Raw genomic sequence first — 48,395 nt, 5'->3', positions numbered from 1 at the left:
CCTCACTGATCAAGTAAACATCTATGAAAATTTTGGAATAGTGCCACCCAGCTCGTTATGAGTCACGGGAATCCAGGAACAAAACATTGAAAAATTGTGGTATAAATAACTTGTCAAGGTTTTTCCGTCAATTATCCATCATCCATTAATCTTGACTGGCAGCGTCTAACCTCAGTTCGACGCTGTTTCATTTTGACCATAATCTGAACGGGGCTTTAAAAAAGTAGCGCACGCTGGCCCAGTACCGAAGAAACAAGAAATGGATCGTAACTGCCTAGTCAGGCTCGTTACGATCCATTTTGATCTTACTATCACCAAATCCAGTTAAGCGCCGGTCAAGTTGAAAATAGGCTTACTTCTCAGTATGTTGCTGCGGTCGATAAAAGCGGCGATTATCCAGACCAAAGATCCGCTCGCTAAATTCGCCAGGTGTCGTCTTATTCAGCGCCTTAGTGATCATATTGATCGACGCGTCTAATTCATCGATCTGATGCAAGACTTCAGCCTCGAGCAGTTTAGGGCGTTCAGGTGAGCCGTATTCAAGTAACCCGTGATGGGCTAGGACCACATGCCGCAATAACATCACGTCTTCATCTGCTGGATCCAATTTGAGCGCCGCACAGGCCAAGACGATTTCTTCATCGATCAAGACGATATGCCCGATCAAATTGCCTGATAAGGTGTATTCTGTGCCCACTGGTCCACTTAATTCGATCGTCTTACCCAAGTCATGTAACAATACCCCAGAAAGCAATAGCGCGTAATCGATCTGCTGATACTGCTGACTGATCTGTTTAGCCAACCGCATCATACTCAAAGTGTGAAAGGCCAATCCGCCCGCAAAGTCATGATGGTTGCTTTTTGCCGCGGGATGTTGATAAAACGCCTGCTGATGTTTCTGTAAAAGGAAACGAACGATCCGATTCCACTTGGCATTATCAATATTAAAGACTTCTTGATTGATCTCAGCCGCCATTTGCTCCGCGGTCAAAGGCGCTTGTGTGGTAAACTGACCGACCTGAAAACCTTCAGTCGGTTTAGCCAGATGTAGCCCGCTGATCTTAACTTGGGGCTGGCCGTTATAAACATCACGCTGCCCACTGAGATGGACGATCTGACCACTGCCAAATTGCGCGATATCTTCATCTTTAGCGTCCCAAAGCATACCAGAAATATCGCCTGTACGATCTTGAAACGTTAAGGAAATAAAACGTTTGCCGTTTTTTGCGATCCGAACATCCGCTTGCTTAATGAGCACAACGATATTAAAAGTATCGCCTGCTTTCAAATCACTTAAATGTGTTGCCAAAAGCCATCCTCCTTCAAGCCGATCCGATCGATGCCATTAGGGCCGACTCCCGATCGTTGGCGCTGATCAATCGCGATAAAGATCTGTGATCGGTTTCGACACGATTTGATTTAGTTCATCCATCAAACCGTTCATTTCACGTTCTTGGTTCATCAATTCAGTGACCACATCGATCTTCATCAATTTAGCGCTAAAATCTTGCATCTTCTTGATGTCCTCATCGCCGATCTCCTGATTGGCCATTTGCTGTTGTTGCAGTTCACTTTGTAGCTTTTGCATTTGTTGGAAAAGACCATAAGCGATCGGATCCGCCTTCATTTTACCGAAAGCAGCTTGGAGTGCCGCGTATTGAGGTGTCTGTCGTAAAACGGTCGCCATTTCATTTGCGTTGTCATAAATGTTTGTCATCTTAGTGCTCCTTTTGCTGTTTTATTGGCCAAAAAGACCTTTAACGTTATTATACCATTGATCGAGATTATTCTTAGCATTTCCTAAACCATCTTTCGCTTTTTCCCAAGTGTCGTTCAGACCACCTTGGAGGTCAGAGAACCAATCAGCGGCGCCGGTGGTATTGTCCTGCTTCTCTTTAGCGATACTGGAGGCATCCTCCGTCCCAAAACTTGTTTTAGGACTGTAAGCCAGCATCTTACTCATTTCGAGTTTGAAGATCGGCGCTACCCCCTGACTACTTGTCCCCTGTAAGAAATGATTTTGATCTGTTTTATCGAACCCGACCCAAGTAGCCACGACAAGGTCCGGCGTGTACCCGACGATCCATTGATCCTTGGTACCATAGCCATAACTCTTGGGTACTTCAGTGCTCCCCGTCTTGCCAGCGACCGCGTAGCCGTCTGGTTTAGCGTTTTGGCCGGTACCTGTGTTGAAGACCCCCAATAACATACTGGTCATCACTTTCGCGTTACTAGCACTCATTACGGTCCGACTTTTAGTCTTCGTATTATCCACGATCACCGCGCCTGTCGCATCAACGATCTTGGTAATAAAATGTGCCGTCGTCATTTTTCCTTGGTTGGCAAAGGCCGTATAGGCTTGCGCCATCTGTAACGGCGAAACGCCAGAGGAAAGTCCGCCCAACGCCAAGGCTAGATTTTGGTCATTTTTAGCAACTTTGATCCCGAAATTCTCAACCGAACTAACACCTTTATTGACTCCGATCTGATCCAACAACCATACCGCCGGAACATTTCGGCTTTGGGCCAATGCTTCATACATCGGCACCTGGCCTAAATAGCGATTATCCGCGTTCGTAGGATGATACTTGTTGCTCCCAAAGGTCATATCCTTATCCACCAAGGATGAATCGTAATGATAACCGTTCGCTAAGGCTGGTGCGTAAACCGCCAATGGTTTGATCGTTGAGCCTGGTTGCCGCTTGGCCATCGTCGCATAATTATAACTCCGAAAAACATGCTCGCCGCGACGACCGACCACGGCAACGACGCCACCAGTTTGAGGATCTAACGCGATCGAACCTGATTGAGCCAAGGTACCATCTGCCGCATTGGCCGGGAAAACCCAAGCCTGATCATAAGACGCTTGCATTTGTTTTTGATAATCCTGATCAAGACTTGTATAGATCTTGTAGCCCTTATTCAAGACGTCGGTTTCGGAAATACCATAATCATTGATAGCCTCACTGATGACCGCATCGAAATAATAAGGATATTGATAACCATTACTGCGTTGATACGTATTCGTGATTGTTAAGGCCTCCTGCTTAGCCTGATCGGCTTGCGCCGTCGTTATAAAAGCTGTTTCCGTTTCAAGACGCAGGATCAGATCACGGCGACCGATCATATTTTCTTTTTGCTTGACTGGATCATAAAAAGTAGGATTACGCAAGATCCCAGCCAAAGTCGCGCCTTGCGCCACTGTCAATTCACTGGCGTTACGACCAAAATATCGCTGTGAAGCATCTTGAACGCCCCAAACACCGTTACCAAAATAGGCGTTATTCAAATACATGGTCAAAATATCCGTTTTACTGTAGACCCGATTGATCTCTACGGCCAAGTAGATCTCCTCTAGCTTACGACCTAATGTCTGCTTTTGACTAAGAAGCATATTCTTGGCCAGTTGTTGCGTGATCGTACTGCCACCACCCATGATCTGTCCGTGATGGATCACATAATTAAAAGCGGAACGCGCGATCCCTTTAACACTAAAACCCGGATTGCGATAAAAACTTCGGTCCTCTGTTGCGATCACGGCATTTTGAACATTTTTGGAGATCGCGCTCAATTCGACAAAAGTCCCCTTTTGGGAATATAAGGTACCAGCCACTTTGCCGTCCCGATCATAAACAGTTGGACGTGTTTGTTTGAGTGAGGCCTTCAAACTTTCCACATCGGCGACCTTTGCTTTGATCGTGTAAAAAGCGGATAATGACAAAAAGGCGGTCATCAAAATCAAGATCAGCCACCGTGATAGTTCCCAGCGCCGCCACCAAACTCGAAACCCATGCCAAAAACGCGTGAGCCGGGGATGTCGTTGCGCCGCCGCTATCTTTTTCTCATTTTTTCGTTTCATCACTTATCAACCACCAATAATCCATATTTTACCATGAAACGGGTAGATTCCATCAGGCTACCGCCGCATTTAACGCTTTTTTAGATTTCCTGATCCTGACAACCACTGCTACTGACAAGTAAAGCTGAGCGTGAGTGATATTATCATTAACCCACCGCTATCTTTGCCGAAAGAAGGATTTTGACCCGTGTTGAAAAAATTTCAAATCACGTTGCCACCAACACAACCAGTCTGCTCTCTGCGCGAACTACTGCAACACTGGTTGATCCCTAAGAAATGGCAACATTTGCTGCGCGTCCAAGAAAAGGTCCAAGTCAATGGTCGTTACCGTTATTTCAATGAAAAAGTTTATCCTGGCGATCACCTGACGCTTGATTTCGATTTTGTTCCCCTTCCAGAGCAATCCTATCAACCCAGTGCCGGTCAACTGGCGATTCTTTATCAAGACACCACCACAGTGATCGTCAACAAGCCAGCCGGTTTGAAAACACACCCGAATCGACCCGATGAAGTTGATACCGTCTTTAACATTCTCAGCCAACAATTAGCAACACCGCCTTTGATGGTCCATCGACTCGATCAACAGACTAGCGGCGCCCTGCTGATCGCGATGACACCTGTTGTGGTTCCCTTGTATAATCGTCAATTGATCCAAAAAACAATGGGGCGTGATTACTTGGCTTGGGTCCATGATGAGGGTGATTTAGCCACACAGGGACAGATCGATCTACCGATCGGAGCTGACCCAGCAGATAAACGAAAACGTCGGATCGATCAAGTGGCAGGACAATCTGCTCAAACTACCTATCAGGTCCTACAACGGGAACCCCATCGAAGTCTAGTCGCGCTTCAATTGACCACTGGGCGGACCCATCAACTACGGGTCCATCTGCAAGCATTGCAACACCCGATCATTAACGATCCTCTATATGATCCTCAAGCCGATCCCCAAGCCAAGATGTTGCTCCATGGTGCGTGCCTACATTTCACGCAACCATTCAGCGAAGAGCTCATCACTGTTGCTGCGCCGCTTCCCGATTATTTTCCACGGATCACCCGAGCTTGAACAGCTGATTTTTTCCAAACGAAAAAGAGCAATCACATTTTTCATGCGATGCTCTTTTTTGCGTGTTCGCCGACCTAGTTTCTTCCGCTTGGCTACGAAACTATTCTGGAGGCACAAACCAGCCTCCAAAATAGTTGCTAGGCTAATGCTCAAAAGCTGCCCAGGTCGGCTCTCACTCTATTTGAAACGTGCTACACACAACTGACTTCTGCGCTTAACTACGCCAAGCTTCCGGAGGCAAAGCCCAGCCTCCAAAATCCTGGCTAGGTTAATGCCCAAAGTCAACCCGTTGTGTTCCGCACTCTTTTTTCTGAAACGTGTTGCTCGCAACCGCCTTTTCCGCTTAACTACACCAAGCTTCTGGAAATGAAACCCTCTTCCAAAATCTTGGTTATGTTAATGCTCAAAGCCAAACCGTTGCGCTCCACACTCTCTTTTTCTTGAAGGAGGAAATCGAACTTATTTGGATTTGATATAGTTGGTCCCATCGGCTTTCGGCGCAGTTGCTTTGCCAAGGAAGAAGACCAAAACTAAAATCGTCAAAATGTAAGGGGCAATCAAAAGATAAACAGATGGGATCTTGTTGATACCAGGTAGTTGACCCCCAATGATACTCAGACTTTGCGCGAACCCGAAGAACAAAGCCGCGCCCATTGCGCCGATCGGATTCCATTTACCAAAGATCATCGCCGCCATGGAAATGAACCCTTGACCAACGATCGTCCCGATCGAAAAGTTACCAGCAATAGACTGAGCGAAGACCGCGCCGCCGATCCCGCCAAGAAAGCCAGAAATCAAAACCCCAGCATAGCGGTAACCATAAACGTTGATTCCCAAAGTATCAGCGGCCTGCGGATTCTCACCCACAGAACGTAAGCGTAAGCCAAACTTGGTTTTAAACATTAACCACCAAGCAAAGATCGCCACTAAGATCGCGACATAAGCCATCAATGAAGTGTCCTTGAAGAAAATCGGACCTAACACTGGGATCTTGGACAGGCCTGGGAAAGAGAAATAGCCAAAGTTTTGCAGAATATTATCAGTTTGACCTTTACCATACATCGCCTTGACCAGGAACACGCCTAAAGCTGGCGCCATCAGGTTCATGACCGTACCACTGATAATGTGGTCGGCGCGGAAATTGATCGTCGCTACGGCATGAAGCAACGAGAAGATCACCCCAACGACACCACCAACTAAGGCTGCGATCCAAGGTGTCGCTCGACCCAAACTTTCTGCAAAGGCCAAGTTGAAAACAACTGAACTGAAGGCACCCATGACCATGATACCCTCAAGTCCAACGTTAACGATCCCGCCACGCTCCGAAAAAGTACCGCCCAGTGCGGTGAAGATCAATGGTGTGGAATAAACTAAGGTTGACGAAATGATGATTGCAACAATACTGACCCAGCTCATTATAAACGACCCCCTTCTTGCGCATCTTTTTCTTCGGTCACGACCTCTTTAGCGATCGGTGTTTTTGGTAATTTTTTATTGGCATTATCTTTGTTCTTGAAGAGTTTGCTAATGACATAATCGATCCCTACGAAGAAGATGATGCTGGCGGTGACGATGCTGACGATCTCGAAGGGAACGCCGGCACCTGTCTGCATACCCAAACCACCGATTTGTAAGATACTGAAGAGCAAAGCCGATAACAGGATTCCTAAGGAACTACCGCTACCCAACAAGGAGACAGCCATCCCATCGAACCCGATGGACATCGACGCTGTTTGGATGAAGAAGTTTTGATAAGTACCCAAACCTTCCATTACCCCGCCTAAACCAGCCAAAGTGCCGGAAATAACCATCGACATAATGATCGTCTTTTTCGAACTCATCCCTGCATATTCAGAAGCAAACGGATTTAGCCCAACGGAACGGATCTCAAAGCCTAAAGTCGTCTTTTTCATTAATAGCCAAACAGCCACTAACGCGATCAAGGCTAAGAAAAGGCCAAAGTGGATCCGGGAATCACCAAACATGTGACTGAGCCAATCAACGTGTAACGTGGCATGATGCGAGATCATCTTGGTTGCATCCTGACTAGATCTGAAATGTGCTGGCATGACTTCTTGCATCAAATAAGTGCTGAGGTACAAAGCAACATAGTTCAACATAATCGTGACGATAACTTCACTGGTTCCGAAGAAAGCCCGCAGGAACCCTGGAATCGCCCCCATAATCGCGCCAGCTAAAGCGCCGGCAATAATAGCTAATGGTAATAAGACAAATGTTGGTAAATCAGGAAACGCCAAAGCGACCCAAATGCTTGCGACCCAACCAGCTAAAGCTTGGCCAGAAAGACCAATGTTGAAAAAGCCAGCGGAGTTGGCCACGGAGAAGCCCAAGGCGGTGAAAATCAATGGTGTCGCTTGTCGCAAGGTCTCACCAATACTAACGGTACTACCTAGGGAACCTTGGATCATGGACCCATATGCTTGGAGCGGATCGTAGCTATAAAACAACATGATGATCGCGCCAACCAGAAAACCAGCTAGGATCGAGAATAACGGAATCAAGATTTTTCGAGTCGTACTATTGACTTTGATCAATTAAATCTCCTCCTTTGCTGTTTCTGCTTGGGTCTGACCAGCCATCAACAGGCCTAATTCTTGCTCGGTAGTCGTTTCCGGACGTACTTCACCGGCGATCTTGCCATCATGAAGTACAATGATGCGATCGGAAAGATTCATGATCTCATCCAATTCAAAACTGACCAATAAAACTGCTTTGCCAGCATCACGTTGGGCAATCAATTGACGGTGAATGTACTCGATCGCCCCAACATCCAACCCCCGGGTCGGTTGGGCCACGATAATCAAGTCGGCGTCACGATCCAATTCGCGCGCAATGATCGCCTTTTGTTGGTTACCACCTGATAATTCGCCGGCCCGCAGTTGTTCGTTGGTCGTCCGAATATCATATTCCTTGATCAAACGTTTCGCGTGTTCGCGCATTTTACCATAGTCCAAGAAACCATGTTCACTGATCGGCGCCCGATAATACGTTTGTAACGCCAAATTCTCTGCTAGGCTCAATTGCAGAACGAGTCCATATTTCTGACGGTCCTCTGGTACATGGGCCACCCCAGTTTCTGTGATCTTCCGCGGTGCCGCGTTGGCACGTTCGTGGTTCTTGATCAAAATCTCGCCTGAAACGATCTTCCGCAGACCGGTCAATGCTTCGATCAGTTCGGTTTGACCATTACCATCGATCCCGGCGATCCCTAAGATCTCGCCAGACTTCACGGTGAAATCAACGCCTTTGACCGCCGGGATCCCCCGGTTCTCATTGACATGAAGGTCCTTGACTTGTAAGGTCGTCGGTCCTAATTTAGCAGGTTGCTTAGGGATCTTGAAGGTAACGCTATGACCGACCATCATCGTTGCCAGATCTTCACTTGAGGCCCCAGCCACTTCAACAGTCCCGATCGTCTTGCCCCGACGAATAACGGTACAACGATCAGCCGCTTGGCGGATCTCCGATAATTTATGGGTGATCAAAATGATCGATTTGCCTTCTTTGACCAAGTTCTTCATGATCTCGATCAATTCTTCGATTTCTTGGGGGGTCAAGACGGCCGTTGGTTCATCAAAAATCAAGACATTAGCGCCACGATACAACGTTTTAAGGATCTCGGCACGTTGTTGCATCCCGACCGAAATGTCCGCAACCTTTGCTGTTGGATCAACATCAAGGTTATAATGATCTGATAATTTCTGAATGTCCTTCTCGGCCTGGTGAATATTGATGACACCACCACGATTGGGCTCGCTACCTAAAATAATGTTCTCGGTAACGGTAAAGGCATCGATCAACATGAAATGTTGATGCACCATGCCGATCCCCAAGCTATTGGCCTTATTTGGGCTATCGATCTTCACTGGTTTTCCATTGAGATAGATCTGTCCGGAAGTTGGTTCCAATAATCCAGAGAGCACATTCATCAAGGTTGATTTCCCCGCACCATTTTCGCCTAGGAGGGCATGGATCTCGCCTGGGCGGACCTGCAGATCAACCTGATCATTGGCTTTAAAATCACCAAAGGCTTTGGTGATTTTTCGCATCTCAATGACATATTCTGAATTTGCCATTGTATCCCCGCTTTCTAATTCCGACCTTTTTTAGAAAAAATGCTCCTCGCCCAGCCTACTGAGCGAAGGAGCATTCCATATCGTCATGATCGCCGTTATTTGGCCGGATGTTCTGAAACTTTAATTTTACCATCAATGATATCTTGTTTAGCTTGGTCAACAGCCTTCTGTGTTTTAGCAGAAAGTTGACCCTTAGCCAAACCAACACCATCATCTTTCAACCCATAAATAACGTGTTGGCCACCCTTGAATTCGCCCTTGAATGCTTTCTCAGACAAATCTTCGGTAACCTTATTAACACCCTTAAGCGTTGAAGTCAAAGTAAAGTTAGCAGATTTGCCAGCTTTAGTCGTGTATTTACCTTCATCGGACTGATCACGGTCAACACCGATGACCCAGACCTTCTTAGAACCCGCTTGGTTGATGGCCTTAGCTTCTTGGAAGACACCATTACCAGTTGCACCGGAAGCATGGAAGATAATGTCTGCGCCTTGTTGGTACATCCCCTGAGCGATCGACTTGCCTTTATCAGGAGCGCTGAAATCACCAGCATATTGATTGATGACTTTAACAGACTTACCTAATTCTTTGGCGCCTGCTTTGACACCTTCAGCATAACCAGCATCAAAACGGTCAATAACGTCACTCTTTGCACCACCGACGAAACCAACAATATTAGTCTTAGTGGTATATGCCGCCGCGATCCCCGCCAAGTATGAAGCTTCATTGTCCTTGAAGGTTGCAGAAACAACATTATCTAAACCTTCGATCGAATCATCAATGATGACGAAGTTCAACTTAGGGTTCTTCTCTGCTGATTGCTTGATGGCCGGTTGCAACTTGTAACCAATCCCAAAAATCGTCTTGAAACCAGCTGCCTTGGCTGAGTTGATATTAGAAACATAGTCGGATTCACTCTTCGATTGGAAATAGTTAAAGCCTTTATTTCCTTTAGAGAAATCATGTTTCTTGCCCCATGCTTCCAAGCCTTCCCAAGCGGATTGGTTGAATGAGCGGTCATCCACACCACCAGTATCAGTGATCAAGGCAACGGTCTTCGTCGTTGTCTTCCCTGAATCCTTACTACCAGTGTCCGTTGTCGCTGATTTCTTGCCTGAACATCCTGCTAGCGACAACACCACTGCCGCTGCTAAAATACCCATGGTGAAAACTTTTGCCTTCTTCATTACCTAAAGCCCTCCTAAAAAAGTTTGTTAGAATAACCAATGGAGATTATTAAAACCGATCTGAACATGAGTTATGTAGGAGAAATAACTCAGGTGCGGGGCAATCATGCTCGCCCGGAGAAAATTTACCGAAAGCAGTAATCTGCGAACAATTCTCTTAAAAGTTATCAGAAATGTTAGTGTCTGTCAAACGAGAAAAGCCTTAAAAACCTGTTTGCGCACGATCCTGCAATCAAAACTGGCGCTTAATGAAAACGGACTCATTGTTACCAATGCTAAGTTTTGATCTCTGATCTATCCGTAATCGTGAATATAGATGATCAGGATAAATTATTTGATAACAAGTATATCATGAAATACGCTGGCAGACGCAGAAATTTTTTGTTTTTTTAGCGCTTTCTTGTTTCACGTCGGATCTTGATTCAAAATCTTAAAATCAGCATTTTGCCCCACCAGCCAATATTGGAAGCGGTACGACCCAATTTTTCTAAAGGGGCAACTAACTCGCTAAGAACATGATAGCGCTTTCTATCGAGAAGGTCAATTGATTTCGCAGAATCCGAACAATATTTTTTATTTTTACGAGCAAATAATGGTCAAAGCCTGTTAGATCAGGCTTTGGCCCACAATCAAAAAAGCTCACCGGCACGCATGATTTTGCGTATCCCGTAAGCTTTATCGAAAAACAAACCAATATTTCAGAAATCCAAGCCGATCCTGCTCTAATCAACGTGCTTGCATCAGACCAATTTGGCGACCACCGACTGTCGGTCCATAATCGACTGCCAGATCAGTCAAGGCTTCGGCCGCATTGGTCACGACCACGATCACAGTGGGCTGATCCCCGGCCGCACTGATCTTAGCCCGATTCATATAGCCGATCCGCTTGCCCCCGCGAATCGTTTGACCATCACTGACGTGGATCCGAAACGGTGTTCCTTGAAGCGGTGCAGTGTTGAGTCCCAAATGTAGCATCACATCCAAACCATTCTCTTGATGGAAGATGATCGCGTGTTTCGTTGTCGCGATCAATGTAACCTTCCCACTGACGGGCGCGTAAAGAAGACCATCTGAGGGCTCAATAGCGAACCCACGCCCTAATGTACCTTGCGCAAAAACAGGATCCGCCACTTTCGCTAGTGGGATCACATTACCGTCAACAGGACTGAACAACCGTTGACTTTGCGCCTTGGTTTCGATCTGCTTTTGAAATAGACCGCCAAGCATTTTAAAGGTGTGCCGACAAATAATCCGCGACCGTCTGTGCCTGAGTCGCGTCCTGACAGAAAGCCACCACTGTATCGTGTCCCGCTAAAGTCCCCAAGATATCCATTGGCTCGGAATGACGTAGATCATCTAATGCTGCGGCCAAAAAATTGCCATAACTAGGACTAGTATGGATGATCACCAAAAACTCCAAAACATCGATCGATTTTGTCACTGTTTTTAAGGCGGAATATAGGCGTTGTTTAGCATCGCCTCGTGTTTCGGTCGTCAATTTGATATAACGTGATTTGCCATACTCATCACGCATCTTAGTGATCTTCAACTCGCGAAGATCCCGAGATAACGTTGCTTGGGTCGTACCCACGCCATATTCGTGTAAATAGTCTTGCAACTCTTCTTGTGTGTGGACCAAATGTTCGCGGACGATTTTTTGTAAAATAGCTTGACGTTCTTTTTTCTTCATGATTTCACTCCTACATCTCTTCTGGGGCTGCAACGCCCAATAATCCTAAGGCAAGTTGTAATACCTGACTCACCGCTGTGACTAAGCCTAAACGTGCCGCTAACTGCTCATCGTCGACCAGGATCTTTGAATTGGCATAATATTTATTGAAAGCCTTTGCCAAACGCAATGCATATTTAGCGATCACTGAAGGTTCGAACCCTTGGGCTGCCCGCTGGATCACATTAGGAAAATCAGCCAAATATTTAACAACATCCCAGGCTTGCGGGTCTGCTAACGCTAGGGAATGGGTGCTCAAATCACCAGAAAAATCAGCCTTGCGTAAGATACTCTGTGCCCGCGCGTTGGTGTACTGCACATATGGACCCGTTTCCCCTTCAAAACGAACGACTTCGGCCAAATTAAAGTCAAAGCTATCAAGACGATCATTCTTGAGATCATGGAAAATAACAGCGCCGACCCCGACCTGATGAGCGACTGTCGCTGCATCATGAAGTTCAGGATTTTTAGCGGCGATCTGCGCCTGTGCCAGACTGACAGCTTCGTCCAAGACCTGATCCAATAACACGACATTGCCTTTACGAGTAGATAATTTCTTACCATCTTTGGTGATCAAGCCGAAAGGTACATGGATGATCTGATCAGCCCAGTCGTACCCCATTTGTTTCAGAACTGCCTTCAATTGCTTAAAGTGCTCAGTTTGTTCGGCGCCGACCACATACAAAGATTTAGCGAAATGGTATTTCTGATAACGATCGATCGCCGCGGCAAGATCTCGGGTAATATATAAAGTCGCGCCATCAGAACGTTTGATCAAGGCCGGAGTCAGCCCCTCAGCCGTTAGGTCAACGATCTGTGCGCCTTGGCTTTCTTGCAACAACCCTTTTTGTTGAAGATCAGCGACTACTGGATCCATCTTATCATTATAATAAGCTTCTCCGTTAAAGGAATCAAAATCGATGCCAAGACGATCATAGATCTTCTTGAATTCAGCCAAAGACAAGCCTCGGAACCATTCCCATAAATGTGTCGCTTCTGGATCCCCATCTTCTAATTTCTTGAACCAAGCTCGGCCTTCATCGTCCAACTCTGGATCCTTCAACGCCTCTTCATGGAAATGAACGTAATATTTCAACAGATTACCGATTGGATCGGCCTTGATCTCAGCCTCGCTACCCCACTTGTGGTAAGCCACGATCAGTTTGCCGAATTGTGTGCCCCAATCACCCAAGTAGTTGATCTTGATGGGCTGATAACCTAATTTATGATAGATCTTCGCTAAAGAATTGCCGATCACTGTCGAACGCAAATGACCCATAGACATTGGCTTGGCGATATTTGGTGAGGACATATCGATGGGGATATTTGCCTGCTGCCCTTGATCACTATCTCCGTAGGCTGTCCCCTCAGCTAAGATCGTCGTCAGCGTTGCCGCCGCAAACGCAGGTTTGTTCAAAAAGAAATTGACATAAGCGCCAGTCGCGACTACTTTTTCAAAAGCAGTCCCATCGATCTTGGTCACCAATTCTTGGGCGATCTGTTGCGGCGCACGATGCCACGTCTTCGCTAAGATAAACGTTGGAAACGCGTAATCTCCTAATGCAGAAGATTTAGGCACTTCTAGTAACTGCTCGATCTGTGCATACGTCAACTCAGCATCCAAGCCTTGCTGTAAACTGATGATCACATTCTCTTTTACGTTCATATTCTCCTCCTCTGCGATACCAAAGAAAAACCGCCCCTATAAATTCTAGAGACGGGATCACCGCGGTACCACTCTGCTTGCCAATTATGGCCACTTTGCTTGTCTATCCAGATGTTGATCAAAGTCGCGCCAGATGACCGTTGCCTCAACTTTCACTATCTTGAGGTCGCTGACTCAACAAAGTCCATCTTTTCTACATTGATCCGGGTCGTTCAAACAATATACATTTAGTATACAATTGTTCGTTGAAAAAATCTATCGCAAATATAAAAAACTGATCAACTCGTTCATTTTTTTAAAAAATCAAAGGTAAACTCAGATTTTCATAGGCTACTGGGAACAGATCCGTTATCGTTACGCCTAAAAGACGGATCCCTCGACTCAAATCGCCAAACTGCTGCCATAAAAGTAACGCTTCTTGACTGATCTCCGTGGCCGTGTACAAGTAACGATCCAAACTTCGCCGTTTGGTCACTGTATTGAAATCGGCATCACGTAGTTTCAACACCAGCACTTTGCCGTGAAGTTGGCGCTTCTGTAACGCCGCAGCGACCTGCTGACTTAATTGAGTCAATTGACGACGCGCGGCCTCATCAGTGGTCAAGGCCGGATTGAAGGTGGTCTCCTTGCCGATCGACTTTCGATCGCGTTGATTCGAAACAGGACTATCATCAACACCACGGGCATGTTGATAAAGCATGAACCCCATCTTCTTATAGCGTTGGATCAACTCGGCCTGTGATAGCTGCTGAAGGTCATGACCTGTGTAAACACCAAGTTCGTGCAAAGAGGACTGCATTTTCTTCCCCACGCCGAAAAAACTTTCGATCGGCAATTCTCCGAGAAAGGCCAAAGCCAACTCCGGTCGGACGATGGTTCGCCCCATTGGCTTATTATGATCTGACGCGACTTTTGCCAAGAATTTATTATAGGAGATGCCCATCGAACAAGTCAAGTGGGTTTGTTGCAAGATCTGCTGCTGTAACCACTGCGCCAGCTTGATCGTATTATGTTCATGACGCTTGTTGTTCGTAACATCGAGAAAGGCCTCATCCAAAGAGATCGGTTCGACCACATCCGTGATTTGATGAAAAAGCTGATGGATCTGAGCCGAGACCTCACGATAAAGCTCAAAATGTGGTGGCACAAAAACAAGCTGCTCCCGAGGGATCAATTTCAGTGCTTGTGCGGCGGGCATCGCCGAGTGGACCCCAAATTTCCGCGCGACATAATTGGCCGTGGTCACAACACCGTGTCCACCTGTCTGCCGTGGATCCGGTCCGACCACCACGGCCTTCGTCTTCAGCTCTGGTTGTTCACGGATCTCCACTGAGGCATAAAAAGCGTCCATGTCCAAATGGATGATCCGCCGTTGCGTATGGTACCGTAAGGGGATCTCTAGCCATTCACCCATTCAACCAACCTCCTTGTTCTGATCGCACCGATTCGAACCAAACGATAAAAATTCAGGTCAACCTAAGCTGACCTGAATCAAAAATCTTGCTGACATAATATCAGCGACTGGCTAAGCTCACGCTCAATCTTTAAAGATCCAAGTTCGCCCGGTCTTCTGAAGTAATTCTTCCGCAGCTAGTGGTCCCATCGTTCCTGAAGCGTAGTTGGGGAATTTAGGGCATTGGCACTGTTCCCAGACCTGACGGATCCCGTCAACGAACTGCCACGCTCCGGCCATGTCTTGCCAACTGACGAAGTTGCTCCGACGTCCGTTGATCGCATCCAAAATCAAACGCTCATAAGCGTCAGGGACTTGAGCTGCTTCACGTTCTGGCAGTGTGAAAACCAGCTCCCGTGGGATCGCCGCTGTGCTTTGACCGATTTCTTTTGTATTCAGGTGCCAGCTTAAGCGCATCTCTGGTTCGACCTCGATCGTTAAAACCGGTTCGGCTAGCTTTTCGGCTCCAAAAAGGTTTTTCGCCGCCGCCTTGAAGACGATGTCGATCCGAGTCTTCTTCAAAGGCAGCCGCTTACCTGTCCGCACATAAAAGGGCACGCCTTGCCACTGAGGCAGATCGAGCCGGATCTCACCGGCCACAAAAGTCTCAACATTTGACTTAGGCGCGATTTTATCTTCTTGCCGATAACCTAAAGCCTGACCATCAGTACTAGGTCCATATTGGCCGCGAATGAATTTCTGCGGCACTTCAGCCGCACTATATTGATGCAGGTGGGTAAAGACCTCACGTCGCGCCGCTGTAATCGCAGCATCGTTAAAGTCGTTAGGTTTAGGCATCGCCAACATCGCGATGATCTGCATAATATGGTTTTGGACCATATCCCGCAAAGCCCCCGCAGTCTCATAATAACCGCCACGTTCCTCGACGCCTAATCGTTCGGCTAAAGTGATCTGGATATTGTCGATATAATCGCGATTCCAGACTGCCGCCAAAACAGGGTTATCAAACCGCAGATAAGGAATATTCTGGATCATTTCTTTTCCCAGATAATGGTCGATCCGATAGACCTGATCGCGCGCGAACGTACTGATCACCGCTTCATTCAGTGCCAAGGCAGACTGATAATCATGCCCAAACGGTTTCTCAATGATCAAGCGATTATAACCTGCGCTACTTAGCAAATGTTCCGATTTCAAGTGCGCCGCGATGGTCCCAAACAATGCGGGTCGCATCGCCATATAAAAGATCCGATTCCCACCCAAGTCATATTCTTGGTCCAAAGAATCGATCAATTTTTTCAAGATGATATAGTGATCCGCGTCTTGAACATCATGCGATTGATAATAAAAATGTTGGACGAAGGCCTGTTGTTGCACCGTCGTGCCCACATTCAAATTGGCAGCCACTGTTTCACGGAAATAATCATGTGTCCACGGACGCCGCGCCGTTCCGATAACAGCAAAATGTTCGGCCAATTGACCTTTCAAATAGAGTTCAAATAATGCTGGATATAATTTCCGATGGGCTAAATCCCCCGACCCACCAAAAATAACCATTAACACGCGTTTTTCATTTTCATTCATGTTAGGCCTAGACCTCTTCCTAGTTATTCTTACAGAATCAACTTACTAATTGTTATTTTACACTATCTGCGGCTAAACTTTAAATGATATTCCCTGTACATCACTGAAATAATAATCAACTTGCTGATAATCACCTTTTTTCCCGATCCAACCACTGATTCTCGTAAGCCCCTCGTTTGATCCCCTGCAAAAATATCCCAGCAAAAAAGTCGCCAGATCTGGCGACTTCATGATCAGACAAACTTTAAAATCGTTTCATACCTAATAGCTGTTCAACCAAACAAACTGATTTAAAGTGTGCCCCTTTTTTAAGGAGCTGGGATCAAAACATATTGCTCTGTCGCCGCGTCATAGGCAAATTGTTGCGATCCTGCCGTCGTTTCCACAGTGATCGTCGAATAAACAGGTCGGTAGCCATGGTGGCGCAAACTGACCTGCGCCTGCTCAGCAGTGACCTCGATCTGATAGCGATTGTATTCACCTTGTCGATAAGCCAGATCTTGACCATTATCTTGATAATGATCATACTGACCACTCTCACCAAAAAGACGGAAAGTCAGATGTGTTTCCGGCGCCTCAGCCACATACTCGCGATCGTCCGCCCAAGGTAACAAGCTATCCTGGCGCACAAACAATGGCAATTGATCCAACTCAGCGGTCACCACGATATCCTGTTGGCCCTGATAACGATTGCCCGTCCAAAAGTCGATCCATTGTCCCGCAGGCAGATAAACCAGACGCTTTGTTTGTCCCTTTTGAACGATCGGCGCAACTAATAAACGGTCGCCCACCATGTATTGATCACTGATCTCTCGTAAACGCGGATCCTGTTCATCGGCCAAAACAAGCGCGCGCATCACGGGTAGCCCTGTTTTCTCGCCAGTCGCAAATAAATCGTATAGATAAGGGATCAAGTGATAACGTAATTGGAGATAACGCCGATAGATCGACAGTGTTGGTTCGCCAAAAGCCTAGGGCTCCTGAAAACGGGTGCCGATCGCGCTATGGTTACGTAATAACGGACTAAAGATCGCCGCTTCTAACCAACGGATCAATAATTCGGCGGTCGTGTCGGAACCAAACCCGCCAATATCCGTTCCGGCGAAAGCGAAACCGCTAAGGCCTAAGTTACTTAATTGCGGGATCATCATTTGCAGATGGGCCCATAAGGCATGATTATCACCCGTCCAGACCGTGGCATATTTTTGCGTACCTGCAAATGCCGCCCGCGTGATCACAAATGGCCGCCGCTGCTGTTGGGCCAATAGCCCTTCATAGGTCGCACGTGACATATTATGACCATAAACATTATGCATCTTGCCGTGAGTCGCCGCCTGATCTTCATCAGAGAAAATGATCTCATCAGGGATCTGTCCATTAAATGAAGCTGGCTCATTCATGTCATTCCAAATCCCGGCCACGCCGGCTGCGGTCAACTTCTGATGATTGTCAGCCCACCAAGCCCGGACTCGTGCTCGCCCAAAGTCCGGATAAACGGATTCGCCTGGCCAGACACGATTGACATAATCAAACCCTTCCGGTGTTTTCACGAAAAAATTATTACGCACGCCTGCATCGAAAACGCTGTAACCGGGATCTTCTTTGACGCCTGGATCAATGATCGTGACGATTTTGATTCCGGCCGCTTTTAGCTCGGCCAGAAACTGTTTCATGTCCGGATACTTATGTGGATCCCAAGTAAAGACGCGATACCCATCCATATAGTCGATATCCAAATGGATCACATCCAGCGGCAAATGATAAGCACGCATTTTTTGCGCGATCCTTTTGATCTCCGCAGCGTCTTGATAGCCCCAGCGTGATTGTTGGTAACCCAAGGTCCATTTCTGTGGCAGTGGGGTCCGCCCTGTCAAATAGGTATAATTCTGGATCACCGCCGCCAAACTAGCGCCGCCGATCACATAATAGTCCAGCACCCCGTCCTCGACTGAATAGAAATAATAAGCATCACTTTCCTTACCTAAATCGAAATGACTTCGATTGGTATTATCAAAAAACAGGCCATAAGGAATCCCATTCTTCAAACCAAGTAGGAAGGGAACACTCTTATATAAACGCGTGAAATTCTCCATTTGTGGCGCTGGGTCGTCCGTGTTCCAATTATCGAACTCATAACCACGCTTATTGATGAAACCCGTTTTGTCACCCAAGCCAAAGAACTGTTCATCCGGCGCTAATTGCTTCAAAACTTGGTGATAGCCGTGACTTGTCGCGCCCTCTGCGGTCAACTCATGACCTTCAGCGCTAGCTAACGCCGCTTGCTGTGCGTCCATTCCCCGTGGCAAGGGTTGCCGTTTACCTAAGTAATCTTGGACCAATGGTTCTCTTGCCGCGTTAAAAACATCTAAGCGCTGATCCGCGCCAATAATGATCGATAAGGCACTCGTTTTGACTGTGACTTGTTCTGGGGCCGTCGTCACCGAGAAGGTCGCCTTTTGGACTTTGTTCCCCTCGATTGCATAAGAACGATCCCCTTGGGTAGCATCCACTAAAACTCGCACGATCTCCGGCGTGACGATGGTTAATTGTAATGAACCCTTTTGATAATTAAATTGAATTTTTTGACCAACGACTTTGTGGTCAAGCAAACGATTGCTCATGCACTAAAACTCCTTCATTGATTTCAATGATAATAATCGGAAATAACCAGCTCTGTCCTAACAAAAAGCATTGATGGCAACGGTTACTTAGAAACCCTACCATGCAGAAAAACCTAAGTCAATCGCAGATGTCTTAGAAAATCGCCCAAATCCGACCCATATTTTTGGGCAGTGATCCTAAGCCCAAGCCGTCAAGCTTTAGCGTTTTCAAAACCATTCTGTTACCGGTATCAAGATTCAAAGTCAGCATCTTCCAGCAAGCGCTCACAACGAAAGAAGACCGCTCTATACCACTAGAGCGCAACCATGAGTCGGGTCGGCTAAACAATCGACGTTCAGGACAACAGGACAACTCAGACCCGATTCTTTCAGCAAATCGTTGTTTTCACCTCACCATTTAAGCATCCTTCAACAAAAAAGCCACCTCCAACGAGGTGACCTTTTATAATGCTGCTTTATTTATATTCAAGCCTATTTAGGATCAAAGCTTGATTTAGGACCTTCATATTCATCGCGAATGATTTGGGCCATATCAGCGATCAATGGTTCTTTAGGGTTCGTGATCGTACAGTTATCTTCGTAAGCCAATTCAGCCAAACGATCTGCTGCGCTTTCGATATGTTCCTTCGTAACGCCTTGTTCCTTCAAGGACATCTTAACGCCAACGCTTTCAGCTAATTCAATGATCGCTTGGATCAAAGCATCAACTAATTCAGCGGTCGTATTGCCCTTCAAGCCGACATAACGAGCAACTTCAGCGTAATCTTCGTCAGCGCGGAAGTAGTTGTACTTCGCCCAAACGGCCCGTTTTGTTGGTACTAAGGAGTTGTAACGAATGACGTGAGGCATTGTGATCGTGATCACCCGGCCGTGAGGGAGATGGAATTCCCCGCCAAGTTTGTGGGCGATCGAGTGGTTGATCCCTAACAGCGCGTTGGCAAAGGCCATCCCTGCCATCGTTGAAGCATCATGCATCGCTTCGCGGGCTTCTTGGTCGCCATCATAACTAGCTTTCAAGTTTTCGAAAACTAACTTAGCGGCTTGCAAGCTTAAACCACGAGTATAATGAGAAGCCATGGTTGAAACGAAACTTTCCAATGAGTGGCAAAGGACGTCCAAGCCAGAGTCAGCGACAACAGTCTTTGGTACTGATTCGATGAATTTACTATCAACGATCGCCACATCTGGTGTCAAGGCATAGTCAGCCAAAGGGTACTTGATGTTGGTTTCGCTATCGGTAATAACGGCGAATGGTGTTACTTCAGACCCAGTCCCAGAAGTTGTTGGTACACAGATCAACTTGACCTTGTCCAAGTTAGGGAACTTGTAAGTCCGTTTCCGGATATCCATGAATTTCTGTTTAGCGCCCCAGAATGATGCATCTGGTGCCGTGTAGAATAACCACATCCCCTTAGCAGCATCCATTACAGAACCACCACCAACAGCGACGATCGCGTCTGGTTTGAAGGAACGCATCATTTCAGCACCCTTGAAAACAGTGTTGGTTGAAGGATCTGGTTCAACGTCAACGAACCGTTGGGTTGTGACAGGTTCTTGGCGACGGTGCAAAGTCCGTTCAACCATGTCCACATAACCAAATTTATCCATTGAAGGGTCCCCTACGATGAAAACGCGTTTCAAGCCTTCCATTTTTTCAAGGTAGGTGATGGAGTTTTTTTCAAAATAGATTTTGGGCGGCAACTTTACCCATTGCAGGTTGTTCCGACGCATTGCCACTGTTTTGATGTTCAGTAAGTCGAACGTCCCAACGTTATGAGAGATCGAATTATGACCCCATGAACCACAGCCTAAGGTCAAGGATGGGATCATGTTGTTGTATAAGTCACCGATACCGGCAACAGAAGTTGGTTGGTTGACCAAGATCCGAGAAGCTTCCATTTCCACGCCGTATTCAACAGCCAAATCTTCGTTACGAGTGTGGATCCCAGCAGAGTGGCCCATCCCGCCTAAGTGCAACATTTCGTGAGCTAGTTTGAAGGCTTCTTCAGTTGAATGAGCTTTCAACAAAGCCAAAACTGGTGATAACTTCTCCCGTGATAATGGGTATTCGTCGCCAACACCATCGATTGCAGCGATGATCACAACGGTATCATCAGGAACCTTGATGCCAGCCTTGCCAGCGATTTCAACTGCGGAATGACCAACGATCGTTGGGTTGACCGCATGTTTTTCTTTGCTGATGACAACATCGGAGATCTTCTTGACTTCCGCTTTGCTTGGCACGAAGGCATGTTGTGCCTTGAATTCAGCAACAACTTGGTCGTAGATTTCTTCATCAACGATCACCGCTTGTTCGGAAGCGCAAATCATCCCATTATCGAATGATTTCGACAAGATCAAATCGTTGACAGCTTGTTTGATATTCGCGGTTTTTTCTAGGTAAACAGGCACGTTACCAGAACCAACGCCCAAGGCTGGCTTACCAGTTGAATAAGCTGCCTTGACCATGCCAGGACCACCAGTTGCTAAAACAGAAGCAACGCCTGGGTGATTCATCAATGTTTGAGTTGCTTCAATGCTTGGTGTTGGGATATAGCCCAAGGCGCCAGCAGGCAAGCCCGCTTCAACTGCAGCAGCTTTCAAGCTTTCCAAGGCGGCGGCCGAACTCTTTTGAGCGCCAGGGTGGAAGGCGAAGATGATTGGATTACGAGTCTTGATCGCGATCAAGGCTTTGAACATTGTTGTTGAAGTTGGGTTGGTAACGGGTGTAACCCCAGCTAAAACACCCAGAGGTTCAGCGATCTTGACCAAACGGTGTTCTTCATCTCGTTCGATGATGCCGACTGTTTTGTCATGTTTGATCGAGTTCCAGATTTCTTCAGTCGCGAACATATTCTTGACTGCTTTATCTTCATAAACGCCCCGGCCAGTTTCTTCGACGGCTAATTTAGCCAATTTCATATGGTCATTCAACCCACCGATCGCCATTTGGTGAACGATATGGTCGATCTTTTCTTGGTCGAAAGTCTTTAAGACTTTGAGGGCTTCGTTGGCTTCTTTAACTAAGCCGTCGACCATGACTTGAACTTCATTAACTTCAGTTTCTGGTTTAGGTGCAACTTTTGTAGGCATTTGATATCCTCCTAATGTTTTTCACATTTTCGTTATCCATTTCACAAAAATTATATTACACTATTCTAGGCTAAAAGTAAATAGATTTCTGTGAAATGATTCACCGATTTTCAAAAAAGTTCGCATGTGAGTTGTCAAGTCAATTGTATCAAGGTGTTTAGCAATGATCGTGCAAAAATATCTTGTTGATTCAAAAGGTAAATAAAGCGTTTCAAGTTCGTCACCAAACAGATAAATCTAACTGTTTCGGCTCAAAGTCACGCCGCTGTAAGCGGATCAATGGAAGCGGTAATACACCTATTTTGTTTTGTTTTCTTCAAAAAAAATAACGTGGAGGCTAGGACACAATTCTAGTTTCAAAAATAAAAGCCCCAAAATTCCGAACTTTTTCGGAATTTTGGGGCTTTTTATGTAGGCATAGAAACCATCTTCTGGTAACCTTAAATTCGACGAAAAAAATAAGTGTCAGGAGTTGGTCTCTATGTTTAAACAGTATAACAATAATCAAACCACTTTATCAATCCCCCTTGAAATTAAAGTCAACGATCAACACGTTGTTCGCATTATTAGCTTGTTTGTGGACTCTATTCCGGATGATCTTATCCCACAAAGGGTAAACGCTCAACGCGGCCAGCGGCCGTATGATCCTCGCCTATTACTTAAAATGTTACTATTTGGCTATTTGCGTAATGTTACTTCCGCGTCAAAGCTAAGGGAAATGGCGGAAGAAAATATTCCGATGAAATGGCTCATTGGTGATCCCGATGTCACTCCCAGTGCCCGAACGATCAATCGTTTTAGGTCATCCAATACCGCGGCGACATTAATTAAGCAAATGTTTCTGCACTTTCGCTTCATGCTCCAGCAACTTAACTTGATTACAGATGAGGCGCTTTTTATTGATGGTACAAAGATCCTGGCCGATGCGAATAAGTATAGCTTCGTTTGGCGTGCCTCTGTGGAACGCTATGAACCCATCCTCGATCAAAAAGCCAATGAATTATTTGATGAACTCATTCAAAATAATATCAATCTCAATGTTGACGCTGATGACCCTGATATTCTCAATAAGATAAAAAGCGCCGCATCTCAATTGGAACAGAAGGTCACAGAGCTGACAACGGCCATCGATTCCGAGGCGGTCAAGCCTGGCGGCTCACCAAATAAGCGACTTAGACGAAAGTACAAGCACTACCTTCATACACTGAAAAAAGACCTCATTCCACGTAAAACCAAGTATGTTGAGGCTCGTCACCTTTTCGATGAGCGAAATAGCTTCTCAAAAACTGATCACGATGCTACTTTTATGCGCATGAAAGAAGATCCGATGATGAATGGCCAGCTCAAGCCGGGGTACAATGTCCAAATCGGCACGCAGTGCCAGTATGTACTCTACTATTACGTCTGCCAACGGCCCACAGACCAGCGAACGCTTGTACCTTTCCTTGAACAGGTCGATCACCACTTTAACTATATCGTTGCTGATGCAGGATATGGAAGTGAACCTAACTATGATTACGTCATTGATGAGTACAAAGGTATTCCACTCATTCCGTACACAATGTACTTAAAAGAGCTCTCACGTAAATATCGGAAGGATATGTCGAAGCGTCAAAACTGGTTATATGAAAAGACTTTAGACCGTTATACCGATGATCACGGCGTCCAATTTGAAAAACATCGGGACTACTATCGAACAGATAAATACGGGACAACGAGGCACTTCGTAGAATATACAGCAGTTAATGCAGATACACCTGAGCTTTATTACTACGCGAATACAGATGGTGGTAACCTCCGTCGTATCAGCGTTAACCCACACTGGGAGGATTTGAAGAATTCCGTCAAATCTAACCTCAGCGCAGATAAGACTGCTTCAATCTTCGCCAAACGGAAGTTTGAAGTTGAACCAGTTTTTGGGAATATTAAAACGAACATGAATTTTATGCGCTTCTCAGTACGTGGAAAACGGGCAACCAATAACGAAATGGGATTGGTGTTTATGGCCGCTAACCTAAAAAAACTGACGAAGTCATTATTAAACAACGACAACTTATTGGTAAAATTTGAGCGTTTTATGGCGCTCTATTTGTGTACCCAAAAAATAGATCTGGCCGGAAAAAAGAAAAAAGATCGAACATTCCCAAAGAAAATAGAATGTTCGATCGTCTTTATTTTTAGATCGGCAATTATGGCCGAGCCTCACGCTATTATCGTACTACTTTTGATCAGAATCGTCGGCTGAATCATCATCGTGCTTGTCCGCCGCGTCTGTTGTTGCTTTCGTGTCATCATCAACGGCTGCTTCTTTATCAACAGTCGTTTCAGTTGTCTCAGTGGCAGCCTCAGTATTTTCGTCTGGGGTGACCGCCGCCTTAGCTGCAGTAACTGTCCGGATCGCTGAGCGGTTAAAGGTCAGATAGATGCCATCAGCATCCAGCACGACGGTCCCAGCCGCGTCATCGATCGAATCGATCTTGGCGTGCAAGCCACCGATCGTCACCACATCATCGCCTTTTTTCATGCCTTTCAGCATTTCTTGACGTTGATTCTGTTGTTTCTTACCTGGTCGGATCATCGTAAAGTACATCACGACGAACATCAGAACGATCATAATGATGAAATAGCCTGATCCACCAGCACCTGCGGAACTTGCCGCAAAAATTTGTAAATTATTCAATTCTCCACCTCGTTATTAATAAACTACTATATACTGTACCAAAGCTGAGCCAGAAGTTCCAGCGCTTTCAACTTAAAAATTACGGGCATTTTTCTGATTAAAGCCATATTTCTCGAAAACTTCTTCACGGAAATCCAAAAGTGTGTCGTCCATGATTGCTTCCCGGACCTGTTGCATCAGGTGTAACAAGAAATAAAGATTATGATATGAGGTCAGACGCAACCCAAATGTTTCATCAGCCTTGAACAGGTGGCGCAAATAAGCACGACTGTAATTGCGACAAGTATAACATTGGCATTCCTCATCCAATGGCCGGAAGTCATGGGCGTAAATCGCGTTCTTGATCACAACACGCCCTGCGGAGGTCATGCATGTGCCATTGCGGGCGATCCGGGTGGGCAAGACACAGTCAAACATATCCACGCCGCGAATCACCCCGTCGATCAAGGAATCAGGAGAGCCCACGCCCATCAAATAGCGCGGCTTATTGGTCGGCAATAATGGCGTGGTGAATTCCAACATCTCATTCATTTCGGGTTTGCTTTCCCCGACAGACAAGCCGCCGATCGAGTAACCGGCGAAGTCCATTGAGGTCAGATCAGCGGCGCTTTGCTTCCGCAGATCCTTGAACCCGGCCCCTTGAACGATGCCAAATAAACCTTGTGTATCCGGATTACGATGGGCCTTCAAACCACGCTCTGCCCACCGACTAGTCCGTTCGATCGACTTCTTAACATAGTCGTAACTCTCATAATACGGTGGGCATTCATCTAGGCTCATCATGATATCCGGACCCAAGTCATTTTCGATGCCAATGGCCTTTTCCGGTGATAAGAACAACTTCTCCCCGCTTAGGTGGCTGCGGAAATGAACGCCCTCTTCGGTGATATCACGGATCTTGGCCAACGAAAAAACTTGAAAGCCGCCGGAATCAGTCAAAATCCCCTTGTCCCAGTTCATAAACTTATGGAGACCGCCTGCTTCCTTGACGATTTCCGGGCCGGGCCGCAGCCAGAGATGGTAGGTATTGGACAAAATCACCCCCGCGCCCATTTCATCTAGTTCCTCAGGTGAAATCGACTTAACGGTGGCCTGCGTGCCCACCGGCATAAACATGGGCGTAGGGAAAGTCCCGTGCGGCGTGATCAACTCGCCTAGCCGGGCGCCCGTGTGCTTTTCGGTTTTGATCAATCGGTATTGAATCGGTGAAGTCATGAAGTGCTCCTTTACTTGATAAACATCGCGTCGCCAAAGCTGAAGAAACGATAGCGCTCATTAATGGCGTGTTGATAAGCATTTAGAATTGTCTCGCGCCCGGTGAATGACGCCACCAGCATCACCAAAGTCGATTTTGGCAAATGGAAATTGGTGATAAAGGCATCGACCGCCTTCCATTGGTACCCTGGCTTGATGAAAATGTCGGTCCAACCGCTATCGGCCTTGAGCTGACCATCGAATTTGGTCGCTACCGTTTCCAAAGTTCGGATCGACGTCGTGCCCGTCGCGATGATCCGCCCGCCGTTTGCCTTGACCTCGTTCAAAGTCGCTGCCGCTTCGGGACTGAATTGATAGAACTCGCTATGCATTTGATGATCTTCAATATTATCCTCGGAAACAGGGCGGAAGGTGCCTAGGCCAACATGAAGCGTTAGATAAACCAACTTGACTCCCTTATCTTGAACCTTTTGCAAGAGCTCCTTGGTCCAGTGTAACCCGGCTGTCGGCGCCGCCGCGGACCCTAATGCCTTGGCGTAAACGGTTTGATAACGATCGGGATCATCCAACTTCTCCTTGATATAAGGCGGCAATGGGGTCTCGCCCAACTTTTCCAAGATCTCTAAGAAAATCCCGTCATAATCAAAATGGATCATCCGGCCGCCGTGTTCCAATTCGCCGGTGACCGTCGCGGTCAATTCGCCGTCGCCAAAAACAACCTTGGTGCCGATCGGTGCTCGCCGCGCCGGCTTCATCAAAGTTTCCCAGTCATCGCCTTCGGTATTCCGCAGCAACAAGACTTCTTCGTGGCCGCCAGTTTCCGGTTTGATACCGTATAAGCGTGCGGGCATGACTTTGCTATCATTCATCACCACGGCATCGCCGGGATTGAGTTGATCAATGATTTGATAGAAATGCTGGTCTTGCATTTCGCCAGTCCGATGGTCCAAAACCAACAAACGGGATTCATCCCGCTTAGCGATCGGCGTTTGGGCGATTAATTCTTCTGGTAAATCGTAATCAAAATCTTCAGTTGTTAACATTCTTTTGTCTGCCTCTTTTTTTCTACTTGAAATCTTCCGGGATCGGCCGGTGCAAGTGTTGAAACGCCTTGGTGGTAACCATGCGACCACGACTGGTTCGTTTCAGGAATCCCTGTTGCAACAAAAACGGCTCGTACATGGTCTCGACCGTCTCAACATCCTCGCCGATATTGGCGGCGATCGTTTTCAGTCCGACTGGACCACCTTGATACAATTCGATCATCATCACCAACAGACGACGATCGACTTGATCCAAGCCTTCCGAGTCAACGCTTAATTGGGTCAACGCTTGATCCGCCAATGTTTGGTCGATCGAAGTTTGGTGGGCCACTTCGGCGAAATCGCGCACCCGTTTCAACAAACGGTTGGCCACTCGGGGCGTCCCCCGTGACCGCAAGGCGATCTCATGGGCCGCATCTGTAGTGATCGCTGTTTGCAAAACCGCCGCCGACCTGGTCACGATCTCCTGTAAGGCCGCCGTTTGATAAAAGTCCAGCGGCGCCAAGATCCCGAAACGATCACGCAAAGGCGCTGATAACAAGCCCGCCCGCGTCGTTGCGCCGATCAAAGTGAACGGCGGTAGCGGGAAGTGGACAGGGTGCGCCGTCGGTCCCTGCCCGACAATGATATCCACATAAAAGTCTTCCATGGCGGAATATAAGGTCTCCTCCACCGCCCGCGGCAGCCGATGGATCTCATCAATGAACAAAACATCTCCGGGTTGCAGTTCGCTTAACACGGACAGCAGGTCGCCAGATTTCTCAATGGCCGGCCCTGAAGTTGTCCGCAGGTGGACTTGCAACTCATTGGCGATCACAAAGGCTAACGTCGTCTTCCCTAACCCCGGCGGACCAAACAGTAAGACATGATCCAGGGCCTCTTGACGTTTTTTGGCCGCTTCGATATAAACCGTCAGCTCGCGTTTGATCTTGTCCTGACCAATATATTCGTTCAAAAAATGGGGGCGTAATGATAATTCGGTTGCCGCTTCCACGGCATCTTCGGCTTGACTATCAACCAAGCGTTCATCTCCCACTGGCGCCAACTCCTTTCCACAAAACTCATTTCATTTTTTATTTGCTGAGTAGCCGGAGTCCTTCGCGCACATAAACATCCGGTGTTTTCGCATTAAGTAACGCTAATTTGGGCTCGATCCGTTGCAGCTCACGGGCAGAGTAGCCCAACGCTTGTAAGGCGGCTAAACCATCTTGCAAAGTTTGATCATTGGTTGGCGCAAACAAGTCCTGATTCAAATCAGTGGTCATTTCTGGCGTGATCTTGATTTTATCCTTCAGATCCAGAATGATCTGTTGCGCGGTCTTCTTGCCAACGCCAGGGAATTTCGTCAGGAATTTGACATCCTCATTGGCAATGGCGTTCAACAAACCGCTGTGATCATCTGCCGCCAAGATCGCCATCGCGCTTTTCGGACCGATACCCGAAACACTGGTCAGCCGTTCAAACAAACTCTTTTCCGCCTCATCCACAAAACCGTACAGAACTTGTTCACTTTCGCGAATGACTTGCTGAACGTAAATTGTCGCCGTCTGCTGCAACTGATATTTGAACGGATTGCCAACTAACAAGCGATAGCCGACGCCGCCCAGTTCCAAAACTAAATATTCCGGCTTGATCACGGTGACCTGGCCGGTTAGATATTCATACATGTGATCCCTACTTTTCTGTTGACCTTACTAGTCTTAGCATTGTAGCACAAAAGAAATCGTGACCACAAGCCGAGTCGTGGTGCGAGTTAGTTTCTGCGACCACGACTTGTGCTGCGGGTGGTATTGGTAGCTGACAGGTAGGATGGGGCTCCAGGTCGTACTTTTTCAGCCTAAGTAATTCCGTCAGCTGACAGACTAGGTCACATTGACGTGGTCCAATGCAATTGACACCCCTGGTTAGTGATCCCGTTCCAATGACTCGGGCAATCTGGTCCAGTCAAATTTAGCTAGTCGCCGGACCAAGATCGATGGGGATCTTGGATTCGTTTGAACATTTTTTGAAGATCCTGGTCATCGAAATGGACGAGGACTGGGCGACCATGAGGACAGTTGAAGGGGTTCTCCGTTTGTGCTAAGTCATGAAGCAGTTTCTTGGCCTGAACGGGTTCTAAATGGTGATTTGCTTTGATCGACAGCTTACAAGACAACATGATCGCGGCCTTCTCGCGAAAATGTGCCACACTGATCTGACCATCACTTAAAAAATAGTCGATCATTTCCCGAATCAATTTTTCTTCTTGACCTGATTGGAACCAAACTGGATGACTATGTAGAATAAAGGTATTCTCGCCAAAATCCTCTAATTCCAACCCGACATCGGCTAATAGGGCTAAGTGTGCTTTGATCTGAACATAGTCGCTAGCAGGGTATGTCAAAACCAGTGGTACCAACAAATTCTGTTGATCTTGGCTCACTTGACCAAAACTAACGCGAAACTGTTCATATTTGATTCGTTCCTGAGCGGCATGTTGATCGATCAAATAGAAACCATCTGTACTTTCAGCCACTAAGTATGTGCCATGGATCTGCCCTAAGTAACGTAGCTCGGGAAAGGGGCGCTCAGTGGATCGCTGAATAGATCCCACCACCGGATCAGCGCTCGTCTCACTGACCAAATCTGTGTTTCCAACAACTGTTTCCGTTGAAGTCGCGATCACTGGCTGGGCCGGTCTTGTCATCGGCTGGGGCTCACGGGTAAAAGCACGAGGCTGATCGTCTGCCTTCAACCATGCGTCCCATTGTGCCAGCGCCTTGGTATCTTGAAAAATATTCGTAACTGGCTCACTAGTATCGATTGGTCCCAATTCTGATGGCGTTGCGTTGTTAGGATCGGCCTTTTGCGCCTGACTAACTTGATGATTTTCTAGATTGGTTGGCATAACAGCTGACGATGATTCAACGAGATCACGGGATTTCTGCGGTTGACTTGGCTCAACTGGTGTTGTTAGTGCGCCAGCATCAACTGAGGGGTTTTTTGGTGTGACCGTTGACGCTGGTACTGACGAACTTGCGGGATAAGTTTGGCTTGCCTTTTGTAGATCGATCTGTAATTGTTCCAGATCGATCTTTTTTTGATGACTTTTTAAATTAGTCAAGGCATCTGGTATCAGATCAACTGCACCCAGAACTTGGCGGATCGTTTGAGTCAATAGATCCATTAGTTCTGGTTCCTTACTCAAACGCACTTCTCGCTTAGTGGGATGAACGTTCACATCGACCAGCAACGGATCCATGGTGATCGCGATCACCACGACTGGATAGCGACCCACCATCAGTTTTGAGCCATAGCCCTTGATCAAGGCCTTATTCAATTGATAATTGCGGATATAGCGACCATTGATCAAGAAAGAGAGATAGTTTTTGCTGGACCGTGTGACAGCAGGGCGTGAAATATAACCGTTCAGTTCAAAATCGAGATTTTTGTTATGAACGGGCAACAATTCCTTGGCCACCGCAAGACCATAGATACCAGCGATCACTTGTTGTAGATCACCACTACCAGTAGTGGTCAATAATTCTCGACCGTCACTGATCAGACTAAAAGCAATCTGTGGATAACTTAACACGATCCGATTCATGATATCGGCCGAGTGGCGTAACTCAGTTGCTAATGACTTTAAATATTTCAACCGCGCCGGCGTATTATAAAACAGATCAGCAACAGTCATTGTGGTGCCTTGAGGATGGCTAGCCTTTTCGATCTGCCCATCTTCACCGGTGATCGTCATTCGTCGACCAGCTGCCACTGCGCCATTACTGGTCGTCAGTGTCACCTTAGCGACGGAAGCAATACTAGCCAAGGCTTCACCGCGAAATCCTAATGAATGGATCTTAAATAGGTCCTCGCGGGAATTTATTTTGCTAGTCGTGTGACGCAAAAATGCGATCTGTAGATCTTCTGGGTCAAAACCAGAACCGTTATCGATCACCTGGATCTCTTTCAATCCAGATTCTTTCAAAAAGACCTGGACCTTCGTGGCGCCTGCATCGATGGCATTCTCGACCAGTTCTTTCACCACTGAAGCTGGTCGTTCGATCACTTCGCCTGCCGCGATCTGATTACTCAATAGTGCTGATAATTGATGGATCTTAGCCATTTTGTCACCTCAGTTCTTTTATCCATTAACAACAATCGTGATCATTTAGTTTGTTTCTCTAGGATCAGTTTGACCAGACTCGGACGTCGTACCTAGCAATGCCTGCCAATGGTCGACCAGATTCAACGCCTTTAAAGGAGTCAACTGGCTGATATCGACAGCCTGTAATTCAGCCTGAAGATTCTGTAGCGCGACTGGGATCGGTGCCGCTTCAGGTATCAATGGCTTGTCAACGACTTCATCTGCGAGATTGAATAGCGGTAATTGCTCCGCCACGACATTATCGCCACTTAAGTCGTTTCCTTCAGCCTCTAAGACCTGTAATACCTTGCTGGCTCGTTTGATCACTGCCTTGGGCAAACCAGCCAATTGGGCCACATGGATCCCATAGGACTTATCCGCTGGTCCAGGTAGTACTTGATGAAGAAAAATCAAACGTCCTTGATCTTCTGTCGCACCAACATGAACATTTCGTAATTTAGGTAGCCGTTCGGCCAATTGAGTCAACTCATGATAATGAGTCGAAAACAAAGTCTTGGCGCCAAGATGGTCATGGATATACTCAATGATCGCATCTGCTAACGCGATCCCATCATAAGTCGCCGTACCCCGACCCAACTCGTCAAATAGCAGGAGGCTTCGCTTGGTGGCTTGGCTCAACGCGTGATTGGCCTCTTTCATCTCCACCATAAAGGTACTTTCGCCAGAGATCAGATCATCGGCCGCCCCGATCCGAGTAAAAATTTGATCAAAAATCGGTAATTCTGCCCGTTCCGCCGGTACAAAACAGCCGATCTGAGCCATGATCACGATCAGACCCAATTGCCGCATGTATGTGCTTTTACCGGACATATTCGGACCCGTGATCAATAAGATCGAAGTCTGTTCATCCATCATCAGTGAATTAGGAATGAATTCATTGGCGCCTAAAACCTTCTCGACCACCGGATGTCGACCTTGACTGATCTTGATCGTTTGATCCGCCATGGTTAATCTTGGCCGAACATAATGTTCCTTCTCACTGACGACCGCAAAACTCTGAAGCACATCCAAAGCCGCTAAAACCTTAGCCAAGTCCTGGATCTGTTCGGTTGCCGCTTTGACTTGATCACGAACATCAACGAACAATTCATGTTCCAACTGTGTCGATTGTTCCTGCGCTTGCAAAATAAACGCTTCATGTTCCTTTAATTCAGGGGTGATATAACGCTCAGCGTTGACTAAGGTCTGTTTACGCTGGTAACGATCAGTCGGCACCAATTGCTTGTTGGCATTGGTCACTTCGATATAATAACCAAAAACACGCGTATAGCCGACCTTGAGTGTACTGATCCCAGTCAAATGCCGTTCTTTGGCTTCTAATTGTGCCAACCAACCTTTGCCATTATTCATCGCGTCACGATATTGATCCAATTGATCATTATAACCGGCCTTGATCACATGGCCTTCCGTGATCGCGATCGGCGCGTCCTCATCGATCGCGTCCGTGATCAGGCCGCGGATCTCTGGCAGATCATCAAGCTGAGTTCGATAATGGTCCAGAGCAGTCCCTTGCAATTTTTCCAATTGGGCAATGATCACGGGCACTTGATCCAGTGAATTACGTAATTGGATCAAATCCCGACCATTAGCGCTACCAAAAGCGATTCGCCCAGCTAAGCGTTCCAGATCATATACTTTCTGTAAAGCCTCTTGCAAAGCGATCCGATCAAAGTAATGATTGATCAAAACCTGAACCGTATCTTGACGCGCAGCCAATTCACTCTGATCTAGTAAAGGTCGATTCAGCCATTGCTTCAATAAACGGCCACCCATGGCCGTTTTTGTTTTATCCAATAACCAAAGCAAGGTCCCATCACGTTTGCCTGTACGTAAGGATCGAAAAATCTCCAAATTAGCTTTGACTGAATGATCCATCCGCAAGAACTGATCAACTTGATAGGACTCGGCAATCTGTAAATGACCTAAGGACCTTTTTTGCGTCGCCAATAAGTAACTGATCAGTGACTTTAAAACACTTTTTTCGGCTGAGGCGGTCAATCGTTGAGCTGTATAACTAAATTCACTGGAATTCTGTAACTGTTCATTCTGCGATAATAAAAGCCCCATCTTCGCAAAAGTTGCTTGATCTGGAGCCGGGACGGTCTGATCGACAATGATCTCTTTAGAATTAAGGTTCAAGACCTCATTCAAGACCTCGTTGAAATCACGCAATTGTGTCACCCGAACTTCGCCAGTGGTCAAATCGGCGTACGCCAATGCGTAATGGCCAGTCACAACATGAAGCGCGGCCAAATAATTATTTTGCTTCGCCGTACTAGGATCTTGATCCATCATCGTGCCCGGGGTGATCAGCTGGATCACTTCCCGCTTGACCATCCCCTGCGCCAGTTTAGGATCTTCCATTTGTTCACAGATCGCGACTTTATAACCTTTATCAACTAAAATATCAATATAATTTTGAGCTGCGTGATGGGGCACGCCACACATCGGGATCGGATCTTGAGCGCTTTTATTCCGCGCGGTCAGAGTCAATTCAAGGATCTGCGACCCCTTGATCGCATCGTCATAAAACAATTCGTAAAAATCACCGATCCGATAAAATAAAAAGGTGTCGGGATAATCTTTTTTGATCGCCAAATATTGTTGCATCATCGGCGTATCTTTGGTTTTCTGTGGCATAAACACTCCCCTAACTATTCCATGAACGGTCGATCTGGCGTGATACTGATCAATTTGATCTGTTTGGCATGACCAGTTTGCTCGTCGATCTCCAAATAACAACCGTTCAACTGTCCTGGCCCACTAGTTGGTGTTTCAAAGCGCGTTGGTAAATTGGTGCGGAAGCGTTCGATCACTCGATCGCGCCGCATCCCCAAGATCTCATTATAAGGCCCAGTCATCCCAGCGTCAGTCAAATAGGCAGTTCCTTCCGGCAAAATCCGTGCGTCATTGGTCTGCACGTGAGTGTGCGTCCCCACAACAGCTGACAAACGACCATCTGTATACCAAGCCATCGCTAATTTTTCACTGGTCGTCTCCGCATGGAAGTCCAAGAGGATCACCTGACATTTTGGCTGTAATTCGTTCAGAAGTGTATCGATCTTCGCAAAAGGATCGTCGATATTATCTAAAAAGACCCGTCCCTGCAAATTGACCACCCCAACCATCGTTTGATTGACTTTGACTAGGGTATAGCCATGACCGGGAGTCGTTTTCTCAGGAAAATTGGCCGGTCTGATCAATTTCGGCTCACTATCGATGAAATCAAAGATCTCATCTTTGTCAAAAGTATGATTACCCATTGTAACCACATCCGCACCTGCTTGTAAGATCGATTTGTACAAAGTCCGTGTGATTCCTTTACCGCGGGCAATATTTTCCCCATTGACCACGGTCAGTTGGGGGCGGTATTTAGTTTTTAATTTTGGTAAATATGTTGTCAGCATTTGTTGGCCGATTTCACCCATAACATCGCCGATAAATATGACTCGCATCGCTTTGGCCTCTTTCTATAATACGTTCAATTTTACCATAAATCGTTCGCTTAAAACAGGGTCGGCACGGCAGAAAAGATCAGTGCGAAGCACAACGGGTTGACTTTGAGCATTAACCTAGCACTTGTTTTGAGAGCGTACCTTGCTTGCGGAGCTAAGCAGAGGAAGCTGGGGTGGCTGTTCCGTTTCAATGTTGGCCGCGGGCTACGTTCTGTCTGGCGGGCAAGCACGCTGAGCTTCTATATCTTGGCCGCGGTCTGCATTGCGTGTGGCGGGTGAGCTCGCTGTAGTCCTGCTCCTGTATCTTGGTCGTAACTTCCACTGCGTGGTTCGGGGTAAGCTCGCTGTGGGCGTCACTTTGAGCTTCGCAAAGTACGCGAATCTCAAAGCTGAACCTTATTCTAAGCGGCACAGCCGCTAAGAACAACGACACGGCGATCTCACCCCGAACCACTCCGTTGCAGTTACTTAACAATTGTAAGCAGATTAAGCTGACACGCCATAGTGCCTGCTCGTGTAAATTGACAAATCTCACCGCGGTTAGCGACCATGGTTAGTAGTCACAAATTCGTATTGATAGTCAAACCATAACAATTGACTTGATAATCACAGCAACTGAATTTGAAACCAGCCAAATGGCGTATCACAGAACTTGGGCCGTACTAATCTGAGCAATCGATTGGGCCAACTAGTCAGAGACTCTTTATCAATTAAAATGATAGCATTTTGTCTGCCGCACTAGCAAAAGCACTTTATTAACTACTTCGCCCAGATTGCAGATAGGCACAATTCTGTTTAGCAACCGCCTCAGGGCGTGTGGCTCTATTCAGAGTGTGAGCCGACCTGGATAGCTTCTGAGCATTAGCCTAGCTCTTATTTTTGGAAGTGTTCTTTGCTTCCAGAGTAAGAGCGTAGCTAAGCGGAAGAAGCTGGGTCGGCGAACACGTTTCAGCAGTGAAATTTGTCTTTGTGGCTTTGCCACTTAGACAAAGACCTGATTTTGAGACAAGCCGCTGCTTTTGCGGATTGGCTTCAAACGATGCCCACCGCGTTCCAGCCACGACAAACGCCCTGAGGCGGTTGCGTCCACATCCAAACCCCAGCTACACCTGTAATCAGGCAAAGCAGCAAATACGGAAACGGTACTTTGCAAATCAGTTCAACACGATAAAAAATCAGCGGTATTTTCCCGCTGATCGAATAAGTGCATCTAAATTAAGTTGGATCGAAATAAAAGCAAAAAGTAAATTATTTTTCGCCACGCCAACCGACGATATCGGCTTTAGAAAATGGTGCGTCAATCGATTCGCCATAAATACGCTCATAGGCACTGACTTTTTGTTGATAGTCTTGGGCCATCATCGCCTGACTATTTTGATCGACTGTTTTAGTTGGATCAGGATAGATCGTAGGCAAGACGTGGACCAAATAACGGACTTGATCGAACTCGTCATTATCAGGCTTACCCAGATCCTGCATCTCGACAAAAAGCGAAATGATCGGAACTTGGAAACGGGCTGCGTAGTAATAACTCCCGCGTCTTACTGGCCGTGGTCGCCGATAATTGAACCACATCTCCTGTTCTGGATAAATCAAAACTAAACCGCCGCGAGCAAAGATCCGTTGCAATAAGCCGGGAAAAGTGCGGCCCATATAATGCATACTTTGGCCGATCGGCAAAATGTCGGCATAGTTCATGAGAAAACCGATCAGACCTGTCATTTTTAAATTGGTCGGTTGACTGACCACAAACAGGCGCGCGTGTCCGCCGCGATAAACAGCCTGACGGACCGCAGTATTATCTAAAGGATTAAAATGATTGCTGGTGATGATCCCACCGTGGTCGATCCCCTTCATGTTCGCAGCATCGATCACTTTTGTGTGCCGATTGACCCACTTCGTCGCCAAACGCATAAAAGTACGCCCCACGCGATTTTTAAAACGATAACTGGTTGTGTCCAAGTCCGCTACATAATCATGGAGCAGCTGATTTTCCGCTTGGACACTTAATTGTGGATCACCAACTTCCACCTTATCATTGAATCGTTCCGTAGCAACGGCTTGACGAATGTTAGCGATCACCTGCTGCTTGTTTCCGCCAATGATCATAATTGAATGGTCACACCCTTCGCCGCGACTTTTTTAAAGGTAACTGCTGTGTCGGGAATGCTACTGATCCGCGCAACCAACAGTTCCTTTTTCTCGCGATCGTGTTTGATCTTATCAGCCGCATAATCCGCCTTGAAAGAGGCGATCTCTGCATAATAAGGACTCAGGCGCGCGTACTTCCAAAACTCGTCTTCAAATGGAATATCATCGTAGCACCAAGGCTTACCAAACAAATTGAAATGAATGATCGCAGGTAAGGCCAGTTTGATCTCCGCTAAAATATATTCTGTTTGCGCGTTCCATTTTGGTGAAAGATAACGGGTTTTCCCGTAACAGATCGCGTTTAGATAATCTTGATCAGGCGCGATCAATTCGAAATGATACTGATTCAATAGTTCTAAGAATTTTTGACTAAAATGTTGTGTCCGCAATGCGGCCAGATCCATCAATAGCACCCCAGAATTGATATAGTGATCAGGATCGACCCCGATCGCCATCTCCGCATAGCGTCGAGGCTCTGGATGGTTACAAATAAATGCGTCGGGGATCGCGCCGATAACATTATCACCTAGATCTAGATCATAAAGCGCGCCCAGATCTTGAGTGACGATCGTATCAGAATCGAGATAGATCGCACGCTGATATTGAGGAAACAATTCAGCGATAAAAAGGCGATAGTAGATCGTTAAGGTGAAATAATCCGCTCGTAAAGTATTGCGATCACCATCGAACCGCTCATACAAGTCCGCGTCCAGACTAACAAAAGTGAGCGAACAACTTGCCGGAACCAAAGCCTGTAATTTGGTCTGATTCGTGATCGATAACGTCTGATAAAGGACGGTGATCTCATAGCGGGTTTCTGGCGCACGATTACTCAGCAATGACTGCAAAGTGACAGAAAGATAAGGTGCGTACTTATCATCGATCCCGAAGAAAATCGGGATCGTTCGTTGTTGTTGATTCATTGGCTTCCTCCTGAAACGCTTGATTGAGTTGCTGATATTGTTGATATAACGAATCATAATCATGAAGATCTAACTCATCATGGACCCGTTTGATCTCCCAAGGCTTGATCGTGACGACCTGGAACCAAGGGAAAAAGCGAAAACTCGTTGTAAAATGTTGAAAAACAGTTTCAGGTTGAAGCTGATGTTGTTCATTGAACTTATCTGGAACAATCCTTTTTGTGGTACAAAGCTGATTAAGTGCAGACTGATCTGGCATGAACATCCAAGTCGTTTGACAGCGGGCACGACAGCGGGCGAACAAGCCCGTTTCCCGAATCAATGCCATATTTAGTAACATGACCCCAGAATTTAAATAATCAAATTGCCGCCAGCTTTGGTGGAAGAACCATTTGCCATAATGATCTAACGTGCCAACGACTTCCGTATCAGTTAGATTTTGTTCATAAAAACTCGTAAAACTATGACGGCAAAGCACATCAGTGTCCAAATACAACAGCCGATCCGGGATCGCAGGCAATTGGTCAGCGTAAAGACGCAACATACAATTTGGGGTAAAGTTGGTTTCCAAATTAGCCGTGGGTGGTTGAGCCGCGATCAATTTCGTAATATCGAACTTGACCACATTATTCGCAGGATTCTGCTTTTTGACCAGCTGATCCAAAAAGGCGATGGCCTGATCACTGACTGGATAGAAGGTTTGCTTCGTGTTGCTGATCGTCGCGGTCAATACATAGATCTGCAAGTGATGCTTAGTATGATCAAGTAATGATAAGATCGACAATAACAATCCCCGGGTCATTTTTTCATCGCCACAATAGAGAATATTCATTTAGCCTCATCCCCCTCTGGCTCTCTTGGTAAATAACGATAATACTCAATATCATTAGCGCGGCTACGCCGTTCCATCTGTGCTGCTACTGCGTCACGTAAGATCGTCTGTCGCTCCTTGCGTGAACCTGTCGTCGGCACCAACAGCGGTCCATCCACAAAAACCGTTTCCCGTGGTTTTTTCCCTGAACCACGATCTTGATAGGTCGTCGTCAAAGTGAATACAGGCGCAGGTGTCTTGACTGGATAATGGAATGCGGCCAGTGGTAAAGGCCGGATCCCGGTGTAATATGGCCAAACATGACCCTCAGGATAAATCAAAACGCTTTTCTTGGCCGGGATACTGGCCTGAACCGCCTGCTCAAACTGGCGGAATTGATGAAGATCAGTGGGGATCGGTAATGCGCCCCCAGCCGGCAATAATTTACCCACCACGGGGATCCCCAGATTCGCTGGACTAACGATCGCTGCGAAAGGACGCGTCTTCAATAACTGAAACGGCGTGAACGCGTCACCTTTTGGTTGGGTGTGATTGGCATATAAATAGATACCCTGATGTCGGTAAGGCCGTAGCACTTGCTGATTGGCAAAGCGAACATGCAACTTGAGCCGCGAATAATAACAACCATACAGCCAAAAACCCGCGCGGATCATACGGCCGACAACCGCCGCGCCTGGTCCCGATCGTTGAAAGCGGAAATCCTGCGGTAATTGATAATCCTGTTGGGCGCTGACCACGAAGTCATCAGTAAACTTATCGTAAAAGAAGGTGATCCGCGGAATGGATCGGTTTTTAGTCATGATAATCACCTATGACCACATGATAAACATTGTCCGCGATCCTATCCAAGTCCGCGTCAAAATCATAATGATGTGTCGGGCTGATATTGGTCACAAGCAAGAAATAACCTACTAATTGAGTCACCAACAACTGCACAAAATTACGAAACGCGTCCGTATTCTGCAAGGCAGGACCAGGTCGGAATTCCCGCCAGACCTTGCGGATCACGCGATCTTGCTGACCTGAAACAGCCTTTAACACTGACTGTTTCAATGCTTCATGGGTAATAAATTCAGACAATAAAATCAAGACGACCTCTTTACTGTTATACAAAAAGTAAAAACGCTCATGGGTGATCTCCCGCAAAGTTGTGCGCAATTGTCCCTTCACGAAACTGATATGCTGGATATTGTCAAAAAATTCCGCCACATAAGTAGGAATCAAATTATCAACGATGGGATCAATGATCTGATGCAGCAAATCCCGTTTGCTGTGGAAATACTTAAACACCACCGCTTGGCTGACTCCCGCCTTTTGCGCGATCGCCATCGTACTAGTGCGCTCATAACCCTGCTTTGAAAATAACACGATCGCCGCGGATAAAACCTTGCGTTGACTGGCCGGCATTTTATTAGCGTCATACCAACGCTCCAGATCCGTTTCTATTTGTCCTTGCACGCTCCGCTCTCCTTTCCGAATGATCACATCCTTTCATTTCGCTTGATTTAGGAAAGCCAAACAAAGTTAGTAATCACTCACTCACCGAGTTTAGCGCAAGTTTTCTGAAAATTCAATAGTTTGGGGCCTGCCAAAAACAGAAAAATAAAAAAAACAGTCGCTAGTAATTGATAGCGACCTTAAGCCTTAATACATTTATTTTCAAATTTTTTTATAAGTATCAAAATAAAATCCCTGTTTGTCACCGTTGTAAGTAATCTCGTATTACATGCCATCAAGTAAAGTTGTGCTCAACAAGGCTTTACTGTTTTGCAAAGTCTTGCAGGACCAAACAACAAAAACTTCAAATACTATGAATACTTGTATCTGTAATTCCAAGCAATTTAAGTGTACAATCAGTTTAAGACATCTATACCTACCTCGCTTACCTTTGGTTTTGTCGCTTAAAGTATAGCACTAGGAGGCGTAGATGCCTTTTTTATCATCAAAAAGAGGTCTGGAACTTCTGGTGTGAAGTCATCTTTCAACACCAAAAATTCTAGACCCGTTTATTTTTACCCTCTGCCACTCTCCAGTAAAACAAAAAAAAGAACGCTGATTTCTCAACGTTCTTCATCAGGCACCTGCACTTACTTGCACAGATAAATGCTACTTGATACCGGTGATCGGGGTCGAACCGATACGTCCTCGCGGACACTGGATTTTGAGTCCAGCGCGTCTGCCAATTCCGCCACACCGGCATGATGTTTATATTGTGGCAGTTGCCTCAAAGGCGGTAACCGGATTTGAACCGGTGATGAAGGTTTTGCAGACCTCTGCCTTACCACTTGGCTATACCGCCACAACATTTAAAGATTTTACAGGATTGACTTTTAAAAGTCAATATCCAATTTTAAAAAATTGGAATTGGGTTAGCTGGATTCGAACCAGCGCATAACGGAGTCAAAGTCCGTTGCCTTACCGCTTGGCTATAACCCAATAAGAGGGCGGTATGTGGGGATCGAACCCACGTGTGCCGGTGCCACAAACCGGTGTGTTAACCACTTCACCAATACCGCCATAATAAGGTAAACAGGGATAGTAGGAATTGAACCCACACTGACGGTTTTGGAGACCGTAGTTCTACCTTTAAACTATATCCCTAAAAATAAATGGAGGAGAGTGGATTCGAACCACCGAACCCGAAGGAGCGGATTTACAGTCCGCCGCGTTTAGCCACTTCGCTACTCCTCCATAATGGCGCGGGACGGAATCGAACCGCCGACACATGGAGCTTCAATCCATTGCTCTACCAACTGAGCTACCGAGCCAATTACGGTCCCAACCGGATTTGAACCGGTGATCTCCTGCGTGACAGGCAGGCGTGATAACCCCTACACCATGGGACCATATTGCGGGAGCAAGATTTGAACTTGCGACCTTCGGGTTATGAGCCCGACGAGCTACCAGACTGCTCCATCCCGCGATAATATTATATTTGGAAAAAGGAGGATGTGGGATTCGAACCCACGCGCGGTATGACCCGCCTGACGGTTTTCAAGACCGTTCCCTTCAGCCGGACTTGGGTAATCCTCCATGCTGAAAATAAAAAACTGTATTCATGACCCCTACGGGATTTGAACCCATGTTACCGCCGTGAAAGGGCGGTGTCTTAACCACTTGACCAAGGGGCCAACTACTGATCAAATCTGGTCTTGTGAGCGTCAACCGCCATAAAGTTAAAACCGAACGTTATGCCTTAGCACCAGACGACTTAAACTATGATAAAGGAAAATCAGGCGTTTGTCAACGCCCAAAACACTTTTTCTAAAAATGAACGTAAGCCCTAACAAATCAGTGTTTTTTGAACGATCTCGTGTTATTTTGACCAAAAAAATTTGATCAGCAATAACTTTTTTCTCATTTAGAGATTTGACTCCGAGCAAAAAATGTAACAGTTTGCGTTGTCCGACCAGGAAATTTTTTATGCAAATCAATCGCTGATCATCACCCAAATCATTTGTTTTTTTACAGACCGATCAATAAGGTTACTTGCTCAAATGTATAAATTATGGATCTTATAGACAAATTGAATCAGCAGGTTTATTCACCGCTACCTGCTAAATAAAAAAACGCCACCTGAGTGACGTCTAAAGTCAATTTTAATCAGAACCTGGCCAGCCATTTTTTACTCCAGATCTGCTTTGATGACCGCGCCTGCTTGCCGTTGACGATCATTCAAACGTGCCCACAGCAGATCGACTTCATCAGCGCGAAACTCCACATTATCCAAAAAATATAAGCGCGGATCATTTTCAGGATAAATCAAACGGTGTTGCATCCCTGGTAAGCAAATAATCAAATCATAGTCTTGCGCTAATAATTTTTGAATATCACCATTGGTCTGATCTAATTCGAAATGCCAAGATGTGTTCATCTTGCTCGCGGTCGTCGCCAATAAATCAAGATAATGATCGACATTACTGTCACGTCGCAATAAGGCTTGGGCGATTTTTCCAGTTAAAAGTGGATCGCTATTATAAACCAATACTGCCTGATACATCTAACCATCTCCATCTCAATCAATTTGATCATCAACCTAAAAAGTTGAACGCTTCCATTGGCGAGAATAACACGATCAACATCAATTGACAATCCGACTAAAGTGCTAGATGCTGGTGCCAGAAAGCCGCGCTGATCCTCTCGCTAACTTCAGAACTAAAACAAACTGATGATACCTAGAACTAGCGGTGGGATCAGCAAGGCTGGTAATAAATTCATCGTTTTGAATTTTTTGATATTCAAAATACTCAGCCCTGAAGCCAAGATCAATAACCCACCAACGATCATGATCTCTGTCAACAGGGTTTGGCTGATCGCGTTTTGGAACAATAAGGCCAATAGATAGATCCCACCTTGCCACAAAAAAACAACAACAGCAACAAAAGCGATCCCGAGACCAAACGTTGAAGCGAGTACCAAGGACGTGATCCCGTCCAGTATCCCATTGGTCAAAAGTAAGGTGTAATCATGTTTCAACGCCGCCTCGATCGGACCAACAATAGCCAAAGTCCCCATACAAAATAGCAAGATCGCGGTGGAGAGGCCGGTTGCCAGATCACTATGACTATACTTGCGGACCAAACGATCAAAGCGTGTTTCCAAATCAAGCCATTGCCCCAAAACGCCACCAACAGCCAGACTTACGATAAACAAGACCGGATATTTACTTTTGGGCAATTGTTGAACGACCGCGTTGATTCCCAGACCAACGGCAGCCAAGCCTAGCGCCTGCATCAAGATCTCGTGAAAATCGGGACGAAGCCCCCGCTTAAAAAAAGTACCGACCAAACTTCCGACCAAGATCATCCCAACATTAAAAAAAGTCCCCCACATGATCATTACTCCCTTACGCTCTTTCTTCTGAAACGTGTTGCACGCAACTGTCTTTTCCACTTAACAATGTTATTGTCCTAGAAACAATGTTCCGCTTCCAAAAAACTTGCTAGGTTGAACTCCAGAACTGCTCAATTCGACTCCCATACTGAATTTACCGTAATAATCTGAACGTTAACGCCAACAAATAAATCACCTGCCAGCGCCTTGATGTCCGCTGGCATCATTAAGGCCGTTATTGAGCGCAAACACGGCCTTTTTTAGCCGATGGATCTGATCTAAGTACATTTGACCGCAAGTGATCTATCTCGGCTTAAAACGGCTTAAAATCGTGTTGAGGTCCAAACCACCAGTCGGCGTTCAAGGCGCGATCGTTAACTGTTGGGCAGCTTGATGGATCACCTGCAAACTATTGATCACCAAGGGGAACCCAATATATGGTAAGAGCTGGATCACCGACCAAAGTAACTCCGACTCCTCGTTACCAGCTTTTAGACTACCTAAAGCATGGGCCTTGACTTGGAAATCAACATTTAGTGTGATCAAAGCCAATAGCTCAAACTTCTCGCGTTCAGCGACCGTTAATAAAGGGCGACCATAGAAATCAGCGAAAAAGTGAGCTGTTAAAGCGTTCGTCACATATATCCCGGCTTGATCAGGCAACTCCGCCAAGAGCCGTTTGATTTCTTGCCCATATAATTCCTTTTGAACTTGAGCGCCAAACGTTGCCGGATTTTGTGCTTTGATCGGTTTGATTGCCACCCCGTTAGCGCCTAAAACTTGTTGGATCACATTCAATGTCGCCAACACCTTGGGTAAGCCGATCACAGGCACCAATTGATAAATAACTTCCGCGATTTTTTCAGGTGAAAGCTTTGCTTGCAGAGCAAGCCACGTTTGTGCGGCCACCAGATCAGTTTGCCCCTGCACCGTCAAAGCAATCAAGGGGATCAAGGTCCGTGTTTCCGTCAGATGTCGCTGACCACTATCCGCCTGTTCGTTCAACCAAGGGGTCAGTAAACCAGCTAGATCACGATCGACCGCCGCGATCTGTTGGATCAATTCATTTTGCATCTCAATACTCCTTTTGACTTTTAAAAGTAGTCCTAGCTAAATCAATACGCCCCCACGACCATTCCGTTGACTACATTTTTGTGATCGCGACGAGTCGCACTATCTCCAACAATTTAAGAAACCTATTGCGCCTTGAATGTAATCAAAAAAGCTTGATCCACTTTTTTTATGAATCAAGCTTTTTTAACTAGCACTATTCCGCCGGCGTGATCGTGATCGTTTCGATCACAACATCTTCGTCAGGACGATCACTGCCATTACGCGCCACCCGCGAGATTTCTTGAACCACTGGCATTCCAGAGATCACTTGACCAAACACGGTATGTCGATGGTCTAGCCATGGCGTGCCACCTTGTTTGTAGGCCGCAATGACTTCTTCAGGATAACCTGCATCTACCATGCTTTGCAGCATCCGTTTAGGCATGTTCGCGTTAGAAACGATGAAGAATTGACTACCATTAGTATTGGGCCCGGCATTAGCCATTGACAAGGCGCCGTTCAAGTTGAACAATTCATTTGAGAATTCATCTTCAAATTCCTCGCCATAGATACTTTCACCGCCGGCGCCAGTACCAGTAGGGTCCCCACCTTGGATCATAAAATCTGGGATCACACGATGAAAAATAATGCCATCGTAGTATTTCTTTTGCGCCAGACCAATAAAGTTCTTAACTGTTTTTGGCGCCAAATCATCAAACAATTGTACTTCGATCGTGCCATGATTTGTTTTGATCGTGGCTTTGCTGCCAGCAGCGTTTTCTAAATCTAATTGTGGGTAGGTCATGTTTTCCTCCAGAAATTTGCTTGATGATTCCATTCTAATACAAAATCGCGCCAGAAGCGACCCTCAGTTTATTCATGAACGCGACCAAATCGGCGGATAAAAAGCGCGGGTTATTGTGCGCACGATCAGCAATGCTTGAGCCACGAACTACTGGTTCCGTCTGATCCGTGGTAAACTAAAATAAACTATTTTTTTCTGATGGTCGGGGTAAAAAAGGCCGATCAATATCAAGGTCCTCGACAATAATATCCGCGTGAAAATACCACAAAAGAAAGCAGGTGTCTAGATGGTGAATGTCAATAATGCCAATATGGTCGATTATGTCCGCGCCTATGGTCAAAAAACGCTGAACGAGCAATGGTTCAATGATTTGGACGGTGTGATCTTAGCACAACTAGCCTACTTGGATTTCGGCCTACTCGAAAAGGCCCACTTGGATGATTTGAATCAATTGCGGGAACATCCAGATCTGATCCCGGATCTCGTCAAAAACACTTGGAATCCTGCCGGCAACCAAGAGCTGTTAGGACAATTGATCAATAGCCGTCGTTTCGGCCAGCTCAGTTGGCACGATTGGGTAGCAAAAATCGATGTGGCCAAAGAGCAAAAGTTCAGTGCGGTCACTTTTGACCTGAATCCTCAACTGCATTATATTGCTTATCGCGGCACCACCGCGACTTTGATCGATTGGAAAGAAGATCTGAACATGACCTTCTTAGCGGCGATTCCCTCCCAACGCAGTGCCCTGCACTACACCAAACGGATCATGAAACACAATCCTGGAAATTATTTTCTTGGTGGACATTCTAAAGGCGGTAATTTGGCCGTTTACGTGCTGACTCAACTTGCTCCCGTTGAACAGATCCGTGTGGAAAATGTTTATAGCGCTGACGGACCTGGTGTCAAAACTAAGATCCCACTTCGTTTGGCTAATAAGATCCGTAAATTTATTCCGCAAGCCTCGATCATTGGTCTACTGCTGGAACCCGGTACCGATTATCAAGTGATCACCAGTACTGGCAGTGGCTTTCGCCAACACGATCCTTATACGTGGACCGTCCAAGGTGACCACTTCGCTGTATTGACTTCCACAGGACGTTTTTCCCAATATACACAGAGAACTGTCAGCCATTGGTTGGCCGCGCTGGATGACGCCACCAAACAGGAATTTTTAGACTCCGCTTACGCTATTCTCAAGAACAGCGATTACCGTCAAATCGATACCTTGCAAAACGATTGGACCGGGGCACTGCGTCTCGTTCGTAAAGAAGTTGGTCAAGCAGATCCCGAAGTCCAAGCCAAATGGAAAGTGGTGACCGATAAACTTTTTGATGCTTTAGTCACCGCTGCGCTGACTGACAATGTGAAACAGCTACAAGCCAAGGGCGAGGCCAATCCTGTGATCCAAAGCGCCAGCACCACCCTCAAAGATAATTGGTCAGAACTGCGCGCCCGCACTGAAAACAGTGCCCTGCACGATCAGGCCAGCGCCAAACTACAACGACTACGTTTGCGGGGTCAAAAAATCGAGTTGAAAAGCCCAGAGAAATTAACAACTGCCAGCGCCACGATCCGTAATAGTTTAGATCATCTCTTAAAACGCCGCCATGAGCTGGACCAAACACATGACCACAAACCAACACTACCATCATGATCAGCTGAGCGCGTTAGTCACGATCACACGATCGAAGCCAGGGACCTCACCCGATTCGTATAAACGCTAACAATGATTTCTTGATGTTGAAATTTTGTGTCATCAAGCCAGTCTGAGGTGCTTTATCATCAGCTGATCAATGACCGCTTATAAAATCAAATGAATCTTCTAACCGTTTTGGGGGCATTGATGAATTCAGATTGTTCCCGAATAAATGAGACTATCAATGATCCGTAAAATAGCACTCGATCAGAAAAATTGATCGAGTGCTATTGATTTAGAATAATTATTTTCAGTTTTGGACGAATGGCACTGTAATTTATCTTGATTACAGGCGATTCGACGAATTTACTCTTCGAAAAGCTAAACTATCGTTCAACACCATTTAGTAAAGGATCGTTAAAGAGCATAAAAAAAGACCCTGCTTACACAGGACCTTTTTTCCGAACCAAAAGTGCGTTACGGAGAAGGAGGGATTTGAACCCTCGCGCCGCTTTCGCAACCTACACCCTTAGCAGGGGCGCCTCTTCAGCCACTTGAGTACTTCCCCAATGGGCCTAAATGGACTCGAACCATCGACCTCACGCTTATCAGGCGTGCGCTCTAACCAGCTGAGCTATAGGCCCATTGATGATGGTTCAAAGCGGGTGACGAGAATCGGACTCGCGACAACAGCTTGGAAGGCTGTGGTTTTACCACTAAACTACACCCGCAACGCTAAAATTTGAATGATCATGGCGCGGGACGGAATCGAACCGCCGACACATGGAGCTTCAATCCATTGCTCTACCAACTGAGCTACCGAGCCAACTACGGTCCCAACCGGATTTGAACCGGTGATCTCCTGCGTGACAGGCAGGCGTGATAACCCCTACACCATGGGACCATATTGCGGGAGCAAGATTTGAACTTGCGACCTTCGGGTTATGAGCCCGACGAGCTACCAGACTGCTCCATCCCGCGATAATATTATATTTACAAGGCTAATCCATCGAAAGATGGACCTTGTAGGACTCGAACCTACGACCGGACGGTTATGAGCCGTCTGCTCTAACCAACTGAGCTAAAGGTCCAAGTGTATAGCGGCGAAGGGGATCGAACCCCCGACCTCCCGGGTATGAACCGGACGCTCTAGCCAGCTGAGCTACACCGCCATTAATAAAATGATATATCAATCAATACATCGACTGGATCAATTATCTATCCAATCAATCGGGAAGACAGGATTCGAACCTGCGACCCCCTGGTCCCAAACCAGGTGCTCTACCAAGCTGAGCTACTTCCCGAA

At 46.4% G+C, this 48,395-nt stretch carries 33 protein-coding genes, 20 tRNA genes and 2 pseudogenes; 3 read left to right on the top strand and 52 right to left on the bottom strand.

Features of this window, described 5'->3' with window-relative positions:
* Positions 1–352: 352 nt before the first annotated feature.
* The 3 genes from OCU21_RS08055 to OCU21_RS08045 form a co-directional block, all read right to left on the bottom strand.
* Positions 353–1,309: a 3'-5' exoribonuclease YhaM family protein gene (locus OCU21_RS08055; RefSeq protein ID WP_261806900.1), complete on the bottom strand. Its 957-nt coding sequence runs from the start codon at positions 1,307–1,309 to the stop codon at positions 353–355.
* A 66-nt stretch (positions 1,310–1,375) separates the two neighbouring features.
* Positions 1,376–1,717 carry a YlbF family regulator gene (locus tag OCU21_RS08050; protein ID WP_261806899.1) on the bottom strand — a complete coding sequence of 114 codons (342 nt, stop codon included), beginning with the start codon at positions 1,715–1,717 and terminating at the stop codon, positions 1,376–1,378.
* A 21-nt stretch (positions 1,718–1,738) separates the two neighbouring features.
* Positions 1,739–3,859, bottom strand: a complete 2,121-nt coding sequence (locus OCU21_RS08045; RefSeq protein ID WP_261806902.1) for a PBP1A family penicillin-binding protein — start codon at positions 3,857–3,859, stop codon at positions 1,739–1,741.
* Between the two features lie 190 nt (positions 3,860–4,049).
* Here OCU21_RS08045 and OCU21_RS08040 point away from each other — a divergent pair, with 190 nt between their 5' ends.
* A complete protein-coding gene (locus OCU21_RS08040; protein WP_261806898.1) occupies positions 4,050–4,925 on the top strand; it encodes an RluA family pseudouridine synthase in 876 nt (291 codons plus the stop codon).
* A gap of 459 nt (positions 4,926–5,384) precedes the next feature.
* Here the strand turns inward: OCU21_RS08040 and OCU21_RS08035 are convergent, their stop codons facing one another.
* The 11 genes and pseudogenes from OCU21_RS08035 to adhE form a co-directional block, all read right to left on the bottom strand.
* A complete protein-coding gene (locus OCU21_RS08035; protein WP_261806897.1) occupies positions 5,385–6,341 on the bottom strand; it encodes an ABC transporter permease in 957 nt (318 codons plus the stop codon).
* A complete protein-coding gene (locus OCU21_RS08030) occupies positions 6,341–7,480 on the bottom strand; it encodes an ABC transporter permease (RefSeq protein ID WP_309297204.1) in 1,140 nt (379 codons plus the stop codon). Before OCU21_RS08030 ends, OCU21_RS08035 begins: the two co-directional genes overlap by 1 nt.
* Entirely contained in the window at positions 7,481–9,022 is a 1,542-nt protein-coding gene (locus OCU21_RS08025) for an ABC transporter ATP-binding protein (protein WP_261806896.1), read from the bottom strand.
* 95 nt (positions 9,023–9,117) lie between these two features.
* Complete coding sequence (locus tag OCU21_RS08020; RefSeq protein ID WP_261806895.1) at positions 9,118–10,209, bottom strand: BMP family lipoprotein; 1,092 nt, start codon at positions 10,207–10,209, stop codon at positions 9,118–9,120.
* Positions 10,210–10,935: 726 nt separating this feature from the next.
* On the bottom strand, positions 10,936–11,436 hold the full coding sequence (locus tag OCU21_RS08015) for a PTS sugar transporter subunit IIA (protein WP_261806894.1): 501 nt from the start codon (positions 11,434–11,436) through the stop codon (positions 10,936–10,938).
* Between the two features lies 1 nt (position 11,437).
* Positions 11,438–11,899 carry an arginine repressor gene (locus OCU21_RS08010; RefSeq protein ID WP_261806893.1) on the bottom strand — a complete coding sequence of 154 codons (462 nt, stop codon included), beginning with the start codon at positions 11,897–11,899 and terminating at the stop codon, positions 11,438–11,440.
* Positions 11,900–11,909: 10 nt separating this feature from the next.
* Entirely contained in the window at positions 11,910–13,604 is a 1,695-nt protein-coding gene (argS, locus tag OCU21_RS08005; RefSeq protein WP_261806892.1) for an arginine--tRNA ligase, read from the bottom strand.
* 295 nt (positions 13,605–13,899) lie between these two features.
* Positions 13,900–15,018 (bottom strand): DNA polymerase IV, encoded by a 1,119-nt coding sequence (dinB, locus tag OCU21_RS08000; RefSeq protein ID WP_261806891.1) that lies wholly within the window; start codon positions 15,016–15,018, stop codon positions 13,900–13,902.
* A gap of 123 nt (positions 15,019–15,141) precedes the next feature.
* On the bottom strand, positions 15,142–16,602 hold the full coding sequence (zwf, locus tag OCU21_RS07995; protein WP_261806890.1) for a glucose-6-phosphate dehydrogenase: 1,461 nt from the start codon (positions 16,600–16,602) through the stop codon (positions 15,142–15,144).
* Between the two features lie 308 nt (positions 16,603–16,910).
* Positions 16,911–19,223: pseudogene (locus tag OCU21_RS07990) on the bottom strand (glycoside hydrolase family 31 protein).
* Positions 19,224–19,694: 471 nt separating this feature from the next.
* Positions 19,695–22,316 carry a bifunctional acetaldehyde-CoA/alcohol dehydrogenase gene (gene adhE, locus OCU21_RS07985; RefSeq protein WP_261806889.1) on the bottom strand — a complete coding sequence of 874 codons (2,622 nt, stop codon included), beginning with the start codon at positions 22,314–22,316 and terminating at the stop codon, positions 19,695–19,697.
* Positions 22,317–22,797: 481 nt separating this feature from the next.
* Here adhE and OCU21_RS07980 point away from each other — a divergent pair, with 481 nt between their 5' ends.
* The gene (locus tag OCU21_RS07980; protein ID WP_261806888.1) at positions 22,798–24,561 is read left to right on the top strand and encodes an IS1182 family transposase; all 1,764 of its coding nucleotides are present in this window, start codon (positions 22,798–22,800) and stop codon (positions 24,559–24,561) included.
* Here OCU21_RS07980 and yajC read toward each other — a convergent pair.
* From yajC to OCU21_RS07835, 29 genes and pseudogenes are all read right to left on the bottom strand, one after another.
* A complete protein-coding gene (gene yajC, locus OCU21_RS07975; RefSeq protein ID WP_309297205.1) occupies positions 24,535–24,930 on the bottom strand; it encodes a preprotein translocase subunit YajC in 396 nt (131 codons plus the stop codon). The two genes, OCU21_RS07980 and yajC, sit on opposite strands and share 27 nt — an antisense overlap.
* Positions 24,931–25,068: 138 nt before the next feature.
* Positions 25,069–26,211: a tRNA guanosine(34) transglycosylase Tgt gene (tgt, locus tag OCU21_RS07970; protein ID WP_125597937.1), complete on the bottom strand. Its 1,143-nt coding sequence runs from the start codon at positions 26,209–26,211 to the stop codon at positions 25,069–25,071.
* An 11-nt stretch (positions 26,212–26,222) separates the two neighbouring features.
* Positions 26,223–27,254 carry a tRNA preQ1(34) S-adenosylmethionine ribosyltransferase-isomerase QueA gene (queA, locus tag OCU21_RS07965; RefSeq protein ID WP_125597934.1) on the bottom strand — a complete coding sequence of 344 codons (1,032 nt, stop codon included), beginning with the start codon at positions 27,252–27,254 and terminating at the stop codon, positions 26,223–26,225.
* 22 nt (positions 27,255–27,276) lie between these two features.
* On the bottom strand, positions 27,277–28,299 hold the full coding sequence (gene ruvB / locus OCU21_RS07960) for a Holliday junction branch migration DNA helicase RuvB (protein ID WP_373875478.1): 1,023 nt from the start codon (positions 28,297–28,299) through the stop codon (positions 27,277–27,279).
* Between the two features lie 28 nt (positions 28,300–28,327).
* Positions 28,328–28,921, bottom strand: coding sequence for a Holliday junction branch migration protein RuvA (gene ruvA, locus OCU21_RS07955; protein ID WP_125597928.1), 594 nt, complete (start codon positions 28,919–28,921; stop codon positions 28,328–28,330).
* 287 nt (positions 28,922–29,208) lie between these two features.
* The gene (gene mutL, locus OCU21_RS07950) at positions 29,209–31,359 is read right to left on the bottom strand and encodes a DNA mismatch repair endonuclease MutL (RefSeq protein ID WP_261806886.1); all 2,151 of its coding nucleotides are present in this window, start codon (positions 31,357–31,359) and stop codon (positions 29,209–29,211) included.
* A 45-nt stretch (positions 31,360–31,404) separates the two neighbouring features.
* On the bottom strand, positions 31,405–34,041 hold the full coding sequence (mutS, locus tag OCU21_RS07945; RefSeq protein ID WP_261806885.1) for a DNA mismatch repair protein MutS: 2,637 nt from the start codon (positions 34,039–34,041) through the stop codon (positions 31,405–31,407).
* Between the two features lie 14 nt (positions 34,042–34,055).
* Positions 34,056–34,856: a TIGR00282 family metallophosphoesterase gene (locus OCU21_RS07940; protein ID WP_261806884.1), complete on the bottom strand. Its 801-nt coding sequence runs from the start codon at positions 34,854–34,856 to the stop codon at positions 34,056–34,058.
* Between the two features lie 1,248 nt (positions 34,857–36,104).
* Positions 36,105–36,965 (bottom strand): lysophospholipid acyltransferase family protein, encoded by an 861-nt coding sequence (locus tag OCU21_RS07935; RefSeq protein ID WP_261806883.1) that lies wholly within the window; start codon positions 36,963–36,965, stop codon positions 36,105–36,107.
* Positions 36,962–37,930, bottom strand: a complete 969-nt coding sequence (locus OCU21_RS07930) for a glycosyltransferase family 8 protein (RefSeq protein ID WP_261806882.1) — start codon at positions 37,928–37,930, stop codon at positions 36,962–36,964. The genes OCU21_RS07935 and OCU21_RS07930 overlap by 4 nt, the downstream gene beginning before the upstream one ends.
* A complete protein-coding gene (locus OCU21_RS07925; RefSeq protein ID WP_261806881.1) occupies positions 37,884–38,762 on the bottom strand; it encodes a glycosyltransferase in 879 nt (292 codons plus the stop codon). Before OCU21_RS07925 ends, OCU21_RS07930 begins: the two co-directional genes overlap by 47 nt.
* Positions 38,759–39,562: a lysophospholipid acyltransferase family protein gene (locus tag OCU21_RS07920; protein WP_261806880.1), complete on the bottom strand. Its 804-nt coding sequence runs from the start codon at positions 39,560–39,562 to the stop codon at positions 38,759–38,761. Before OCU21_RS07920 ends, OCU21_RS07925 begins: the two co-directional genes overlap by 4 nt.
* On the bottom strand, positions 39,555–40,220 hold the full coding sequence (locus tag OCU21_RS07915) for a TetR/AcrR family transcriptional regulator (RefSeq protein WP_261806879.1): 666 nt from the start codon (positions 40,218–40,220) through the stop codon (positions 39,555–39,557). Before OCU21_RS07915 ends, OCU21_RS07920 begins: the two co-directional genes overlap by 8 nt.
* A gap of 179 nt (positions 40,221–40,399) precedes the next feature.
* Positions 40,400–40,565, bottom strand: a pseudogene (locus OCU21_RS11305) (DUF6275 family protein); the annotation flags it as partial.
* 311 nt (positions 40,566–40,876) lie between these two features.
* Positions 40,877–40,960: transfer RNA gene (locus OCU21_RS07905), tRNA-Leu, on the bottom strand.
* Positions 40,961–40,990: 30 nt separating this feature from the next.
* Positions 40,991–41,061: transfer RNA gene (locus OCU21_RS07900), tRNA-Cys, on the bottom strand.
* A 65-nt stretch (positions 41,062–41,126) separates the two neighbouring features.
* Positions 41,127–41,198 (bottom strand) — tRNA-Gln (locus OCU21_RS07895).
* Positions 41,199–41,205: 7 nt separating this feature from the next.
* Positions 41,206–41,278, bottom strand: a tRNA-His gene (locus OCU21_RS07890).
* A gap of 14 nt (positions 41,279–41,292) precedes the next feature.
* Positions 41,293–41,363, bottom strand: a tRNA-Trp gene (locus tag OCU21_RS07885).
* 9 nt (positions 41,364–41,372) lie between these two features.
* Positions 41,373–41,453 (bottom strand) — tRNA-Tyr (locus tag OCU21_RS07880).
* A gap of 4 nt (positions 41,454–41,457) precedes the next feature.
* Positions 41,458–41,530 (bottom strand) — tRNA-Phe (locus tag OCU21_RS07875).
* 5 nt (positions 41,531–41,535) lie between these two features.
* A tRNA-Asp gene (locus OCU21_RS07870) sits at positions 41,536–41,608 on the bottom strand.
* A gap of 3 nt (positions 41,609–41,611) precedes the next feature.
* Positions 41,612–41,685, bottom strand: a tRNA-Met gene (locus OCU21_RS07865).
* Between the two features lie 20 nt (positions 41,686–41,705).
* Positions 41,706–41,795, bottom strand: a tRNA-Ser gene (locus OCU21_RS07860).
* 26 nt (positions 41,796–41,821) lie between these two features.
* Positions 41,822–41,893 (bottom strand) — tRNA-Glu (locus tag OCU21_RS07855).
* A 494-nt stretch (positions 41,894–42,387) separates the two neighbouring features.
* Complete coding sequence (locus OCU21_RS07850; protein WP_261806878.1) at positions 42,388–42,762, bottom strand: hypothetical protein; 375 nt, start codon at positions 42,760–42,762, stop codon at positions 42,388–42,390.
* 155 nt (positions 42,763–42,917) lie between these two features.
* On the bottom strand, positions 42,918–43,595 hold the full coding sequence (locus tag OCU21_RS07845) for a DUF554 domain-containing protein (RefSeq protein ID WP_261806877.1): 678 nt from the start codon (positions 43,593–43,595) through the stop codon (positions 42,918–42,920).
* 360 nt (positions 43,596–43,955) lie between these two features.
* A complete protein-coding gene (locus OCU21_RS07840) occupies positions 43,956–44,669 on the bottom strand; it encodes a carboxymuconolactone decarboxylase family protein (protein ID WP_261806876.1) in 714 nt (237 codons plus the stop codon).
* Between the two features lie 193 nt (positions 44,670–44,862).
* Entirely contained in the window at positions 44,863–45,453 is a 591-nt protein-coding gene (locus OCU21_RS07835) for a peptidylprolyl isomerase (RefSeq protein WP_261806875.1), read from the bottom strand.
* Between the two features lie 286 nt (positions 45,454–45,739).
* Here OCU21_RS07835 and OCU21_RS07830 point away from each other — a divergent pair, with 286 nt between their 5' ends.
* Entirely contained in the window at positions 45,740–47,107 is a 1,368-nt protein-coding gene (locus OCU21_RS07830) for an Mbeg1-like protein (protein ID WP_261806874.1), read from the top strand.
* Positions 47,108–47,569: 462 nt separating this feature from the next.
* Here the strand turns inward: OCU21_RS07830 and OCU21_RS07825 are convergent.
* The 9 genes from OCU21_RS07825 to OCU21_RS07785 form a co-directional block, all read right to left on the bottom strand.
* Positions 47,570–47,657: transfer RNA gene (locus tag OCU21_RS07825), tRNA-Ser, on the bottom strand.
* 2 nt (positions 47,658–47,659) lie between these two features.
* Positions 47,660–47,733: transfer RNA gene (locus OCU21_RS07820), tRNA-Ile, on the bottom strand.
* A 16-nt stretch (positions 47,734–47,749) separates the two neighbouring features.
* Positions 47,750–47,820: transfer RNA gene (locus OCU21_RS07815), tRNA-Gly, on the bottom strand.
* Positions 47,821–47,842: 22 nt separating this feature from the next.
* Positions 47,843–47,915, bottom strand: a tRNA-Phe gene (locus tag OCU21_RS07810).
* Between the two features lie 5 nt (positions 47,916–47,920).
* Positions 47,921–47,993 (bottom strand) — tRNA-Asp (locus tag OCU21_RS07805).
* A gap of 3 nt (positions 47,994–47,996) precedes the next feature.
* Positions 47,997–48,070: transfer RNA gene (locus OCU21_RS07800), tRNA-Met, on the bottom strand.
* Positions 48,071–48,106: 36 nt separating this feature from the next.
* Positions 48,107–48,180: transfer RNA gene (locus OCU21_RS07795), tRNA-Ile, on the bottom strand.
* Positions 48,181–48,187: 7 nt separating this feature from the next.
* Positions 48,188–48,261: transfer RNA gene (locus OCU21_RS07790), tRNA-Met, on the bottom strand.
* 58 nt (positions 48,262–48,319) lie between these two features.
* Positions 48,320–48,393 (bottom strand) — tRNA-Pro (locus tag OCU21_RS07785).
* Positions 48,394–48,395 lie beyond the last annotated feature (2 nt).

The organism is Lapidilactobacillus luobeiensis (assembly GCF_024345205.1).
Lineage (GTDB): Bacteria > Bacillota > Bacilli > Lactobacillales > Lactobacillaceae > Lapidilactobacillus > Lapidilactobacillus luobeiensis.
The sequence above is the reverse complement of the archived record's forward strand: the minus strand, read 5'-3'. Positions and strand labels throughout refer to the sequence as shown.

Coding starts and splice junctions, on each gene's coding strand:
- OCU21_RS07940 (WP_261806884.1), bottom strand. CDS start 34,856: ATGCGAGTCATATTTATCGGCGATGTTATGGGTGAAATCGGCCAACAA.
- OCU21_RS07850 (WP_261806878.1), bottom strand. CDS start 42,762: ATGTATCAGGCAGTATTGGTTTATAATAGCGATCCACTTTTAACTGGA.
- argS (WP_261806892.1), bottom strand. CDS start 13,604: ATGAACGTAAAAGAGAATGTGATCATCAGTTTACAGCAAGGCTTGGAT.
- OCU21_RS07830 (WP_261806874.1), top strand. CDS start 45,740: ATGGTGAATGTCAATAATGCCAATATGGTCGATTATGTCCGCGCCTAT.
- adhE (WP_261806889.1), bottom strand. CDS start 22,316: ATGCCTACAAAAGTTGCACCTAAACCAGAAACTGAAGTTAATGAAGTT.
- OCU21_RS07935 (WP_261806883.1), bottom strand. CDS start 36,965: ATGATCATTGGCGGAAACAAGCAGCAGGTGATCGCTAACATTCGTCAA.
- mutL (WP_261806886.1), bottom strand. CDS start 31,359: ATGGCTAAGATCCATCAATTATCAGCACTATTGAGTAATCAGATCGCG.
- ruvA (WP_125597928.1), bottom strand. CDS start 28,921: ATGTATGAATATCTAACCGGCCAGGTCACCGTGATCAAGCCGGAATAT.
- OCU21_RS08045 (WP_261806902.1), bottom strand. CDS start 3,859: ATGAAACGAAAAAATGAGAAAAAGATAGCGGCGGCGCAACGACATCCC.
- OCU21_RS08015 (WP_261806894.1), bottom strand. CDS start 11,436: ATGCTTGGCGGTCTATTTCAAAAGCAGATCGAAACCAAGGCGCAAAGT.
- zwf (WP_261806890.1), bottom strand. CDS start 16,602: ATGAATGAAAATGAAAAACGCGTGTTAATGGTTATTTTTGGTGGGTCG.
- OCU21_RS07920 (WP_261806880.1), bottom strand. CDS start 39,562: ATGACTAAAAACCGATCCATTCCGCGGATCACCTTCTTTTACGATAAG.
- queA (WP_125597934.1), bottom strand. CDS start 27,254: ATGTTAACAACTGAAGATTTTGATTACGATTTACCAGAAGAATTAATC.
- OCU21_RS08010 (WP_261806893.1), bottom strand. CDS start 11,899: ATGAAGAAAAAAGAACGTCAAGCTATTTTACAAAAAATCGTCCGCGAA.
- mutS (WP_261806885.1), bottom strand. CDS start 34,041: ATGCCACAGAAAACCAAAGATACGCCGATGATGCAACAATATTTGGCG.
- yajC (WP_309297205.1), bottom strand. CDS start 24,930: ATGATCGTTCTGATGTTCGTCGTGATGTACTTTACGATGATCCGACCA.
- tgt (WP_125597937.1), bottom strand. CDS start 26,211: ATGACTTCACCGATTCAATACCGATTGATCAAAACCGAAAAGCACACG.
- OCU21_RS07835 (WP_261806875.1), bottom strand. CDS start 45,453: ATGACCTACCCACAATTAGATTTAGAAAACGCTGCTGGCAGCAAAGCC.
- OCU21_RS07980 (WP_261806888.1), top strand. CDS start 22,798: ATGTTTAAACAGTATAACAATAATCAAACCACTTTATCAATCCCCCTT.
- dinB (WP_261806891.1), bottom strand. CDS start 15,018: ATGGGTGAATGGCTAGAGATCCCCTTACGGTACCATACGCAACGGCGG.
- OCU21_RS08025 (WP_261806896.1), bottom strand. CDS start 9,022: ATGGCAAATTCAGAATATGTCATTGAGATGCGAAAAATCACCAAAGCC.
- OCU21_RS07845 (WP_261806877.1), bottom strand. CDS start 43,595: ATGTGGGGGACTTTTTTTAATGTTGGGATGATCTTGGTCGGAAGTTTG.
- OCU21_RS08035 (WP_261806897.1), bottom strand. CDS start 6,341: ATGAGCTGGGTCAGTATTGTTGCAATCATCATTTCGTCAACCTTAGTT.
- OCU21_RS07840 (WP_261806876.1), bottom strand. CDS start 44,669: ATGCAAAATGAATTGATCCAACAGATCGCGGCGGTCGATCGTGATCTA.
- OCU21_RS08020 (WP_261806895.1), bottom strand. CDS start 10,209: ATGAAGAAGGCAAAAGTTTTCACCATGGGTATTTTAGCAGCGGCAGTG.
- OCU21_RS07930 (WP_261806882.1), bottom strand. CDS start 37,930: ATGAATCAACAACAACGAACGATCCCGATTTTCTTCGGGATCGATGAT.
- OCU21_RS07925 (WP_261806881.1), bottom strand. CDS start 38,762: ATGAATATTCTCTATTGTGGCGATGAAAAAATGACCCGGGGATTGTTA.
- OCU21_RS08050 (WP_261806899.1), bottom strand. CDS start 1,717: ATGACAAACATTTATGACAACGCAAATGAAATGGCGACCGTTTTACGA.